The organism is Stenotrophomonas sp. GL_101, assembly GCF_057835675.1.
On sequence record NZ_CM174432.1, the window covers coordinates 4,495,858 to 4,551,436 of the forward strand.

Here is a 55,579-nt window from a genome sequence, read left to right on the forward strand (position 1 = left end):
GAAGCGACGTCCAACCAGGTCGACCAGTTCGGCGGCTACACCGGCATGACCCCGCCGCAGTACCGCGACTACGTGCTGCAGCTGGCGCGCGATGCCGGCTTCCCGGCCGCGCGGTTGGTGCTGGGCGGCGACCACCTCGGCCCGAACGCCTGGCAGAAAGGGCCGGCAGCGGTCGCGATGGCCAATGCGCGCACGCTGATCGAAGCGTATGTCGCTGCCGGTTTCCACAAGATCCACCTGGATTGCAGCATGTCCTGCGCGGACGATCCCACCCCGCTGCCGGATGCGACCGTGGCGGCACGCTCGGCCGAGCTGGCGCGCATCGCCGAGCGCACCGCCGCCGCGCATGGCCTGCCGCCACCGGTGTATGTGATCGGCACCGAGGTGCCGATTCCCGGCGGCGAGGCCTCGCTGGCCGGTGGCCTGCAGGTGACCACGCCGGCGGCCGCGGCCACCACGCTGGCGATCCATCGCGAGGCGTTTTACGCCCCGGACCTGCTGCCGGCCTGGGAGCGGGTGATTGCGATGGTGGTGCAGCCGGGCGTGGATTTCGACCACAGCAGCGTGCACTACTACGACCCGGCCGCTGCGGCGGCGCTGTCCGCTTTCGTGGAGCAGCAGCCGCGCATCGTGTTTGAAGCGCACTCCACCGACTACCAGACCGAAGCGGGCCTGCATGCGCTGGTCGGCGACCATTTCGCGATCCTCAAGGTGGGCCCGGCGGCGACATATGCGTTCCGCGAAGCGGTGTTCGCCCTGGCGATGATCGAGCGCGAACTGCTGCCCGCCGCGCAGTGCTCGAACCTGATCGAGGTGCTTGACCGCTGCATGGTCGACAAGCCGGCCAGCTGGCGCAGCTACTACCAGGGCGACGCGCACGCACTGCGCCTGCTTCGCGCCTATTCGCTCAGCGATCGCAGCCGCTACTACTGGGGTGAGCCGGAGGTGCGCGCCGCGCTGGCCACGCTGGTGGCCAACCTGACCGCCACGGTGCCGCCGCAGATGCTGCTCAGCCAGTTCCTGCCGAACCAGCAGCGCGCGATCGAGGCCGGCCAGCTGCAGGCCGCGCCGCTGGCGCTGATCCAGCACAAGGTGGGCGAGCGCCTGGCCGAGTACGCCCGGGCCTGCAATCGCAACCTTTCGGCGGTCGATAACGAAACCTTTCCGGCCCCGGAGCTTTCGGAACGGTAAGCTTCGGCTTTCCTTCTGAACGGAATCGCCCCCATGCGCAATACACGGCAGCGCCGCCAACAGATCCTGCAGTTGCTGGTGGACCACGGCAACGTGCAGGTCAGCGAGCTGGTCGACCGCTTCGGCGTGTCGGCGGTGACCATCCGCGCCGACCTGACCCACATCGAGTCGCAGGGCCTGGCCACGCGTACCCACGGGGGCGCCACGCTGGTGCGCACGCCGCCGCAGGAACAGGACATCCACGAAAAGGACGCCCTGAACCTGCCGCTGAAGGACAGCATCGGCACGCTGGCGGCCAACCTGGTCAAGGCCGGCGACAACATCATCATCGATTCGGGCTCCACCACCATGACCCTGGCCCGCCACCTGCGCGGCCACCGCGATGTGACGGTGATGACCAACGGGCTGAACATCGCCTGGGAGCTGGCCAACGCACCGGGCGTGGAGCTGCTGCTCACCGGTGGCCTGCTGCGCAAGCAGTCGCTGTCGCTGCAGGGCAGCCAGGCCGAGGCCAGCCTCAACACCTACAGCTTCGACACCCTGTTCCTGGGCGTGGACGGGCTGGACCTGCAGTTCGGCCTGACCACCCACCACGAGGCCGAAGCCAGCCTCAACCACCGCATGGTCGAGCGCGCGCGCCGCATCGTGGTGCTCACCGATGCCTCCAAGTTCGGCCGGGTCAGCCTGCATCGCATCGCCCGCCTGGACCAGGTCCATACCATCATCACCGACGCCAGCATCGACAGCGAGTACCTGGAAGGGCTGCAGAAGCTGGGCATCGAAGTGATCATCGCCGAGTCGCCACCGTGACCCCAGCCCGCTCCCTGCATGGCCGCCTCCTGACCGAATCGGGTTGGGTGCGTGGCGACCTCCATTTCGACCAGCGCATCACCGCGATCGATACCGCGCACGATGATCGGCGCAGTGACGATGCGGTGCCGCTGATCCTGCCCGGCTTCATCGACCTGCACGTGCACGGCGGCGCCGGCGTGGACATCATGCAGGGCGGCGATGCGGCGCAGACCGTCGCCCGCACCCACGCGCGCTACGGCACCACCGCGCTGCTGGGCACCACCATGACCGCGCACGACGACGACATCGTGCGGGCGCTGCAAGGCCTGGCCGGCGCCATCGGCGAGCGCACCGCGGGCATGGCGCGGGTCCTGGGCGTGCACCTGGAAGGCCCGTTCATCAGCCTGGAACGGCTCGGTGCGCAGCCCCCGCTGGTGGTGGAGGCCACCCTGGACGAGGTGCGGCGCCTGCATGCCATCGCCGCGATCAAGGTGCTGACCCTGGCCCCGGAAATCGGCCAGCACCAGGCGCTGATTCCCGCGCTGAGCGCGCTCGGCATCCGCGTGCAGCTGGGCCATAGCGCCGGCAGCTACGAGGATGGCGTGGCCGCGCTGCAGGCCGGTGCGGCCGGTTTCACCCACCTGTTCAACGGTATGACCGGCGTGGACCACTACCACCCCGGCATCGCCACCGCCGCATTGGCGCATGGCCAGTACGCCGAACTGATTCCCGACCTGCAGCACGTACATCCCGGCGCGATCCGCACCGCACTGCGCGCGATCCCCAAGCTGTACTGCGTGACCGACGCCACCGCCGCCACCGGCATGCCCGATGGCGAGTACGCGCTGGGCGTGCAGCGCGTGCACAAGTGCCTGGGCTGCGTGCGGCTGTCCACCGGTTCGCTGGCCGGCAGCGCGCTGACCATGGACCAGGCGCTGCGCAACCTGGTGTCGCTGGGGCTGGCGCTGGACGATGCTTCCAACCGGTTGTCGCGGTTCCCGGCCGATTACCTGGGCATCGAGGACCGCGGCCGCATCGCGATCGGTGCCTGGGCCGACCTGGTGGTGCTCGACGGCGACCTGCAGGTGCGTGGGGTGGTGGTGGAAGGCGATGACATCGCGCTCGGCTGAGCGCTGACTCCCGCGCCGAACCGGCGCATGCAGTTGTAGACAGGACGGCACGATGACTCCTATTTCCGCAGCGACGCCCCTGCAGGCCCGCGCCGACACCCCGCGCTGGCCGGTCCGCTATCTGTTGTTCATCGGCGGCATGGGCGGCCTGCTCTACGGCATCGACATCGGCATCATCGCCGGCGCCCTGCCCTACCTGGAGGCCACCGCCACCGCCAGCTGGCACCTGACCAGCCAGCAGCTGGGCTTCGTGGTGGCCGCGGTGCTGCTGGGCAGCGTGCTGTCCTCGCTGTTCGCCGGAATGATCGCCGACCTGATCGGGCGGCGCGGGGCGATGTTGCTGGCCGGCCTGTTGTTCACCGCCAGCATCCCGGTGATGGCGCTGTCGGACGGCTACTCCGCGCTGCTGATGGGCCGCCTGTTGCAGGGCATCAGTGGCGGCCTGATCGGGGTGGTGGTGCCGTTGTACCTGGCCGAAGTACTCAGCCCGGAACGGCGTGGCCGGGGCGCGGCGATGTTCCAGTTGCTGCTGACCATCGGCCTGGTGCTGGCCGCGTTGATCGGGCTGTACCACGCCCATGCGGTGGATGCCGCCACCCACGCGGTGCGCCTGCTGCCCGCCGCCGAGCAGCAGCACCTGCTGTTCCAGGTCAAGGACCATGCCTGGCGCACCATCTTCTGGAGCTGCCTGCTGCCGGGGTTGGTGTTCACCGGCGGGGTGCTGTTGATCAGCGAGTCGCCACGCTGGCTGGTACGGCGCGGCCGCATCGCCAAGGCACGCACCGCCCTGCAGCGTACCGTGGCCGCCGACGAGGTCGAGCCGACCCTGCAGCGCATGCAGGCACCCGACCAAGTGCAGGCCGGCCGCACCGGCAAGCGCGACCCGTTGTTGAGCCGCCGCTATGTGTGGCCGTTCGTGCTGGCCTGCCTGGTGCTGGCCTTCACCCAGGCCACCGGCATCAACTCGGTACTGGCTTATGCGGTCAACATCCTCAACCAGGCCGGGCTGCCCGGCTCGGTCGCCAACGGCGCCGACGTGGCGATCAAGCTGCTCAACGCGGTGATGACCGTGGTGGCGCTGGTCCTGGTGGATCGCAAGGGCCGCAAATTCCTGCTGATGCTGGGCAGCGGCGGCATCACCGTGGCCCTGCTGGCCGCGGCGCTGTTGTTCGTCAAGAGCGAGCATGGCCGCCTGGACGTACACGCGCAGCTGCAGCAGCAGGTGACCGGCAGCACGCTGTCGCTGCCGCTGGATGCGGCGCAATGGCAACGCCTGGACCCCACCGCCGGCGCCGCCCCGCAGCAGCTCACCGTGTCCTACGCCTACGGCGGTTTCAGCAACGTGCGCGCGCTGCGCAGCGACAACCCGATCGACGCCACGCTGCAGATCCGCCGCGAAGATGCAGTATCGGCCGACAGCGTGATCGGCGCGTTCTTCCGCACCCTGCACCTCAACCCGTTCCCGGACCCGGCGCACGCCGCGCAGGCACCCCTGGTGATCGAGCGCGCGATGATCGGCGAGGTGCCGTCCACCACCCATGGCTGGCTGGTGGCCAGTTGCATCCTGGTGTTCGTGGCGTTCTTCGCGGTCGGCCCGGGCGTGTGCGTGTGGCTGGCGCTGTCCGAGCTGATGCCTACCCGGATCCGCTCCAACGGCATGAGCATCGCGCTGTTGATCAACCAGTTCGTGTCCACCGTGATCGCGGCGATCTTCCTGCCCACCGTCGGCCACCACGGCTATGCCAGCATGTTCTTCTTCTGGGCCGGCTGTACGTTGCTGTATTTCCTGATTGCCGCGTTCTGGCTGCCGGAAACCAAGGGCAAGTCGCTGGAGCAGATCGAGGCCAATTTCCGCTGAGCGCCGCATGGTGCGGGTGGACGCAACCGTCCCCCCGCGGTGCTCGCAGGACGCCGGCTCAGGGTGCCTTGCCGGTGATCTCGGTATACATGCGCTGCGCCTGGGCGGCATCGCCCAGGCCGGACACCTGCATGGCCTTGCCGAACGGCCCCTGGATGGTAGCCACCGACAGCACCTGGTCGCCAATGCTGAAGGCCACGCGGCGGCCAATGCGGGCCTCGGTGGCCGCCTGGATGCGCGGGGCGGCGGCATCGGTCATGGTCAGGTTGAGGAGCGGCACGCCGCGCTGTGCATCACTGACCAGCGCAACCGATGCGATATCGGCCGTGGTGATGAACGCCGGTTCCAGCACCGCCAGCGGCCGCCCGTTCTCGTCTTTCAACAGGGTTGCAGCGGCGCTGGCATGCTCGTCCACCTCACGCATCAGGATGCGGACCTGCGGCAGCGGTGCCGCCGTGGAGGGTGGATTGAGCAGCTGTTGGACCTGCTGGCAACCGGCCAGGCCAACGCTGCTGGCCAGCAACATGACGGCAAGAAGATACCTGCGCATACGCCCTTCTCCTTGTTGGGGGGTGCGGGCATGGCCCGGCACCGATCAGCGAAGGCGGCGAAGACGGAACGCCACCACGACCTGCAGCACGCCATAGATGAGGCTGCCGATACCGATCCACAAGGTGGTCACCGCCAGCCCGGCAAGCGGGTTGGCCACCATCAAGCCACCCAGCACGATCGCCAGCAGCCCGCTGACAATCAGCAACCACTCGCCCTGGATCTGCTTGCGCACGCGCACGGCGAACACGATGCGGTAGATGCCGGCGACGATCAGCCACGCTGCCAACAGCAGAATCAGCACGCTGGCGGTGGCCAGCGGATTGATGATCGCCAGCACGCCGAAGGCCCCCGACGCCACGGCGTACGCCAACAGCCAACCGCGTGAGACGCCACCGGTGCCAGCGACCAGCGCAAACAGGCTGATCAGGCCTTCCACCAGCGCCATCACGCCGATCGCCCAGGCCAGTGCAGCGGCAGCAGACAGCGGCTGGGCAATGGCGATCACACCAAACACCACTGCCACCAGGCCATACAGCAGCACTACCCACCAGCTGCGGCCAATCAACGTCAACATCGAGGACACAGGTGCGTTCATCGGCGGCGCGCTCCAAGGGTTTGCCGGCATGTTAGCGCCGGGCGATGAAAGCACTACTCACGGCCAATGCGAGGCGCAGGGCAGTTGCCTACCGCTCATGGCACCCGCGCGCAGACCCACAGCAGCGCATCCACGGGGCCGCTGCGCTGCAGCGCACGCACCGCGGCATCCAGCGTGGCGCCGGTGGTCATCACATCATCGACCACGATCACGCGCGGTGGAGGCGGAGTAGTCGTCGCGAATGCGTTGCGCAGGTTGCGCCGCCGCGCCTGTGCATCCAGATCCGACTGCGGTGCGGTCAGTCGTTCGCGCCGTAGTCCAGGCCAGATCGGCTGCTGCAGCGCGCGCGCCAGTGGCTTGGTCAACTCCAGCGCCTGGTCATAGCCGCGCGAGCGCAGCCGCTGTCGATGCAGTGGTACTGGCACCAGCGGCGCATCGATGAAGGCCGGAACCCGCTCCAGCATCAACTCCGACAACAGCAGTCCCGCGGCCAGGTCTTGGTGGAACTTGAAACGACGCAGCAGCTGGTCCACCGGCGCGGCGTAGACGAACACCGCCGATGCCGCGGCCTGCACAGGGGGATCGCGCAGACAGGCGCCGCAGCGCTCGGCGGGTTCGTCGGCGGGCAGTGGCAGCGCACACAACGGACAGGCGTGGTCGTTCCATGGCAGGGCCGCATGACAGGCCCGGCATAGGTCGCGCCCGTCAGCCCCGGCTTCATCACAGACCAGGCAGCGCAGCGGCAGGGCCTGCCGGGCCAGCCAGGACAAGGAGTCGAACCAATGGAAAGGCAACGTGTCACCGCAAGGCGCTGGGGTAGGAACAGGCTGCCGTCTCGCTCAGCGAATGTCTGTCAGCGCCTGCCGTTTCGGCGCGTCGGCCGCTCACCTTGCCGTCGCGTTATCGATCGGCGTCGATCACCGACGCCATCAACTCCATCTCGGCACGTTTGGCACCTTGTGCCTTGGCAACCCCCTGCCACTTGCGTACCGCGCGCCGCACCTGCGCTTCAATGGCCGCGGCGTCGGCCGGCGTCAGCTGGTAATACGCCTGCAATCAACGTGTATCGGTCGCCGGTTGGGTCCTGCGATCGCCCGGCCGGATCGATCGAAACGGTGGGCGGCGTTTCAGCAACGCCTGGCTTTCGGACCTGCGGCGCGGCGGGCGGGCGCGATGCCCCTCCGGTAGTCGCCGGCATACGCCGCGGTGGCGGTCGCTTCAAGCTGCTTGCTGCCAACTGTGCGCCCAGCGCATCGTCCGCGGCGATCAGCTCGATGTCCTGCTCCAGTCCCAACGCGGAGAGCACGCGCAGCACAGTGGACAGGCTGGTCCCGGCATCGCCGGCTTCCAACTTGCCGATAGTGGTCCGGTCCACCCCCACCCGCTCGGCAAGGTTGGCCTGGCTCATGCGGCGTGCCAGCCGTGCCGTGCGCAGCCGTTCGCCGAGCGCCACGATGCGCTTGGCGTCCCCTGGTCTTACCGGCGGCGTTCGCTTGGCCATGCTGGATTAAATCATCACTTCCCGATGGAGTGGCATTTTTATCTTACATTTTGTCGAACATCAAGGTTGGATGCATTGCATATGATTGATAAATCCAACATTCAGGCCTGGAGTGATGAATTTATGCAACATCAACAGGACCTGCGCGGCAGCCAGATCATGTAAACCATCAAATCTCTCGACAAGTTGACAACAGGGCGCCGTACTCACCAGACTGCCGCCCTTTCGTTCCACACTCTGTCAGGACTTCCCCATGGCCTCTGTCATCCGCCACGACTGGCAGCACGCCGAGCTGCTCGCCCTGTTCGCACTGCCGCTCCCCGAGCTGCTGCACCGCGCCGCCAGCGTGCACCGCGAGCATTTCGATCCGGCGGAAGTGCAGATCTCCACCCTGCTGTCGGTCAAGACCGGCGGCTGCCCGGAGGATTGCGCGTATTGCCCGCAGGCGCAGCGCTACAGCACCGGGGTGGATGCGCAGAAGCTGATGGCTACCGACGAGGTGGTCGCCAAGGCCCGCCAGGCCAAGGCGGCCGGGGCCTCGCGGTTCTGCATGGGCGCGGCCTGGCGCTCGCCCAAGGCGCGCGACATCCCCAAGGTCGCCGCGATGATCCGCGAGGTGAAGGCGCTGGGCCTGGAAACCTGCGCCACCCTGGGCATGCTCAGCGGCGAGCAGGCCGTGGCGCTGCGCGAGGCCGGCCTGGACTACTACAACCACAATCTGGACACCGCGCCGGACTACTACGATTCCATCATCCATACCCGCCAGTATCAGGACCGCCTGGACACCCTGGAACACGTCCGCGACGCCGGGCTGAAGACCTGCTGCGGTGGCATCGTGGGCATGGGGGAAACCCGCGCGCATCGCGCCGGGCTGCTGCTGGCGCTGGCCAACCTGCCCGCGCACCCCGATTCGGTGCCGATCAACCGGCTGGTGCAGGTGGCCGGTACGCCCCTGCATGGCACCGCCGAACTGGACCCGTTCGAGTTCGTGCGGATGATCGCGGTGGCGCGGATCGCCATGCCGCGTTCAATGGTGCGGCTGTCGGCCGGGCGCGAAGCGATGGGCGATGAGCTGCAGGCGCTGTGCTTCCTGGCCGGGGCCAACTCGATCTTCCATGGCGAAAAACTGCTGACCACCGGCAACCCGGACACCGCCCGCGACCTGGCCCTGTTCGACCGGCTGGGCCTGCGCCCGATGGCCATCAGCGTGGACGCGCCCGGGCACGACCACCCCGGCACCGTCCATGCCGACATCACCTGTGGCGGCCGCTGCGGGCAGGCCGCCTGAGGCCCGAGCGCAGCGCCCGCCAACCGGGTACGCTACCTGCCCATCCATGCCAGCGAACGACCATGGCCCGCCCCGACCTGCACGACCGCATCCAGGCCCAGCGCAAGCTTCGCGACGCGCAGGGCCGCGTCCGCGTGCGCCGCACGGTGACCCGTCGCGATGGCGTACAGCTGGAGGTCGATGGCCAGTGGTTGACCGGCTTCTGCAGCAATGACTACCTGGGGCTGTCGCAACAGTTCGGCGTGGTCAGCGCGCTGCAGGATGCCGCCGCGCGCGAAGGGGCCGGCGCCACCGCCTCGCACCTGATCTGCGGCCACCATGCCCTGCATGAAGCGCTGGAGCGGGAGATGGCCGATTGGCTCGGTTACCCGCGCGCGCTGCTGTTTGGCAGTGGCTTTGCCGCCAACCTGGCGGTGCAGCAGGCGTTGCTGAGCGAAGAAGACGATGTGTGCGTGCAGGACCGGCTCAACCACGCCAGCCTGCTGGATGCGACGCGCCTGGCCGGCTGCCGGCTGCGGCGCTACCCGCACCTGGATACCGAAGGCGCGTTGCGCCAGCTCAAGCATGCGCCCGAGGGCGCGGCGATGCTGGCCACCGACGGAGTCTTCAGCATGGACGGCGACATCGCCCCGCTGCGCTCGCTGTCGCTGGTGGCGCGCATGCAGGAAGCGCTGCTGTACGTGGACGATGCGCACGGCATCGGCGTGGTGGGCGAACACGGCCGCGGCTGCGTGGCCGACGCCGGGCTGGGCGCCAACGATGTGCCGCTGCAGCTGGCCACCCTGGGCAAGGCATTGGGCGGCAGTGGTGCGGTGGTGCTCGGCGATGACGCGCTGATCCAGCACCTGGCCGAAACCGCCCGCCCCTACATCTACACCACCGCGGTTTCGCCGGCGCAGGCGGCCGCATCGCTGGCGGCGGTGAAGCTGGCGCGCCGCGATGACTGGCGCCGCGAAAAGCTGGCCGAACTGATCGGCGTGTTCCGCGCCGGCGCCCGCCAGCACGGGCTGGAGCTGATGCCTTCCGATACCCCGATCCAGCCGCTGCTGTGCGGGTCCGAAGCCACCGTGATGGCGCTGTCGGCCGCGCTGGAAGCCTCGGGATTCCTGGTCAGTGCGATTCGCCCGCCGACCGTACCGGAGGGCAAGGCACGGCTGCGGGTCACCTTGTCCGCGCTGCATACCCCGGCGCAGGTGCGTGCGTTGACCGAAGCGATCGGCCACGCGCGCGACAGCGTGCTGCGCCAGCAATCGCTGGATGCACTGAGCGCGTGAGTGGGTGGCGGTGAGCCTGCATATCGAGGTGCTCGGGCACGGGCCGGCGTTGGTCCTCATCCACGGCTGGGCGTTGCACGGCGGTGTGTTCGCACCGTTGGTGGAACGCCTGTCGGCGCGGTACACGCTGCATCTGGTCGACCTGCCCGGGCACGGCCACAGCCATGCCGACCCCACCCCGCTGCGCCTGCCGCACGTGGTCAACGCGATTGCCGCCGCCACGCCGCCGGCGGTGTGGTGCGGCTGGTCGCTGGGCGGGTTGTTCGCACTGCACGCGGCAGCCACCCTGCCGCAGGTACGTGCACTGGTGATGATCGCCGCCACGCCGCGCTTCGTGCGCGGCGATGACTGGCCGCACGCGGTCGAGCCGGCGGTGTTCGAGCAGTTCGGCCAAGACCTGGCGCAGGACTACCGCGGCACGCTGGAACGTTTCCTGGCGCTGGACGCGATGGGCTCCGAGCACGCCCGGCAGGAACTGCGCACCCTGCGCGAGATGCTGGTCGCGCGCGGCGAACCGGCCCCGCGCGCGCTGCGCGAGGGCCTGCACCTGCTTGAGCACACCGACCTGCGCGGCGCCCTGCCCGGCCTGGGCAAACCCAGCCTGTGGCTGGCCGGCCAACGCGACCGGCTGGTGTCGGCGCGCGCGATGCAGGCGGCCGCCGCCCTGGCCCCGGGCGCGCTGGCACACGTGGTCGCCCAGGGCGGGCATGCGCCGTTCCTGGGCCACACCGATACGGTCGCCGCGCAGCTGCAACAGTTCGTTGCCGCCCTGCCTTGACCCATCCCTCGCGCATATCACCGATCATGTACGCCCGCCTTTCAGCACAGGATTGACCCATGGATCTTGGAATCGCCGGCCGCTGGGCCCTGGTCTGCGCCGCCAGCAAGGGGCTCGGGCTGGGCTGCGCGCGCGCCCTGGTCCGCGAAGGCGTCAACGTGGTCATCGCCGCGCGCGGGGAAGACGCCCTGGACCGCGCCGTGCTGGAACTGCAGGCCGTGCCCGGTGCGCGCAACGTGCTGGGCGTGGTAGCCGACATCACCAACGAGCCGGGCCGCGACGCCGCGCTGGCGGCCTGCCCGCAGGTCGACATCCTGGTCAACAATGCCGGCGGTCCACCGGCAGGCGACTTCCGCCAGTTCAGCCGCGAGGACTGGATCGCCGCGCTGGATGCCAACATGCTGGCACCGATCGCGCTGATCCGCGCCACCGTGGACGGCATGATCGAGCGCGGCTTCGGGCGCGTGGTCAACATCACCTCGTCGTCGGTGAAGGCACCCATCGACACCCTTGCCCTGTCCAATGGCGCACGCTCGGGCCTGACCGGTTTCGTGGCCGGTCTCGCGCGCAGGACCGTGGCCCACAACGTCACCCTCAACAACCTGTTGCCGGGCCAGTTCGACACCGACCGGCTGCGCGGCAACTTCGCCTACCTTGCCCAGCAGCAGGGCATCGATGCCGGCCAGATCGCCGAGCGCAAACGCACCCACATCCCGGCCGGGCGCTTTGGCACCGCCGATGAATTCGGCGCGGCCTGTGCGTTCCTGTGCAGCGCGCAGGCCAGCTACATCACCGGGCAGAACCTGCTGATCGATGGCGGCGCCTACCCGGGCACGTTCTGATCTTTCCTGTATCACCGTTTCCGTAGTGAGCCCTCCATGACGTCCAGCTTCGATCCCCGCCATGTCCGCCGCGCCTTCTCGCGTGCTGCCCACAGCTACGATGCCGCCGCCGCGCTGCAACGCGAGGTGGACAAGCGCCTGCTCGAATCGCTGGACTACCTGGAAAACCGCCAACCGGCGGTGGTGCTGGACGTCGGCAGCGGCACCGGCCACGCCAGCGCGGCGATCAAAAAGCGTTGGCCGAAGGCCCAGGTGATCGCGCTGGACCTGGCCGCACCGATGCTGCGCGAGTCGAAGAAGCAGGCCGGCTGGTGGAAGCCATTCGCACGGGTGTGCGGCGATGCGCAGGCGCTGCCGTTGCTGGACCAGAGCGTGGATGTGATTTACAGCAACCTGTGCCTGCAGTGGGTGGAAGACCTGCCTGCGGTGTTCGCCGGCTTCCGCCGTGCGCTCAAACCGGGCGGCCTGCTGCTGTGCTCGACCTTCGGGCCGGAGACGCTGGTGGAACTGCGTGACGCATTCGCCGAGGTGGACGCGGTACCGCACGTCAGCCGTTTTGCGCCCATCGCGCAGTTCGGCGATGCCTTGATGATGGCCGGCTTCCGCGATCCGGTGCTGGACCGCGACCTGTTCACGCTGACCTACGACGACATGAGCGCGCTGATGCGCGAACTGCAGGCGATCGGGGCCACCAACGCGCGCCATGACCGTCGCCACACGCTCACCGGCCGCGGCCGTTTCGCCGCCGCACGTGCCGCCTACGAGCCGCTACGCCGCGACGACGGCAAGCTGCCCAGCAGCTGGGAAGTGATCTACGCCCACGCCTGGGCCCCCGAAGCGGGTGCCCCGATCCGCGAGCACGGCCACGACGTGGCCAGCGTGCCGGTGTCGGCGATCCCGATCCGGCGCAGAATCCGATAACGCCGTCATGCTGTTCACTTAAGCGGCCACAGCCTCGTTCGGGCATACCGCCTCCGGTATCTGGCCAGGCATTGGGGGCTGCGATCAACGTCACCACCAACGGTGGTGACCTACCTTTCGGTGCCCGCGCGCGGAAAACCGCAGCGCCCACGCCAACCCTCGGCGTGCGCCGTTGCGCACCGCAAGCCGAGCCGCTTGGCGGCCGGCAGGTCCTTGGCAAAATAAAGGTTCATCGCGGATTAGCGTGGAGCTTTTGCCGGCTCCCGTTACCCTTGAAGCCTGAAATCAGGGCCTCAGGGGTCAGGTCATGCTGGATCGGAAGACGATTGAGAGGCTGGGTGGCTGGGAAGGCTACCGGGTGGAGCGGATCGCCTGGCCGGAAGGCGACAGCCGGACCGTCACTATCTACCTCAAACCCACGGCCCGCACGATGCATTGCGAGCACTGCGGGAGCCGATGCCGGCAAGTGCACGAGACGACGGTGCGCCGGGTACGCGATCTGCCCCTGATGGCATTGCGCGTTGCGCTGGTGGTGCCGCGACGGCGCGTCTGGTGCCCCCAGTGCGCTGGGCCGCGCCTGGAGAAGTTGAGCTGGCTTGGCCGCTACCAGCGGGTCACTGACCGGCTGGCCGAAGCGGTCAGCCAGTTGCTGGTATCCAGCAATATCCTGGCCGTGGCACGCTTTTTCCAGTTGGGCTGGCATACGGTCAAGGCACTGGATAAAGCCTTGTTGCGTGAGTCTGTCCAAGCCCCGGACTGGAGCCAGATCCACTACCTGGCGATGGACGAATTTGCGCTGCACAAGGGTCACCGCTATGCAACGGTCGTGGTGGATCCGATCAGTCGCCAGGTACTTTGGCTGGGCAACGGGCGCTCCCGCGATACGGCGCGTGCCTTTTTTGAGCAGCTTCCCCCGGGCGTTTCCGAGCAATTGCGCGCCGTGGCGATCGACATGACGACGGCCTATGAAGTGGAGATCCGGGCCAACTGTCCCAATGCCGAGATCGTCTTCGACTTGTTCCATGTGGTGGCCAAGTACGGTCGCGAAGTGATCGACCGGGTTCGCGTGGACCAGGCCAACAAGCTCCGGCACGACAAGCCTGCGCGCCGTGTCATCAAATCCAGCCGATGGCTGCTACTGCGCAATCGCAGCAACCTGGACCGGCATCAGACGGTGCGGCTGGATGAGCTGCTGGAAGCAAATCAACCGCTCCTCACCACCTATCTGATGCGCGATGAGCTCAAGCGACTGTGGTTTTACCGCCATCCCGGATGGGCCAGGAAGGCTTGGAACCAGTGGCTGGAGCAGGCCCAGCGCAGCGGAATCGCCGCCTTGGCGCTGTTTGCACAACGGCTCAAAGCCTATCTGCATGGGATCGTGTCGCGTTGCCGACACCGCCTCAATACCAGCATCGTCGAAGGCATCAACAACACCATCAAGGTCATCAAACGCCGGGCCTACGGCTATCGGGATCAGGAGTACTTCTTCCTGAAAATCCGTGCAGCGTTCCCCGGTATTCCGCGATGAACCAAAATAAAGGAGGAGGCCGTCGCCGCAGGCGTCGGCCGGGGGACATTTGCGAAAGGGCCTGCCGGCCGCCAAGCGGCACCGAAAGCTCGCGATACACCCAAGCGAAGACGCACACACTCGCTGCTACGGAGAGAAAAACCAAAAAACGCAGCGGGGCAGAGCCCCGCTCTACGTTGCGCCGCGCCGTACCGGTGGTCCCGAAGCAGCGGGGCGGTGACCCGCATCTCCGCGTCAGGCGGGGAACAGGTCGCGGTGGAAGAAGTAGATCTCCTGCACCAGGAATTTCCAGCTGGTATGGAAGCTGCGGAAGCGCGTGCTCGGCGTTGACGAGGCCAACGCGTCGATGCCCAGTTCGCGGGCCAGGCGCAGCGCGCGCGCCATGTGCAGCGGGTCACTGACGATGATCACCCGGTGCAGCTTGCGCTGGTCCATCAGCCGCCGTGCTTCGATCAGGTTCTGCCGAGTCGTCCGCGATGCCGTTTCGATCAGGATCGCCTCGTCCGGCACGCCCTGCTTGAGCGCATAGCGGCGTGCCACCTGCGATTCGGAAAAGCGCGCGGCGGTGCCGCCATAGCCACCGGTGAAGATCAGCAGAGGTGCATAGCCCTGCTGGTAGAGGTCCAGCCCATGCCGGATGCGTTCTTCAAAGACCGGCGACGGCTTGGCATCGTAGGCCGCTGCGCCCAGCACGATGATCGCGTCGGCCTTGGCCGCCTGGTCGTGTTCGCCCACCCATACGATCCATGCGGTCACGCACAACAACCAGGCCACCAGCACCAGGCACAGCCGCCACACCCAGCCCAGCACGCCGACCCGTGTGCGCCGGCTCATGCGCGCGCCCAGGGCAACGCGTCCAGGTCGACATTGCCGCCGGACAACACCACCCCGACCCGCTGCCCGGCAAACCGCGCCGGCGCCGACAGGATCGCCGCCAGGGCAATGGCCGAGGACGGCTCGACCACCTGCTTGAGCACCTGCCAGAGCAGGCGCATGGCGGCCACGGTGGCTGCATCGTCCACCGTGATCACTTCGGCGGCGCCATGCAGCAGGGCGAAGTTGGGCACGCCCAGCGTGGTGCGCAGGCCGTCGCAGACCGTGTCGGGGGTGAAGTCGACCTGGCGCTCGCCCGCCGCCAGCGACCGCGCGGTGTCGGCCGCGCCCGCCGGTTCGGCAAGGATCAAGCGGGTCTGCGGCGACACCGCCTGCAGCGCCAGCCGCGTTCCCGCCGCCAGCCCACCACCGCCCACCGGCACAACCAGTGCATCGAACGGGCCGTGGCTGTGCACCAGCTCCAGCGCCGCCGTGCCCTGCCCGGCGATTACCCGGGGGTTGGCGTAGGGATGCACCAGGCTGGCCCCGGTCTGCGCCTGCACCTGCGCGCACATCGCTTCGCGCGCCTCGATGCTGGCCTCGCAGCGCCAGATGGTGGCACCGTGGCGGGCGACGTTGGCCAGCTTGGCCGCGACCGCGCCCTCGGGCACCACCACGTTGCAGGCAATGCCCCGGGTACGCGCGGCCAGCGCCAATGCGGCGCCATGATTGCCCGACGAATGGGTGACCACCCCGCAGGCGGCCTGGGCCGCGGCCAACGACCACACCGCGTTGCACGCGCCACGGAACTTGAACGCGCCACCGCGCTGCAGGTGCTCGGCCTTGAACGACACCGATGCCGACGCCATGCCGTCCAGCACCCGCGACTGCAGCACCGGGGTGATGCTGGCATGTGGGGCTATGCGCGCCGCGGCGGCCAGCACGTCGTCGACACAGGGCAAGGGTGAATCGCTCATGACGCAAGATTAACGTATGGCCCCGGTTCGCACTGCCCCGTCCTGCCGTGACACCATGGCAATCATTCAGCGGATCGGCCCCGGATTAAGGGCCGATTCAATGCACCGGGCCGAAGCTGGGCCCATACCCTCTGGGGGGACCCATCATGAAAATGCGCCTGATCTTCGCCGGTGGCCTGCTGTTGGCCCTGTCCGGTTGCGCCAGCTACGACTATGTCGGCGGCGGCGGTGGCAATGGTTATTACCACGGTGCCCCGTCAGTGGAGTACCGCTATCCCTATGGCTACCCGGGTGGTTATGGCTACCCCGGTGGCTATGGCAGCGGCTACTACGGCGGTGGCTATTACGGTGGCGGCTACGGTTACCCGTCCTACCGGCCGTATCCGAACCATCGCCCGCCGCACAATCATCGCCCGCCGCCACGCCCGGGCAATGGCGGCACTCCGCCGGTGCGTCCGCCGGATCGCCCGCGCCCGTCCTACAACGGCGGTTCGCCGTGGCGGAACATGGACTCGGTGGGCCCGCGCTCGCGTCCGCAGCAGCAACAGCAGCAGCGCCCGCCGCAGCAGGCACGCCCGGCCCAGGCCCCGCGTCCGGCCCAGCGGATGAACGGTTCCCCCTCGCGAAACATGAACAGAATGACGCAGGGCACAGTTGAGCCCTGACCATCTTGATTTTCACGTGCGGCAAGGTTCACTCTAGGCGCGCAGTGACGGCCTCGGTCGAAAAGTGACAAAAGCGACACAAGACGTCACATTCAGCTCTATGTCGATATCCGCCAGGAACATCTGGATCCCCCCTGTTCCGGCCCTGTCGGATGTCGGCACCTATCAAGCAAAAGGCCCCGCCATGGCGGGGCCTTTTGTTTAAAAAATCAGGGCCGGCAGTCCCCCGACTACCGGCCCTTCTGCTTCCCCGGGATGCGCTTGGACCAGCCCCTGTTCCAATTCCGGTCCGTGACGCCAAGGCGCCTGCCATCCTGGGTGCTAAGGAGTTATCTGCAGAAAACGTGCCAACTTGAGGGTTGTTTTCATCGTTTCCGACGATTGGCGCTAAAATCGCCACCCGTGCCCTGTTCCCAGGGCTGATCCGGGCCGCGCAGGCCCCGTCCGAGCCCCACCCATGACCGACTCCTTCTATCGCTACGACGTCATCGTCATCGGCGGCGGCCACGCCGGCACCGAGGCTGCCCTGGCGTCCGCGCGCAGCGGCGCGCGCACCCTGCTGCTCACCCACAACGTGGAAACCATCGGCGCGATGAGCTGCAACCCGGCCATCGGTGGCATCGGCAAAGGCCACCTGGTCAAGGAAATCGACGCCCTCGGCGGAGCCATGGCGCATGCCGCCGACCGTGCCGGCATCCAATGGCGCACCCTCAACGCCTCCAAGGGCCCGGCCGTGCGTGCCACCCGCTGCCAGGCCGACCGCAACCTGTACCGCATGGCGATCCGCCAGATCGTCGAGACCCAGCCCAACCTCACCGTGTTCCAGGCGGCGGTGGATGACCTGGTGATCGAGGGCGACCGCGTGCGCGGCGCGATCACCCAGACCGGGCTGCAGTTCGATGCGCCGGCCGTCGTGCTCACTGCCGGCACCTTCCTGGCCGGCAAGATCCACGTCGGTCAGACCCAGTATGCCGCCGGCCGCATGGGCGACCCGCCGGCCACCACGCTGGCCGCGCGCCTGCGCGAGCGCCCGTTCGTGGTCGACCGCCTGAAGACCGGCACCCCGCCGCGCATCGACGGCCGCTCGCTGGATTACAGCGTGATGGACGAGCAGCCCGGCGACAGCCCGCGCCCGGTGATGTCCTTCCTCGGCGATGTGGCCGGGCACCCGGCCCAGGTCAGCTGCTGGATCACCCACACCAGCGAACGCACCCACGAGATCATCCGCAACGCGCTGCATCGCTCACCGCTGTACAGCGGCCAGATCGAAGGCATCGGCCCGCGGTACTGCCCCTCGATCGAAGACAAGGTGGTGCGGTTCGCCGAGAAGGCCAGCCACCAGATCTTCGTCGAGCCCGAGGGCCTGGACGTGGTGGAGATCTACCCCAACGGCATCTCCACCTCGCTGCCGTTCGATGTGCAGCTGGCCCTGGTACGCAGCATCGCCGGCATGGAAAACGCGCACATCACCCGCCCCGGCTATGCGATTGAATACGACTTCTTCGATCCGCGCGGGCTGGACAACACGCTGCAGACCAAGAGCGTGTCCGGGTTGTTCTTCGCCGGCCAGATCAATGGCACCACCGGTTACGAGGAAGCCGCCGCGCAGGGCCTGCTGGCCGGGCTCAACGCCGCGCGTCACGTACGCGAACAGGCCGGCTGGTGCCCGCGTCGCGACCAGGCCTACCTGGGCGTGCTGGTGGATGACCTGATCACCCACGGCACCACCGAGCCCTACCGCATGTTCACCAGCCGCGCCGAATACCGGCTGCAGCTGCGCGAAGACAATGCCGACGCGCGCCTGACCGCCTTGGGGCGCGACATGGGCCTGGTCGACGAGCACCGCTGGCGCGCGTTCCAGACCAAACAGGACGCGGTGGCTGCCGAGTCGGCCCGCCTGCGCGGGATCTGGGCAACCCCGGGCAACGCACTCGGCCGCGAGGTGGGCGCCACGCTCGGCGTGGCGGTCAGCCGCGAAACCAACGTGCTGGACCTGATCAAGCGCCCCGAACTGGACTACGCAGCACTGATGCGGGTGCCCTCGCTGGGCCCGGCCGTGGCCGATCCGAAGGTGGCCGAGCAGGTCGAGATCGGGGTGAAGTACGCCGGTTACCTGGACCGTCAACGCGACGAGATCGAGCGCCAGCAGCGCCACGAGAACACCGCCATCGGCAGCGACTTCGATTACGCCGGCGTGCGCGGGCTGTCGGCCGAAGTGCAGCAGAAGCTCGAGCGCGTGCGCCCGCAGACCATCGGCCAGGCCCAGCGCATTCCCGGCATGACCCCGGCGGCGATTTCGCTGCTGCTGGTGCACCTGGAACGCGCACGCCGCGCGCGGGTAGCCTGACCTGCGGCGCGCCGACCCACGGTCGGCAGCTGCCGCCACGCCCATGGCGACACTGACACCCCCCTCTTCCCGGAGTACCGCATGTCCCCGATCCGCCCCTTCCTCGACAAACTGCCGGTGCTCGGTGAGCGCTGCTACATCGATCCGGCCTGCACGATCATCGGCGAGGTGGAGCTGGGCGATGACGTCTCGGTCTGGCCGGGCACGGTGATCCGCGGCGACGTCAATGGAGTGCGGATCGGTGCGCGCAGCAATATCCAGGACGGCACCATCATCCATGTCAGCCACCACAGTCCGTTCAACAAGGCCGGCCACCCGACCCTGATCGGCGAAGGCGTGACCGTCGGCCACGGCACCATCATCCACGCCTGCACGATCGGCGATTACTGCCTGATCGGCATGGGCGCGTGCATCCTCGACGGTGCGCGGGTGGAGACGCACGGGTTCGTCGGTGCCGGTGCGGTGGTGGGCCCGGGCAAAGTAGTGGGCGAAGGCGAACTGTGGGTGGGCAACCCGGCCCGGCCGACGCGCAGACTCAGCGACAAGGAGATCGAATCGCTGCACTACTCGGCCGACCACTACGTGCGGCTCAAGGACCAGTACCTGGGCTGATCGCGGCCGGAGGGGTCGCTTCGGTCCTGCCGCGATGATCGGCGCTGGGCATCGGCACGGCCGCACGGTAAAGTCCACAGCCGACCAGGACGCAGTCGAGAACCGCATGCCCCCGCTGGCAGCCGGCCGGAGTGGATTCCGGCGCCCCCTTTCCCGTCGTACGCGCGCATGAGCGCGACGATGCTCGATACCTACCGTGAAGTGATCACGCCCGAAGGCGTGCCGTTGCACCTGCCAGCGGCCGGCCCGGTGCCGCGTGCGCTGGCGTGGCTGATCGATTTCATGATCCGGGTCGGCGCACTGGGGCTGCTGGCCATTCCGCTGGCCTTCCTCGGCGAGCTGGGCCAGGGCATCCACCTGGCGCTGATGTTCCTGCTGATGTGGGCCTACACCATCGTCCAGGAAGCCTGCTGGGGCCGCACCGTGGGCAAGCGCGTGCTCGGCCTGCGCGTCGTCGCACGCGACGGTGCGCCGATCGGCTGGATGGCCGCCATCACCCGCAACCTGCTGCGCACCGTGGACATGCTGCCAGTTGCCTACGCGGTGGGCCTGCTGTCGAGCCTGTTCGATGCGCATGGGCGCCGCCTGGGCGACCTGGTCGCCGGCACCGTGGTCATCCACGACAGCGCGCGCCCACTGCCCGGCAGCGTCGCCATCGACACCGTGCTGGCCCCGCCGCAACCGCTGCAGCCGGCCGAGCAGGCCGCCGTGGTGGCCTTCGCCGAACGTGCGCCACGGCTGTCCGCGCCGCGCCAGCAGGAACTGGCCGCCATCGTCGCCCCGCTCAGTGGCGGCGGTGGGCAGGTCGGCGTGCTGCGCCTGTATGCGATGGCCAACTGGTTGTTGGGACGGCGATGAGACAGGAACAGTTCGTCACCCGCTACCAGCACGAATGGCAGGCGCTGGAACACTGGCTGGCCGTACACGGCCAGGCCAGCAGCCCGGCCGCTCGCCCGGCCGCCGACGCGGTGCTCAACGACGAAGATGTTCCACAGCGGTATCGCCGTCTGTGCCAGCAGTTGGCGCTGGCCCGCAAGCGCGGCTACAGCCCGCAGCTGGTGGCGCGCCTGCAGTTGCTGATGCAGCAGGGCCACAGCCTGCTCTACCGCACCCCGCCACCGCGGTGGCGGCGGGCACTGGAGTTCCTGTTCGCCGATTTCCCACAGCTGGTGCGCAGCCAGGCGCGCAGCATGTGGGTGGCCACCGCCTTGTTCGTGGTGCCGCTGGTGGGCAGTTTCGCCCTGCTGCAGTGGTATCCGGAGTTCATCCACCTGGTGATGGACAACACCGAGATCGCCGCGATGGAGCGCATGTACGACCCGGCCGCCCCGCACCTGGGCCGCGACAGCGGCACCGACTGGATGATGTTCGGCCACTACATCATGAACAACATCAGCATCGGCCTGCGTACCTTCGCCAGTGGCCTGCTGGCAGGCGTTGGCACGGTGCTGGTGCTGCTGTTCAACGGGCTGATCATCGGCGCAGTGGCCGGCCACCTGCAGCACATCGGCCATGGCGATCCGTTCTGGCGCTTCGTGGTCGGGCATGGCGCATTTGAACTGACCGCGATCGTGATCGCCGGCGGCGCGGGCCTGCAGCTGGGCATGAAACTGCTGGCACCCGGGCGGCGGCGGCGCATCGATGCGCTGGTCGAAGGCGGGGTGATCGGTGCGCGGCTGTGCCTGGGCGTGGCGGCGATGCTGCTGGTGGCCGCCTTCATCGAGGCGTTCTGGTCGTCCATCGCCGCCGTACCGGCCTGGGGCAAGTACGCCGTCGCTGCGGTGCTGTGGAGCGTGGTGCTGGTCTGGCTGTGGCGCGGTGGTCGCGGGAGCACGCATGCGCATTGACCAGCTGGACGTGGTGCTGCGCGCACGCAGTGGCTGGGAAGCAGTGGAACTGGGTACCGCGCTGGTGCGTCGGCACGCACGCGCGATCTGGTCGCCGGTGTTGCTGGTGGGCCTGCCGCTGTTCGCGGTACTCAACGCACTGGCGTGGTGGGCCGATGCGTTCGGGGTGGCGTGGCTGCTGATGTGGTGGCTCAAGCCGCTGTTCGACCGCGTGGCCCTGTACGTGGTCTCGCGCGGGGTGTTCGGCGATGTACCCGGCACCCTGCAGACCCTGCGCGCGCAGCGGCACTGGGGCTGGACGGGCTTCTGGGGCTACCTTGGCTGGCGTCGCTTCAGCCCGCTGCGCGCGTTGCTGATGCCGGTCAACCTGCTGGAAGGCAACCCGGCCGAACACCGCGGCGCGCGCCGCCGCGCCATTGCCGGCGGTGCGTTCGGGCATGCGCTGCTGCTGACCCTCACCTGCATGGCCTTCGAGCTGATCCTGGTCGCCGGCGGCATCGCCACGGTGTTCATGTTCGTCCCTTACGAGCTGTTGTCCGACTCGTGGCGGGCGGCGTGGGCGATGGTGCGCGAAGATACCCCCGCCTGGGCGCGGTTGGGTTTCAACCTGCTGTGCTGGCTGTCAGCCAGCCTGATCGGCCCGTTCTACGTGGGCGCCGGCTTCGGGCTGTACCTCAACCGCCGCACCGAGATGGAGGCCTGGGACGTGGAGATCGCCTTCCGGCGCCTGCGTGATCGCCTGCAGCAGGCCGCACCGCTGCTGATGCTTGCCTTGGTGCTGGCCTGGCCGGGTGGCGCGGTGCATGCGCAGGCGGCCGATGCCGATGCCGAAGCAGCACACGAAGCGCCGCTCACCTACGACAACGATCCGGACAACCGACCGGCGACCATCTTCGGCAACACCGAGGTGGATACCGCCGGCTTCCGCCAGGCGGTGCAGCGTGCCTATGAAGATCCCCTGCAGAACCCGACGCGGCAGGTGAGCCGCTGGAAGTCGACGGCAACAGACGCCGACAGCAAGGACAAGAAAAAGCCCGACCGCAAGGACAGCGACAGCGCGAACAAGCGCTCCAAGGGACCGTTGCTGCCGGCGCAGATCGCCGAGTGGCTGCTATGGGCCCTGGTCGGCATTCTGCTGCTGATCCTGGCCGCCACCGCACCGCGCTGGCTGCGCTGGTTGCGCGGCGGGGGTGGCACGCGCAGGACGGTCGCCCCGGCGGTGGTCGAGGACGACATCCGGGTGCCCGATACCGTGCCGCCGGATGCGGCCGCGCGTGCACGGGCGCTGTGGCAACAGGGGCGCCCGCGCCAGGCACTGGCGCTGCTGTACCGCGCCAGCGTGGAATCGATGAGCGAACGGGCGCAGATCGCACTGCCGCCCGGCGCCACCGAAGCGCACTGCCTGCGAGTGTCGCGGCGCATGCCCGACGCGGCCGACCGCAGCTTGTTCGCGCGCGTCGTGCAGGTCTGGCAGTACGCCGCCTATGCTGGCCGGCTGCCGGACGAGGAGGCCTTCGACAGCCTCGCCAGCACCCTGCGGCAACAGTTCCGGTGGCAGGGATGAGCGTGCGGCTGCGCTGGCTGCTGGTGATGCTCGGCGTTTGCGCCGTGGGCATTCCGTTGGCGATCCTGTTCCTGCGCACCCACCAGCGGGTGACCGAAACCCAGTACCTGCCGCCACAGGGCGAGGCCAGCTACAACCCGCTGTACGTGCTGGGCCAGGCACTGCGCGCCGATGGCATCGCGGTCCGCGCGCAGCCGCGCGTGGACATCACCACGATGTCGCTGCAACCGCACGACACGATGGTGCTGCTGCAGGACAGCGCCAGCCTGCCGCCGCCCACGGTGCGGGCGCTGCTGGACTGGGTGGCGCGTGGCGCTCATCTGATCGTCCGCACGCCGCCGACGGCGGCCGATGACCTTCAGGGCAACGGCCCGCTGCTGGAGGCGCTGGGCGTGGACAGCATCGACTACGACAGCGGCTGCCAGCCGTGGCACGTCCGCGACGACCCGCAGCACCTGGAGTTCTGCAATGGCCGCCGCTTCGCGCTGGACCCACCGGCGGGCATGCGCGTGGAGCACAGCTGGGGCGACAACGACGAGGACGGGCTGGTGTTCGCGCGCCTGCGCCACGGCCAGGGCAGCGTGGACGTGCTGGCCGACCTGGACTTCATGAAGGGCCAGGGCCGCCCGCGTGACCAGGACAAGGCCGCCGGGCCGCGTACCGACTACATCGATGGCCTGCACGACAAGTCGCACCGCGACCTGACCCGTTACCTGCTGGCGCCGCGTTATGGCCAGGGCACGATGTGGCTGGTGTATGCCTCACGCCCACCGTCGCTGTGGCACCGCCTGTTCTACCAGGGCTGGCCGGTGTGGGCACCGCTGCTGCTGGCCCTGCTGGGCTGGCTGTGGCAGCGCGCGCAACGCATGGGCAGCCTGCTGCCCTCGCCGGCGATCGAGCGCCGCTCGCTGCTGGAACATGTGCGCGCCAGCGGCGAACACCTGCTGCGCCATGGCAAGGCTCCCCTGCTGTACGACGCGGTGCGGCGCGCCTTCCTCGGCCGCCTGCGACGCCGCGCACCCACGGCCGCCGCGCTTACCGGCGAAGCCCAGGTGCAGGCCATCGCCACCTTGCTGCAATGGCCGCACGCCCGCGTCCACACCGCCCTGCACGCGCCGGCGTCGAAAGACCTGGCCGGGCTGCGCGACCGCATCCGCCTGCTGATCCAGATGAGAAACCTGCTATGACCGAGCCGACCGTTCCGCCGCTGCTGTCTTCTCCCGCGCCGTCGCCGCCGCCGTTGTCCGATCCCAGCCTGATCGAGCGCGTGGACGCCGTGCGCGAGGCCGTCGGCCGTGCCTTCATCGGCCAGGCCGAGGTCCTCGACCAGATCCTGATCGCCCTGCTGGCCGGCGGCCACGTACTGATCGAAGGGGTGCCCGGGCTGGGCAAGACGCTGCTGGTGCGCGCCCTGGCCCAAGCCCTGGAGCTGGACTACGGGCGGGTGCAGTTCACCCCCGACCTGATGCCCAGCGATGTCAGTGGGCATGCGGTATACGATCCGAAATCGGAGAGCTTCAAGATCCGTCGGGGCCCGGTGTTCACCAACCTGCTGCTCGCCGACGAGATCAACCGCGCCCCGGCCAAGACCCAGTCCGCCCTGCTGGAAGTGATGCAGGAGGGCCAGGTCACCATCGAGGGCAAATCGTTCGCGCTGAGCCCGCCGTTCCTGGCCATGGCCACGCAGAACCCGGTCGAGCAGGAAGGCACCTACCCGCTGCCCGAAGCACAGCTGGACCGCTTCCTGCTCAAGGTAGTGATCGACTACCCCGCGCTGGAAGACGAGAAGCGCATGGTGGATGCGATCACCACCGGCCGCAGCGCGTCGGACTTCGACCTGTCGCAGGTGCCGCGCGTGCTGACCGCCGCGCAGGTGGTGGCGCTGCAACAGGCCACCGCGGCGATCGTGGTCGACCCGGAGGTGATCGATTACGCGGTGCGGATCGTCGCGGCCACCCGGCAGTGGCCGGGCATCGCGTTGGGCGCCGGCCCACGCGGCAGCATCGCGCTGGTACGCGCCGCGCGCGCGCAGGCGGTGCTGGCCGGGCGCGACTTCGTCACCCCCGACGATGTGCGTGACATCGCCAAGCCCGCACTGCGCCACCGCATCGCACTGGCCCCGGAACTGCAGATCGAAGGCCAGAGCGCCGACGACGCGCTGGATGCACTGCTGGCCAAGGTGGACGCGCCGCGCAAATGAATCGATGCCGTGCTGCTGATCGCAGGGGCCCGTGCCGATGAGGCCAGCGCCGCTGCTGCTGGTCTTGCTGCTGGCCTGGGGCCTGCTCGGCCTGCCCGTGGTGTTCGGGCTGTGGCGGCCAGTGGGCTGGTATGCCACCGGCGCGGCCGTCGCGCTGCTGGCGCTGGTCGACCTGCTGCGGCTGTGGCGGCAGCCTTCGCCCAGCGTGCATCGCGCCCTGCCCGAAGCGCTCGCGTTGAATGTCGAACGCGCGGTGACGCTGCGGCTGGAGTCGAGCCTGCGCCAGCGCGTGGAGGTCTTCGACCTGGTGCCCGGCGAATGGGCGTTGCAGGGCCTGCCGCGGCGGCTGTCGCTCAAGCCGATGGTGGCCAGCAGTTTCCAGTACACGCTCACCCCCACTGCTCGTGGCCGCTTCGCGTTCGAGGGCGTTCACCTGCGCGTGGATGCGCCTTGGCGCCTGTGGCGGCAACGCCGCACCCTGCCTCCGGCACTGACGGTGCGGGTGTATCCCAACTTCGCCCCGTTGACCCGCTTTGCGCTGTTCAGTGCCGAACAGGCCTCGCGGCTGGTCGGCGCGCACCTCAAGCGCCGCCGTGGCGAAGGCACCGATTTCCACCAGATGCGCGAGTACCGCATCGGCGACAGTCTGCGCCAGATCGACTGGAAGGCGACCTCGCGCGCGCGCAAGCTGATCTCGCGCGAGTACCAGGATGAAAAGAACCAGCAGCTGATGCTGATGATCGATACCGGGCGACGGATGATGGCCAGCGAAGGGGGCCTGTCGCACTTCGACCATGTGCTCAACGCGTCGCTGGTGGTGTCCTACCTGGCGCTGCGCCAGGGCGACGGCGTGGGCCTGTTCGCCAGCGGTGGCGACAGCCGCTGGGTGGCGCCGCAACGCGGCATGGGCGCGATCGATGGCCTGCTGCGCGCCAGCTACGACCTGCAGGCGCGCCCGGTGGCCACCGACTACCTGGCTGCGGCCACCGAACTATCGCTGCGCCAGCGTCGGCGTTCGCTGGTGATGCTGGTCACCAACGTGCGCGATGAAGATATCGAAGACCTGCTCGCCGCGGTGCGCCTGCTGCAGCGCCAGCACCTGGTGTGCGTGGCCAGCCTGCGCGAGCGCGCGCTGGACGACGCGCTCGGCCAGCCGGTGGAGACCTTGCAGGATGCAACCCAGGCGGGCGCCATCGCGCGTTACCTGCAGCAACGCAACGACGCGCACGACGCCCTGCGCAGCCATCGGGTGATGGTGCTGGATGTCACCGCCGATGCGCTGCCCGGCGCGTTGGTGGAACGCTACCTGGCGGTGAAGCGCGACGGGTTGCTGTAGGCCACGACCGTTGGTCGTGGTGCACGGTGCGTCGGCGCGCATGCATGTACCGACCAACGGTCGGTACCTACCGGACGGGCATCGGTCAGACGTAGATACGCGTCGGCGCTTCGTCGATGATCGCGTGCGGTACAAACCGCGCGCTGTCGCGGGTGATGCGGCTGTTGTCTTCGCGGATGCCCATGCCACAAGCCTGGTCGCCCACCATCCAGCTGCCGATCAACGGATAGCCGCCGTCGAAACTGGTCAACGGGTGCGCGGCCTGGCGGATTGCCGGGCCGGTGTAGGGGCCTTCGCTTTCCTGCCAGCTGCCGTCGGCCAGGTGCATGGCCACGTTGGCGCCTTCGCGCGAGAACAGCGGCTTGCGCACCCACCCGCGCGGCAGCGCGCTGCCGTCGTCGAACTCGGCGGCCAACAGGTTGGGATGGCCACGATGGCGCTCCCACAACAACGGCAGCACGCCCTTGTTGCTGAGGATCGCCTTCCACGCCGGTTCCAGCAGCTGCACGCCCGAGGCCGGCAGCGCCTGGCCGAACGACTCGGTCATCAGGTCTTCCAGCGGGTACAGCTTGAACAGGCTGCCGATGATGGTGTCATCCATCGCGGTGAAGCGGCCGTCTTCGGACAGCCCGATATCTTCAATGGCGATCGCCTCGCCCCGCAGCCCAGCCTGGGCGGCGCAGTCACGCAGGTAGGCCACCGTGCCCTGGTCTTCTTCGGAGGCACCCACCGCGCTGAAGTACAGCGGCGGCGGCAACTGCGCGGCCAGCTCGCCAAAACGTTCCACCAGCGCCTCGTGGATCGCGTTGAACTGATCGGCGTGTGCCGGCAGGCGGTTCTGGTTGCGCTGGTCTTCCAGCCATTGCCACTGGAAGAACGAGGCCTCGAACAACGAGGTCGGGGTGTCGTAATTCAACTCGTACAGCTTGGCCGGGCCGGTACCGTCATAGGCGAAATCCAGCCGCCCGTACAGGTGCGGCTCGCGGCGGCGCCAGCTCTCGGCGATCCAGTCGCGGAACGCCGGCGGGATCGCCAGCTGGTCCATCAACTGCTCGCTGCGCACCACCTCATCGACCAGGTCCATCGCCATCGCATGCAGCTGCGCGCTGGGGTCTTCGATGTCCTGTTCGATCTGGCGCAGGGTGAACGCGTAATACGCGGTTTCATCCCAGTACGGCAGCCCATCGATGGTGTGGAAGCGGAAACCGGATTCTTCAGCCCGAGCGCGCCATTGGCTGCGCTCGGCGATACGCACGCGTTGCATCGATCAACCGCCGACGCTGCTGCGACTGCTGCTGGTGTTGCCGAAGCCGCCACGGCTGGCGGTCACGGCGCGGTTGGGGGTGCTGGTGACCGGGGCCAGGCCGGCCTTGCCGGCACCGATACCGCTGCCGGTATTCATGCCACCACTGCCACCCGGGGCCGGGCGTGCCCAGCCCTTGGCCTTGTCCTGGTAAGCCGGGCTGGCCGCCGGCGACTGCGCCAGGCCGGCACCGCCGCGGTTGCTGAGCATCTGCGACATGAAGAAGCCCATCATCATCGGGCCCACGAACGAATGGCCGGTGGAGGTCTTCTGCTCGGTGCACTGTTCGGCGCTGTAGTCGGCTTCGCAGGCAGCACGGTTGGCGTACTTCGGGGCGGCATCGGCGGACTGCTTCTGCGCGTCGGCAAAGGCGGTGCGGCAGCTGGAGGGATCGCCGGTGGCTTCGGTACAGGCCTCCACCGAGGTGTACAGCCCTTCCTGGGTCTGGACGGCGGCGTCCTTCTGGCAGGCGGTGAACAGCAGCGGCGCGGCGCTCATCAGCAGCAGCGCAGTGGTCCTGGAACGTTTCATGGCGTCATGCCCCCTAATACGGTTATCTGCCCAATCATGCCTGATCGCGGCGAACAACCAAAACCGGCAAACCCGGAAACATGAACACCGTTTCAGCATTGCGCCGCCTGCGGTGCCATCGTCGACGCAGGCTTGGTTGCAAACGCAACCGAGATTTTTAGGCAGAATCGAGTAGCAACGCGCCCCCACCGCCCGCCAGATCCTGCCAGCCCCATGCCTGAATACCGCTCCCGCACCTCCACCGCCGGCCGCAACATGGCCGGCGCCCGCGCCCTGTGGCGCGCCACCGGCATGACCGATGGCGACTTCCACAAGCCGATCATCGCCATCGCCAACTCGTTCACCCAGTTCGTGCCCGGCCATGTGCACCTCAAGGATCTTGGCCAGCTGGTGGCGCGCGAGATCGAGCAGGTCGGTGGGGTGGCCAAGGAGTTCAACACCATCGCGGTGGATGACGGCATCGCCATGGGCCATGACGGCATGCTGTATTCGCTGCCCAGCCGCGAGATCATCGCCGACTCGGTGGAGTACATGGTCAATGCGCACTGCGCCGACGCGCTGGTGTGCATCTCCAACTGCGACAAGATCACCCCCGGCATGCTGATGGCCGCATTGCGCCTGGATATCCCGGTGGTGTTCGTGTCCGGTGGGCCGATGGAGGCGGGCAAGACCGCGCTGTCCGAGCACAAGCTGGACCTGGTGGATGCGATGGTGATCGCCGCCGACGAAAGCGCCAGCGACGAGAAGGTCGCCGAGTACGAGCGCAACGCCTGCCCCACCTGCGGGTCGTGCTCGGGCATGTTCACCGCCAACTCGATGAACTGCCTGACCGAAGCGCTGGGGCTGTCCCTGCCCGGCAACGGCTCCACCCTGGCCACGCATGCCGATCGCGAGCAGCTGTTCCGCCGCGCCGGGCACCTGGTCGTGGAACTGTGCCACCGCTGGTATGGCGGCGAAGATCCCAGCGCGCTGCCACGCGGCATCGCCACGCGCGCGGCCTTCGAGAATGCGATGACCCTGGATATCGCCATGGGCGGCTCCACCAACACCATCCTGCACCTGCTGGCCGCCGCGCAGGAAGCGGAGGTGGACTTCGACCTGCATGCCATCGATGCGCTGTCGCGACGCGTGCCGCAGCTGTGCAAGGTGGCGCCGAACACGCCCAAGTACCACATGGAAGACGTGCACCGCGCCGGTGGCGTGTACGGCATCCTCGGCGAGCTGGCGCGCGGGGGGCTGTTGCATACCGACGTGCCCACCGTGCACAGCCGCACCCTGGCCGAGGCGATCGCCCGCTGGGACGTGGCGGTGAGTGGCGATGCGGCCGTGCAGGATTTCTTCCGCGCCGGTCCCGCAGGCATCCCCACCCAGGTGGCTTTCAGCCAGGCAACGCGCTGGCCGACGCTGGACGTGGACCGCGCGGAAGGCTGCATCCGCTCGGTGGCGCATGCGTATTCGGCAGAAGGCGGGTTGGCCGTACTGCGCGGCAACCTCGCGCTGGATGGCTGCGTGGTGAAAACGGCCGGCGTGGATGAATCCATCCACGTCTTCGAAGGCAACGCGCGGGTGTTTGAAAGCCAGGACGCCGCCGTGGCCGGGATCCTCGCCGATCAGGTGGTGGCCGGCGACGTGGTGGTGATCCGCTACGAGGGCCCCAAGGGCGGCCCGGGCATGCAGGAAATGCTGTACCCCACCAGCTACCTGAAATCCAGGGGCCTGGGCAAGCAATGCGCGCTGCTCACCGACGGGCGTTTTTCCGGGGGCACCTCCGGCCTGTCGATCGGCCATGCCTCACCGGAAGCGGCGGCCGGCGGCACCATTGGCCTGGTACGCGATGGCGACCGCATCCGCATCGACATCCCGGCGCGCCGGATCGATCTGCTGGTGGACGACACCACACTGGCCGCACGTCGTGCCGAACAGGACACCCTGGGCTGGGCACCGCGCGAGCCACGCCCGCGCAAGGTCACCGGCGCGCTGAAAGCCTACGCACTGCTGGCCACCAGCGCCGACAAGGGCGCGGTGCGCGATCTGTCCAAGCTGTAACGCCGTCGGGTCGGCATCTATCGCGCATCCCTCGTAGTGCCGGGCTCTGCCCGGCAGCGCTTTTGCCTGGCTTCAACGCCGGGGATCAACGTTGAGGGGGAGCCGGCCAGCGGCCGGCACTACCGATACCGGCATAGCCAACGGTGACCGTTGCCCATGCGGGAACGGCACGCAGCCTTCATACTTGGCGTCCTTCACACATGGACGTGACGATGCGGCTGACTCGATGCCTGGTGTTTCTTGCGCTGTCCTGCGCTTCCGCTCCGCTGCTGGCGGCCGAATGCAGCGTGGCCAACCGCGACGCGGTGCTGGCCCTGCCCCTGCAGGTGTTCGATGGAGATCCCGATGCCGGCTGGCGGCCGCTGGCCGACCGGCCGGGCTGTTCGCTGGAGACCGCCGACCTCATCGCCGACTACCGTCGCCAGCAGCCCAAGGCGGCCGGCGACCTGCCCTTGATCTGGCGCGAGGCGCAGCTGCGCGCACTGGGCGGGCAACGCGACCCGGCCAGCGCGCTGATGCGCACCACCTACAAACCGGCGCACGCCGATGTGGGCGGCTGGAATGCGTATGTGGACGCCACCATTGCCTTCCTGGACGACGACCTGCCCGCGTTGAAGCAGGCGCGGGCGCGGTTGGCCGCGCTGCCGCCGCCACCGGGCCGCGTGGTCCGCAATGGAAAGGTGCAGCTGGAGGCCGAGCAGGTGCCCTGGCCGCCGCGCCTGCCGGTGGTGGATGCGTTGGTGCGGTGCATGTACCAGTCGTATGCGTTGGCATATGAGGAGTATCCGGCCGCGTCGGAGTGAGTAACGGCTTGACCCGGTACGCGCTGCTGGCAAACACTCCGGTGATGGTTCTGCACAAGGAGGTGACGATGCGTGCTGTTCACTGTCTGCTTGCACTGGCCGTTTCGGCCGTTGCACTTCCCGCCCTTGCCGACGACTGCGTGGTCGATCGTGCCGCGCTGCTGGCGTTGTCGCCGGAGGCGTTCGACCAGAACCTGACCGGCGGCTGGCGACCGATGGCGGAGACGCCAGCATGCCAACTGCCCGCTGCGGACCTGATTGCCGCCTACCGTGCGCAGCCCAAGGCCGCCGGCAACACCACGTTGATCTGGCACGAAGCGCAGTTGCGCGCGGAGGCCGGGCAGGATGCGCAGGCCGTGGCGCTGATGCGCCAGACCTACAAGCCAGCCCCCGATGCCGGGGGCTGGAATCCCTACGTGGACGCCAGCATCGCGCTGATCGAGAAGAACAAGCCTGCGCTGGTTTCGGCCCGCGCTGCGCTGGCAGCCGTGCCGGCGCCCCCGGAGGCGAACGTCAAGGACGGGTTCTTTTCGTTCACCCTGCCCAGCGGCGAAACGATGAAGGTGGCCTGGCCGCCCAACCTCGACGTGGTGGATGCCTTTGTCCGCTGCTTCGGCAAGCCCTACCGCGATGCCTACGGGATGGCCTGCCGCACCTCGGGTGGGTAACGCCGGGGGTGCGCCTGGGTCATGCCGTGCAGCCACGCATGGCGTGGCTCTACCGGATCGGACACCCGTCCGTGAAAGGACTGGCTGCGTTTCCTACCCGATCACCCGCTTGAACGGCGGCAGCGCGTCGATGATGCGCTTGCCGTAGCGGCGGCTGAGCAGGCGCGAGTCGAGGATGATCACCCGGCCGGTATCGGTGGAGGTGCGGATCAGGCGGCCGGAGAACTGGGTGAGCGTGCGCAGTGCGTGCGGGATCGCGATCAGGTTGAAGGCGTTCAAGCCGCGGCTTTCAAACCACTCGCTCAGGGTGGAGGTCTGCGGGTCGGTGGGCACCGCGAACGGTACCTGGGTGATCACCACCGTGGTGCAGGCCTCACCGGGAAGATCCAGGCCTTCGCCGAACGAGTTCAGCCCGAACAGCACCGAGCCTTCGCCGGCCGAGGTGCGCCGCAGGTGCTCGTCGATCATCTTCTGCTTGGGGCCTTCGCCCTGCACCAGCACCTGCTTGCGCTGCGCGACCGGCATCAGCTCGGCCACTTTTTCCATCTTCCAGCGCGAGGTGAACAGCACCATGCTGCCCTTGCCCCAGTCCAGTTCCTTGACCAGGTACTTGGCGATTTCCTTCGGATGGCGCTCGCGGTCGTCCGGGGTGACCGGGAACGGTGGCACGATCAGCTGGGCCTGGTTGGGCAGGTCGAACGGTGATGACAGCGAGACCAGTTCCGCCTCGGCGGGAATGCCGTTGTCGATCGCCAGCGCCTGGAAATCACCGCCGCCGGTGAGCGTGGCCGAGGTCATCACCACCGAATCCACTTCGTCCCACAGCAGCTTGCGCAGCACGTGCGCGGCCGAGACCGGCGAGCCATGCAGGATCAGGTCGCCATCGCGCGACAGGGTGATCCAGCGCGCCATCGGCGGCTGGCCTTCCTTGTCTTCGCGGCGCCAGGCCGTCCATAGATTGTGTTGCTGCTCGATCATCTCCAGCGCCATGCCCAGGTTGCGCTGCAGGCGTTCGCGCGCGGCGTCTTCCGGCTTGCCCTTGGCGACCTGCGCCAGCGCGGCGTGGGCCCAGTTGAACAGGCTGCGGGTGTCATCGGCGATGGCCTCGATATCGGCCATCCAGGTCTCCGGCAGGCGCCCGTTGGTGGCGCGCCACATCGGTTCCTGCGCGGAGGGGTCCGGCTGCCAGCTGCGATCGATCACATCGCGGAACGCCTTGAGCTGCTTGCTGACCTTGGCGGCCGCCTCGATGGCTTCGTTGGGCAACAGGTTGCCCAGCTTGTCCTTGTCCACCGCACGGTAGGACGCGGCGATCAGCACCTGCAGGCGGCCGGTGCGCTTGGCCATTTCGTCCAGGGCCAGGCTGGCGGCCCCCTGGTCGATGGCGACGCTGCCGATGTGGTGGCCTTCGTCGAGCACCAGCAGCATGTCCGAAGGCGGTGCGATCAGCGGCTGGCCGCTGTCGCTCTCGCCGATGGACAGCGCCGACAGCAGCAGGGCGTGGTTGGTGACCACGATCTGCGCCTCGCGCACGGTGTTGCGCGAGCGCAGCACCGCGCACTGCGCCGAGTAGGCGCACTTGCGCCCGGCACAGCCGGAGGCCGGCGTGGTGATGCGCGAACGCAGCGTATTGCTGATGGTGTCCGGGGCATTGTCGAGGTCGCCATTCCAGCGCCCATCGAGAAAATCCTTGCTCAGCTTCTGCGCCAGGTCCATCTCGATCGGCGCCAGCGGCCGGTCGAACAGCGGCTGCTCGTCGTCGAACATGCCCTCCTGCGCGCCATCGCCGTGCGCTTCGGCGGCATTGCGCGTGCACAGGTAACGGGTGCGGCCCTTGGCCAGCGCCACGGTGGCCTCGATGCCGGTGGCCTTGAGGAAGTTGGGGATGTCGCGCTCGACCAGCTGCGACTGCAACGCCACCGTGCCGGTGCTGATCACCAGCTTCTTCTTCGTGGCCAGGGCGATGGGGACGCCGGCGGTGAGGTAGCCCAGCGACTTGCCGACGCCGGTGGGCGCCTCGACCACGCCCACGCCGCCGCTGTGCGACAACGCACGCGACACCACGCCGATCATCTGGCTCTGCGAACGCCGGGTCATGAAACCGGGCGTGTTGGCCTGCAGCTTGGTATAGGCATCGCGGATGACGGCCTTGAGCTCGTCGTTCAGCGCGCGCGGGGCTTCAACTTTTTCGGTCACGCCGGGAGCTACCTGCCTGGATCACGGCGGGTATTTTCTCACGAGCGGCGGCTGGGAACCGGCGCGGATTTCCGCGCCGGTTCAGATCCGGGACACAGGTCCGGTGTTCAGCCGGCAGCGGCCAGCCGGCGGCCCCGCAGCGCACGGGTCATCGCCCACACCAGCAGCACCACCGCCAGCGCGTCGAACAGGCCCAGCACGAAATGCGCCCCGCCCAGCCACGAGGCGATGCCCTGGACCGAATCGTAGTTGCCCTGCTGCACCAGCCACACCGGCACCAGGTTCAGCAGCAGCCCGGCCAGCGTGGTCACCGCCAACAGCAGCAACGCCCACAGTGCGACGCTGCGCTCGGCCCCGCGCGGGGTATCGATCACCCACACCACCGACACCGCCAGCGCGATCAGGATCGGCAGGCGCACCGCCACCATGGTCAGCATGGTGACCAGCAGGTCCATGTTCATGGCTCAGTCCTCCCCGGCCAGCGCATGCTCGCCGCGCAGGTCGGCGTACACCGCATCGGTCTGCGGGCGCACTTCGTGCCACTGCTGGAAGCTCGCTGCGGCCTGTTCCACCAGCATTCCCAAGCCATCGACGACGTTGCGGCAACGGGCCGCGCGCGCCCAGGCCAGGAAGGCGATGGACGCCTCGCCGTAGTTCAGGTCCACCGCCGTGGTCATGCTGTTGACCAGCGACAGCGGCAACTTGAACTCGGCGTCGCGGTCACGGCCGGCCGAGGTGGCGTTGACGATCAGTTCGAAATCGCCCAGCTCGCGCAGGTCTTCCCAGTAGCGGGTGCGTGCACGGCCGGGCTCGCCGATCGCATCGATCAGCGCGTCGGCACGTTCGGGGCTGCGGTTGACCACCACCATCTCCAGGATGCCCGCATCGAGCAGGGCCGGGGCGACGCTGCGCGCCGAGCCACCGGCACCCAGCAGCAGCACCCGGCGGCCGCGCAGGTCCAGGCTGTTGCGCTCGGTGAGGTCGCGGACCAGGCCGACGCCATCGGTGGTGTCGCCGTGCCAGTAATCGCCCTTGCGCAGCAGCGTGTTGACCGAGCCGGCCAGCTTGGCGCGTGAGGTAAAGGTTTTGCACAGCGCAAACGCCGCTTCCTTGAGCGGGGCGGTGATGTTGGCACCGCGGCCGCCCTGCGCGACAAAGTCTTCCAGCGCGGCGCTGAAATCGGCCGGCGCCGCGTCGATGGCGCGGTAATCCAGGGCAATGCCTTCCTGCGCGGCGAACGCAGCGTGGATGCGCGGCGACTGCGAATGCGCGATGGGGTGGCCGAATACGGCGTAACGGTCGGCGGTCATGGGTGTGTCTGCTCCGGGCCTAGAATGGAACGCAAACCCCCAACGGACGCGGCTATGCGCACTCCATTGTCACTGCTCGCGCTGAGCATCAGTTTACTCTCCACGCCGCAGGCGATGGCGCTTTCCGAATTCGGCATCGAGGGCATGGGGGTGGTATCGACCAAGGCCAACGAAGCCCAGGCCACGATCGCCCCGGACGGGCAGCGCATCGCCTGGGCCAGCGACCGCGCCGGGGGTGCCGGTGGCTGGGACCTGTGGCAGGCGGTGCTGCGGGACGGGCGCTGGCAGGATCCGGCCCCGCTGGCAGTGAATACCGCCAGCGATGAGACCGACCCGTACTTCAGCCACGATGGGCATTGGCTGTACTTCGCCTCCAACCGGCCCGGTGGGCGCGGTGGATTCGATCTGTACCGCGTGGCGGTTGGCGACGATGGCCGCTTGGGGCCGGTGATGGCCATGCCGGTCACCCTCAACACCGCCGCCGACGAGCGCCACCCGGCGCTGCGCCCGGATGGCCAGGTGCTGCTGTTCGCACGCAATGGACAGGGCACCCAGGGTGGTTTCAACCTGTTCCAGGCCCGCGTGCAGGGCAACGGGTTTGGCACGGTGGCGGCGCTGCCGGCGCCGCTCGACAGCCGTGCCGACGCGGTGGCGGGCGAGTGGCTGGGCAACAACGGCGCGCTGCTCATCACCCGGGCCACCGGCAGCACCTCGCAGGTGTGGCAACTGGGCTGCGACGACACCCAGCCGGCGACACCGCTGGCGCTGTCGTTCAACACCGCCGAGGGGCAGACCGGCGCGCCGGTGGTGGACGCGTCCAAGCCGTCCGAGCTGGTGCTGGCCGGCGTGGCCCGCGCGCCGCGTGCCGGCGGGCTGGACCTGTACCGGATGAAGACGCCAGCGGCTGCCTGCCACTGACCGGCGGGTACCGGCCCCGGTACTCGTACCGGCTCCGGGTAGGTACCGACCGTTGGTCGGTACGGGGGGCCGCATCACGCAAAATGCGCATCGACCAACGGTCGATGCCTACCGGGTCAGACCGTGCGCAGCAGCGCGGCACGCTGTTGTTCGTACTCGGTTTCGCTGATGTCGCCCTGGTCCTTGCGCTGGTTCAACGCGGCCAGCTGCGCCTGCAGTGCCGGGGTCAACTGCGCCTCACGCGCCACCCGTGCGGCCGCCGACGGCTGTTCCGGCGGGCGCTTGGCGGCACGCAGCACGCCGCGGATGACCAGCCCGATCACCACCGCGAACACCACCACCCCGGTGCCCCAGGTCAGCCATTGCACCCATCCCATCGTCTGCATCGTCGTCGTCCTGTTGCCGTGTGGGCGGGTATTGTCAGCGTTCGCGCAGCCAACGCGCCACCTGCGGGGCAAAATAGGTCAGCACGCCATCGGCGCCGGCACGCTTGAAGCCCATCAGCGACTCCATCACGCAGGCGCGTTCGTCCAGCCAGCCGTTGGCGAAGGCCGCTTTCATCATCGCGTACTCGCCACTGACCTGGTAGGCGAAGGTGGGCACGCCGAACTGCTGCTTCACCCGCCGCACCAGGTCCAGGTAGGGCATGCCCGGCTTGACCATCACCATGTCCGCGCCCTCTTCCAGGTCCAGTGCGATTTCGCGCATGGCTTCGTCGCCGTTGGCCGGGTCCATCTGGTAGGTCTTCTTGTCGGCCTTGCCGAGGCTGGCCGAGCTGCCCACCGCGTCGCGGAACGGGCCGTAGAAGGCCGAGGCATATTTGGCCGAGTAGGCCATGATGCGCACGTTGAGATGGTTGTCGGCGTCCAGCGCACGGCGGATCGCACCGATCCGGCCATCCATCATGTCCGAGGGCGAGACGATGTCCACACCGGCTGCGGCATGCGACAGCGACTGCTTGACCAGCGCCTCCACGGTGATGTCGTTGAGCACGTAGCCCTTGTCGTCGATGATGCCGTCCTGGCCGTGGGTGGTGTAGGGGTCCAGTGCCACGTCGGTCATCACCCCCAGTTCGGGGAAGCGCGACTTCAGCGCGCGGATCGCCCGCTGCGCCAGGCCGTTGTCGTCCCAAGCCGCGGCCGCGTCGAGCGACTTGCCGGCCGGGTCGATCACCGGGAACAGGTCGATCACCGGGATGCCCAGCTCCAGCGCTTCCTCGGCCACCTCCAGCAGCGCATCGATCGACAGCCGCTCCACGCCCGGCATCGAGGCCACCGGCGCGCGCCCGGCCAGTTCATGCACGAATACCGGGTAGATCAGGTCGTCGGTGGTCAGCGTGTTTTCGCGCATCAGGCGGCGCGAGAATTCGTCGTGGCGCATGCGGCGCGGGCGGTAATCGGGATGGGCCATGGGTTGCTCCGGAACGGAAGGCGGTGGGCGCGGCAGGGTTACTGCAGCAGGTAACGATACGGTTGCAGCGGGGCCGGCAACGGGTCCACGCCGAGGCTGTCGAGCAGGTCGATCTCGATGGTGCGCACCAGCGCATCCAGTGGCAGGTCGTTGGGTTCCAGCCCGAACGGCTCTTCCATTTCCTCGCCCAGCTGGTCCAGGCCGAAGAAGGCGTAGGCCAGCACCGCCGACACCACCGGGGTGGCCCAGCCCAGTGAACTGGCCAGGCCGAATGGCAGCAGCACACAGAACATCCACGCGCAGCGGTGCAGCAGGAGGGTGTAGGCGAACGGCAGCGGGGTGGACAGGATCCGCTCGCAACCGGCCTGGATGCTCGACATCGCGTGCAGGCGGGTTTCAAACTGGCTGTACAGGATCGGATCCAGGCGGCCAGCGCGCAGCGGCTCGGCCAGGTCGGCAGCGATCATCGCCAGCAGCTGGTCGGGCGCGTTCAGGCGTTGGCCCAAATGCGCGTGGTGCGCGTCCTCCACCCACGGCATCGCCGCCAGGGCCGCATCGCGTCCCCGCAGCCTGGCCGCCAGTGCATGCGCGAAGCCGATCGCCAGCCGGCACAGACGCGCACGACGCGCGGCATCATCGGCCAGCAGCGCGGTGCACAGCCGCGCCAGGCTGCGCGATTCGTAGACCAGCTGCCCCCATAGCTTGCGGCCCTCCCACCAGCGCTCGAAACAGGCGTTGTTGCGGAAGCTCAGGAAGATCGACAGGACCAGGCCCAGCAGGGTGAACGGCGCCACCGAGACCCGCTCGATGCCGGGCGGGTGCCACAGTTCGGCGAAGGCGGCCACGGCAATGGCCAGCAGCAGGATGGCCAGCACCTTGGGCGCCACCGCCGGGACGATGGAGCCGCGCAGGATGTACAGCAGTTGCCAGCCGTGGGGACGAGGGCGAATGATCATCGGTGCGGGAATGGCGCCCGGGTGGGCGTGGGCCGGCAGCAGGGCTGCGGCAGCCGCTGATTGTACGCCCAGTCACGGCCAGGCCCGGTCGCTGCGGCCGATGGTCGCAGCGGCGGCCGGCTCAGACGATGCCGCCGCCCAGCCCCAGGCGGACGATGCCCACCACCACCACGATGGCGTTCAGCACCAGCCCGGCCCACGCACGGCCACGCTTGCTGGGATGGGTGAACAGGATGCCGATCGCGGCGATCACCGCACCGACGGCCGCGAAGGGGATCAGGAACCAGTTGCCCCAGCCGAGCAGCGGGATCAGGGCCAGGATCATCCACAGCAACGCCAGGATGCCCCACAACAGACTGATGAGACCCATGCCCGGCTCCTTCGATGATGATGCGGCCACCTTAGCCTAGATCGCGGTCCCGCCGCCGGTCGCTGACGCGTTCATCGGCCGGCAGCACCGGTGGTCCGGGCCACGGCGCGCCGCTCACCCGGACAGTGCTAGCGTTGCGCCCAGGGTGTTGGCATCGATTCAGCCGCCGGCACCGATGATCGCGCCACGGACCAAGGGTCCCTACCGAACAGGGGTGATGCATGAACATCCGATCGATTGCCGTGTTGGGCGTACTGCTGGCCGTGGCCGGCTGCGCCAGCACGTCCAAGGTGATGCTGGGCCAGCAGCGCCCGCCGGTGGACCCGGCCAGTGTCCAGATCTATTCGACCCCACCGGCCGGCTCGGTCGAGATCGCCCAGCTGGAATCGTCCAGTGCGGTCGGTTTCGGCACCCAGGGCCAGACCGATGCAGCGGTGATGCGGCTCAAGCGTGAAGCAGCAGCGCTGGGCGCCAACGGCGTGATCCTGATGGGCGTGGGCTCCAGCGGTTCGCCGGTGGGCATGTCGGTGGGCGCCGGCAGCTATGGCTCACACGTGGGCGGCGGGCTGGGCATCGGCATTCCGACCACCCAGAAGCGCGCCGCCGGCGTGGCGATCTGGGTACCCAACCCGGCAGCACCCACGGCACCGGCGCGCCTGCCGACGCAGACGATCACGCCGACCCGGTAATGCCCCACGATGAACCCCGCAAATCGCGGGGCGTCAGCGCGAATGCGATGACGTGCCCCCCGCTTTGTGCTTCGGCACGAACACTTCGTTGACCGCCTGGGCCAACTGGTCCGGCGGCAACAGGCCCTGGTCGAGCAGGAAGTTGTTGAAGGCCAGCCGGTCGAAACGCTTGCCCAGCGCCAGCTCGGTCTGCATGCGCAGTTCCAGGATGCGGGTGTATCCGTAGAAGTAGCTGCCGGCCTGGCCGGGCATGCGCACCATGTAACGGTCCAGTTCCTGGGTGGCCATCGCCTTGGACAGGCCGACCTCGTCGATCAGCACGCGCTCGGCGTTGGCGCGGTCGATCAGGCCCAGGTTGAGCATCGGGTCGAGCATCGCCCGGGCCGCGCGCAGCAGGCGGAACTGCAGCGCGATCAGCTGCCCGTCCAGCGGCTCGTAGGGCACCATCTCCGCTTCGGCATACAGCGCCCAGCCTTCGACGTTGACCGAGTTGAACGCGAACATGGTGCGCGCCAGCGAGATGCCGCGTTCAACCATCGCGGTGAACTGCAGCTCATGGCCGGGGCGGCCTTCATGCGCGCTCAGCGTCCAGGCGGCCGAACCGAAGTTGAAATCGTCGTACTGCGCGGCCTTGTCGCCGGCGGCCGGATTACCCAGCGGCAGCACGAAGGTGCCCTGCTGGCCGGTGTTGCCGACCAGCGGCGCGGGCAGGAAATGCGGGGCCGGCGAGGCCGCGCTTTCGGCCGCCGAGCCCAGCCGCATCTGCATCGGGCGCTGCGGTACATCGACGATCTTCTCGCGACGGATGATCGGGTCGATCGCATCGATCACGCCCCGGTAGTGGTGCTCAAGCTGGTCGTCGGCGATCTTGTCGCCCTTCAGCGCGCGCACCACCGCCACCGGATCGGTCGGATCGGTCACAGTGAGGCCCTTGGCCTGCACCACCAATGGCGACAGCTGGCGCATGGCCGAGCGGGTTTCCATGAATTCCAGCTGGGCCCGCTGCATCAGCACGGCCGGGGCGATATCGATGCCGACGCGCTTGAGCTGGTAGGCATACAGCGGCGCGGGCAGGCGCGCATCGGTGCGTGCCTTGGGCAGCACGTCCTTGCGGGTCCAGTCGCGGTACTCGCGCAGCTGGGTGGCGATGGTTTTCAGCGCCTCGTCGGCGCCGGCCACCTTGTACTTGCCAAACAGCTGTTCGATGCCGGTGATGTAGGTGTCCACGTTGGCCAGCGACTGCTCGACTTCGATCCTGGTCGGCTGCAGCAGGCTCTTGTCGCCCAGGCGCTCTTCATAGCGCTGGCGCGACAGCGTGGTGGCCGGCTGGCTGCCCGGCGCCAGGCCGGCATAGGCCTTCAGGCGGTCCAGGGCCTTGGCCCGGCGTTCGGCGGGGACCTGGTCGGACAGCAGCAGGTTGAGGCCGCTGAACACGGTCTGCGGGGTGTCATTCCACGGCAGCAGGTACTTTTCGTTGAGCTCGCTGCCTTCGATGTTCTGGTTGGCGGCGGCGATCATGATCGCCAGGTCCTGGCGCACGTTGGCATCGCGCTCGGTGGCCAGCCTGGCCTGCAGGTCGCTGCGCGCCTTGGCCATCGCGGCACGGTAGCGGGCGCCGTTGTCCGGGCCGAAATCGGCCACTTTGTCGTCGTAGCCCGGCACGCCGAAGAAGCCGGTCTCTTCGGGCTGGAACGGGCCCTGCGCGTCCAGCAGGATCTGCGCCAGCTGGTTGCTGCGGGTGACCCAGGCCGGGCTGGCGGGGGTCTTGCTGGCGGCAGGAGCCGCGGCGAACGCCGGCGGTGCGCTCAGCGCGACGGGAACGGAAAGGACCAACGCGATGGCAAGGACAAGCGGCTTCATGCAGGACTCCCGGTATTCGATGCGCTGACCCTACGCATTCCACGCACGGGGAGCAATCGGCCGGAGGTCATGCGCGGCCGCTCACACCTCCAGCCCGGGAACCACCGGGCAGTCGCCCCTCTGGCGACACTCGCGCAGTTCGCACTGCTGTGCCGCTTCAGCGTCATCCAGCGCACTCAGGTCGATGGTGTCGGCCGCCTCGGTCAGCACGTAGAGCATCGGGTAGTCCCACTCGCTCTGGCTGCGCGTGGCCTGCAGGAACAGCCGTCCTTTGCCGCGCGGCCCGCTGAGCTGGACGATGAACTGGCTGTAGCCGGTGCCATTGAGGTTGGACTGCATGCTGCCGGCCGGCAGGTAGCCGTCCTGGATCGGCTCGCCCAGCTCAGCAACCAGTTCCACGCTGCAGCGCGCGCGGCGCATGGCCTCCTGGTACGGGTCGCTGCTGCGGCTCCAGTGCGACCACTGCGCCACCGCCAGCCAGACCGCGCCAACGGCCGCAGCGGTGGTCAGCAACACCGCCAACGGCATCGCCCAGCGCCAATGCCGGCGCCACCATCCTGAGCGGGCGCGGCAGACCCCGGGTAGCGGGGGTGGTTGGTTCATCGGCGTCCTCCTTGTCGAGCCGGTGGTGCGGTGTGCGGGCGGTGGTTACGTTACGGTGCCAGGCAACGCCCCAGGAAATCCTCGGCCAGGCGGTAGCGGTGCAGCGCGTTGCTGCCCGACAGGCCGTGCTTGGCCCCGGGATAGGTCATCAGGTCGAACGGCTGCCCACGCTTCTGCAGCGCACTCATCAGCGCGGTGGAATTGGTGAACAGCACGTTGTCGTCGGCCATACCGTGGATCAGCAGCAGGCGCGAACGCAGGCCGTCGATGTGCGCCAGCACTCGCGCTTCTTCATAGCCCTTCGGGTTGTTGCCCGGCAGGTTCATGTAGCGCTCGGTGTAGTGGCTGTCATACAGGCCCCAATCGGTGACCGGCGCGCCGGCCACACCACAGGCGTAGGTATCCGACGCCTTGGCCAGCAGCATCAGGGTCATGTAGCCGCCGTTGGACCAGCCCTGCACGCCGATGCGCGCCGGATCGACCCACTTCTGCTGCTTGAGCCAGGCCACGCCGCGCAGCTGGTCGGCCACTTCCACCGTGCCCTGCACGCCGTACAGCGCACCGCCGAAGTCGCGGCCGCGTCGTGGCGTGCCGCGGTTGTCCAGCGAGAACACCACGTAACCGCGCTGGGCCAGGTACTGGTTGAACAGGTGGTCGCCACGGCCGGGCCAGCTGTCGGTGACGGTCTGGCTGGCCGGGCCGCCATACACATACACCACCACCGGGTAGCGCCTGGCCGGATCGAAATCCGCCGGTTTGATCAGGCTGTAGTTCAGTTCGGTGCGGCCATCGGCGGCGGTAAGCGTGCCGAACTCGACCGGGCGCTGCGCCTCCAGGTAGCGCGCATAGGGATGCTGCGGGTCGGCCAGGTTGTTTTCCACCAGCGTGGCGATCTTTTCACCGTTGGCGCGGTGCAGGGCGATCTGTGGTGGCGTGGTGGTGTTGGACCAGCTGTCCACGTACACGCTGGCATTGCGCGCGAAACTGGCCGTGTGCATGCCCGGCGCCTGCGACAGGCGCTGCAGCGTGCCACCCTGCAACGGCACGGCGTAGATCTGGCTCTCGCGCGGAGAGGTGACGCCGGCCCGGAAGTAAACTTTGCCGGCGTCTTCGTCCACGGCCAGCAGCTCGTCCACCGGCCATGCACCGGTGGTCAGTGCAGTGACCTGTTTGCCGTCCTCGGAAACACGGTACAGGTGCTCAAAGCCGCTGCGTTCGGATGACCACACAAAGCCGCCCTGCTTGAGGAAGCGCAGGCTGTTGTGCAGCGGCACCCAGGTGCGCGAGGTTTCGGTCATCAGCGTGCGCTGCCTGCCATCGGCCAGGTCGGCCTGGATCAGTTCCAGGGTCTTCTGGTCGCGCGACTGGCGCTGGAACGTCAGGCGTTGCGGGTCGCGCCAGTCCACGCGCGCCAGGTAGATGTCCGGGTTGCGGCCAAGGTCGACCCAGCGTGGTGCGGCGTCGGCCTGCGGCGCGATCACCGCCAGCTTCACGGTGACGTTGTGGTCGCCGGCGGCCGGGTAGCGCTGTTCGATCATCTCGGTGCGGTCGGCATACATTTCGTAGCGCTTCTGCACCGGCACCGGGCTTTCATCGATGCGCGCGAAGGCGATCGCCGAATCGTCCGGTGCCCACCAGTAACCGGTGTGGCGGTCCATCTCTTCATCGGCGACGAATTCGGCCACGCCATTGCCGATGGTGTCGCTGCCGTCGGTCGTCAGCTGGATCTGCTTGCCGCTGGCCAGGTCGATCACCCACAGGTTGCGGGCGCGCACGAAGCTGACGAAACCGCCCTTCGGCGACAGCTTGGCATCGGTGGCAAAGCCTTCACCGTGGGTGAGCTGGCGTACCGCCGCGTTGCCCTGCCGGGACAGGTCGTACAGGTACAGCTCGCCGCCCAGCGGGAACAGCAGGGTGTGCGCGTCGGGCGACCACTGGTAATCGACGATGCCGGTCATCGCGGCGATGCGCTGGCGCTCGCGGCGTGCCTTTTCCTCATCGCTCAGGGTTTCAGTACCGGGCAGCACCACCTTGGAATCCACCAGCAGGCGGGTCTGGCCGCTGGCGATATCGAAGGTCCACAGGTCCAGCTGGTTGCGGTCTTCCTGCTTGCCGCGCAGGAAACCCACCTGCGAGCCGTCCGGGGCCACCTTGGGTTTCATCAGGGTCGGGCCGGACAACGGCAGCGGACCGGTGATGGCTTCCAGGGTCAGTTTTTCAGCGTGGGCGAGCGTGGTCGAAGCAAGCATGAGGGTGAGCGAGGCAAGCAGGTGGCGCATGAAGGATTCCGGCAAACGACGGGGCCGCCACCGGGCGTGGCACGGGGCGGTCACCCCCATCCTAACCAAGCTGGTGCGGGAAGGCAGCATGACCTTTTACCCAGTTCCGTAGCGCGGGGGCCTGCTCCGCTGCCGTGGGCACAGGCGCTGCGGTAAGAGCAGCCGGGCAACGCCCGGCGCTACAGGCGCGACGATACCCCTTGCTTCAACGCTGGCCGAACAGGTGCTTGCGCTCTTCCTCGCTGAGCGGTTTGCCGGCATCGGGGTTGACCTGCTGGCGCAGCGCATAGGCGCGCTGGGTGGCCGGACGTGCCGCGATCGCGTCATGCCAGCGCTTGAGGTGCGGGAAGACGCTGAAATCGACCGGCAGCTTGTCGTAGGCCCCGATCCACGGGTAGCTGGCCATGTCGGCGATGCTGTACTCGGCACCGCCCAGGAAGGCGTTGTCGGCCAGCCGCTTGTCCATCACCCCGTGCAGGCGGCGCACCTCGTTGCCGTACCGCTCGATGGCATAGGGAATCTGCTCGGGCGCGTAGACGTTGAAGTGCCCCATCTGCCCGCTCATCGGGCCCAGCCCGGCCATCTGCCAGAACAGCCATTCCAGCACCGCCACGCGCCCACGCGGGTCGGCAGGCAGGAAACGACCGGTCTTCTCGGCCAGGTACAGCAGGATAGCGCCGGACTCGAACACGCTCTGCGGGTCGCCGCCATCGCGGGGCTGGTGGTCGACCAGGGCCGGCATCTTGTTGTTCGGTGAGATCGCCAGGAAAGCCGGCTTGAACTGGTCGCCGGCACCGATGTTGACCGCCTGGATCTGGTACGGCAGGCCCAGCTCTTCCAGCAACAGCGTGACTTTGTGGCCATTGGGGGTGGGCCAGTAGTACAGATCGATCATGGCGGCAGGCTCGCAGAGAGGAAGCCCGAGTCTAGTGCGTCAGTTGGGTTGGCAGGGTCAGGGCGGACCGGTAACCTGCGGCTTCTCCCGCAACGCAGCATTCCAGCATGAGTCCCACTCCCCCGCGCATCAGCCCCCTGTCGTCCCTGATCTTCGCCTCGCGCTGGCTGCAGCTGCCGCTGTACCTGGGCCTGATCCTGGCGCAGTGCGTCTACGTGTTCCTGTTCGGCAAGGAGTTGTGGCACCTGGTGCACAAGGCCAACACCATGGGCGAGCAGGAGATCATGCTGCTGGTGCTGGGCCTGATCGACGTCGTGATGATCTCCAACCTGCTGGTCATGGTGATCGTGGGTGGCTATGAAACCTTCGTCTCGCGGCTGCGCCTGGAGAACCATCCCGACCAACCGGAGTGGCTGAGCCACGTCAATGCCAGCGTGCTCAAGGTCAAGCTGGCACTGTCGATCATCGGCATCTCCTCGATCCACCTGCTCAAGACCTTCATCGGCTCCGGCAATCTGGATGGGCTGCCCTCGTGCAACAGCCCGGACTACATCCTGGCCGTGCAGACGGCCATCGCCACCATCGGCCCGAGCGCCGAGGCCGCCTTCAAGTGCGCCACGATGACCTCCACCGGGGTGATGTGGCAGACCATCATCCATTGCGCGTTCATCCTGTCGGCGATCGGCATCGCCTACACCGACAAGCTGATGAACGGCACGCCCAGCAAAGCGCTGTCGCACTGATACTTGCCCGGCATCGGTCACGATGCCGGCGCTGCCCACGCCGTCCGGCCCCTGGCTGGCCGGGGTGATGCTAGATTGCACACCTGCAGTACCGCCGTGGACGCCGGGAAACGTCCATGGGCCTCGGCCGGCCTGACCGCATCGGGCCTTACGTACCGTCGTATTCAAAGGGGAGTTGGATGTCGCACGTCAACACGATCGCCAAGGCGCGCCTGTTTGCGCCGCTGACCCTGCTGGTGGCCCTGGCCGCCTGCTCGGGCAAGGACGAACCGGCGCCCGCCGCGCCGGCAGCCGCCACCGCAACCCCGGCGGCACCGGTCGCACCGGCGGTGTCGGCCAAGGTGCAGTCGATGGGCACCGAACAGCTGCGCGACCTGGCCAGCCAGGCGCTGCGCGAGAACCGCATGTACGCGCCGGCCGGCGACAACGCCATCGAGTACTACCTGGCGCTGCGCGACAAGACCCCCGATGACGCCTCGGTCAAGAGCGCGCTCACCGACCTGCTGCCCTACACCCTGATTGCCGCCGAACAGAGCCTGGGCCGCGAGGACTTCACCGAATCGCAGCGCCTGGTGGCGCTGATCGAGAAGGTGGACACCACCGCACCGGCGCTGCCGCGCCTGAAGCAGGGCATCAGCGGCGGCATGCAGACCGCGCTCAAGCGCACCCAGGAAGAGACCGACAAGGTCAAGAAGGACGCCGAGAACCGGACCAAGCAGTTGGCCGATCAGCAGCGCCTGGCCCAGCAGCAGGCCACCGAAGCCGAAGCGGCCAAGCAGATCGCCGCCCAGCAGGATGCCGTGCGCCGCAGCAGCGAAACACAGGATGCCGAGCGCCAGGCCGCGGCCCGCCGCGAGGCCGAGCAGCGCCAACAGCAGGCGGCCGCCCAGCAGGCCGCCGCCGCCCGCCAGGCCGCAGCGCCGGCCGCCGCTGCGCCGAGCCTGCGCGCGGTCAGCACCCCGGCCCCGCGCTACCCCCCCGAGGCCCTGCGTTCGGGCACGTCGGGCGAGGTACTGGTGGAGATCACCGTCGGCACCGACGGGTCGGTCACCAACGCCCGCGTGCTGCGCGCCACGCCGTCGCGCGTGTTCGATCGCGAAGCACTCAATGCGGTCAAGCGCTGGAAGTTCGAGCCGGTGGGTGCACCGGTTACCACCCGTCGTACGCTGGCGTTCGCGCCGGGCGGTTGATGGGTGGGTGATGGTGTGACTGGAAAAGCCCGGAGCGATCCGGGCTTTTTTGGTTCTTGTCCCAGGTGAGGGAATGTGAGAAGAGAGGTTCAGCCCAAGGGCGACAGAGCTAGCGGGGGTCTTCGCCTGGCGATGACGCTAGCGTCCGGGGCCCGTTGGCGGCCGTCAGGCCCTTGTGCAAATGTCCCCCGGCCGACGCCTGCGGCGACGGCCTCCTCCTTTATTTTGCCAAGGGCCTGACGGCCGCCAACGGGCTCGGCTTGCGGTACGTACAGGCGCACTCCGGTGTTTGCCGTGGGCCGCCATGGCTCCCGACACGCGGGTATCGATGCCCATGAGGTAGGTCACCACCGTTGGTGGTGACGCTGGTCGGCGCCGGGGCATCGCACGCAAGGGCATCGGTGCCTGGCGCTCGACCCGATACAGGAACCCATGCGCGCTTTCAATCAAGGTCTTCAGCACCGGATCGCGCGGAACCAGTACGTCGACCAGTCCGAGGGCATGCAGGCCGGGCAGCAGCTGCAATTCACCCGCGATCTCATCGCATTAATTGAACTGCCCTATCGGACAAGGCGATGAGGCACTCATTCGCTCCGCAACATGCCGTACAGGCTGCGGGCTAACGCCACATCTGCCGGTCGAAATGCCGCTGCCTGGCGCGCTCGTGGATCGCCGGATCGCTGGCGAATTCAGCCATGAACCGTGGCTCGGGAAGTACATAGGGATCGTCGGGCGCTACGGCGCACTCCGCTTCGATGTCGGGTGGGAACACCGGCCTACGGCAGGTTCTGAAGGTGAGCCAGCGGCTCAGGGTCAGTGCGCCATAGACCGGGAACAGCAGATTGTGACGCAACGGAAACAGTGCCGTGCCCATCATCAGGCACACCAGCATCCAGTGATTTCGGAAGGTGGGACGCGTGGACAACGTGATGACGCGGTCCAATGGATCGTCGAAACAATGCTCCGGCCCATCCTGCATGTAGCGGCAGATCAAGGCCCATTCCTCGCGGATGTCGTCATCGTGGTCCCAGAAGTGACCGATGGTAAAGGTCTGCTGTACCTGACGATTGCGATCGAGCAGATGGCAGCGGAGATCGCGCAGGCTGGGGTCCTGGCCACCACGGCCGATGTGGAAGAAGGCCATGGGCGAGCCCCACGGCACGACAACTGTTCCGCCTGGGCCGTTGTGCCGGAAGAAGTAGATCTTACGGGTGATGCGGTTGAAGCGTACGGGATAGTGGGTAACTGCAAATAGATCGAAACGCAGATGGATCATACAAAAAAATATAGAACTTCCAAGCATGACCAGCGCAAGTGGAGAAAGAAGCATGACCGCCTCCAGCACGCCAACTTCATCATCAAAAATCAGATCGATGGCGAAATAAGTAAAAATTGAGCTAAATTCCAGTGCGGTGCAAAAGGAAAGAAACGTGGCAAGCATACCCTTCACCTTGAAGGTTCGATCAGTGAATTCCATGTAGTGTGAGTTAAATGCAACCATCCCAAAAGCGTCAGACGGGATGCACTTCATCGCGTCGCTCCGCAGGAGCTCAGCCTCATTTTCAAGTTGATTCAGAGCTCTTTTGTAAATGAAACGCGGGTACCACCCCGTCAACATCAGACCGCCCTCAGCAGCTTAAGTTGTCGGACTTGAATATCCATCCCTTCAAAAACCCCGCGTTCGTTTTTTCCGAAGTACATGGATTTATCCAACCATTTTTGAACTTCACTTGGCTTCAGCCAGGCCACCGCAACAGTAACCACGATTGAGATAAGTAGCATGACTATTGCGGCGGGCACAGCCCACGCCATCATGATCATGATGCTTGAAGCGAATGCGAGAGCGCCACTCACAACCATTACAACACCATATGTTTGGTTCATCGCGGAATACCGGGGAACGCTGCACGGATTTTCAGGAAGAAGTACTCCTGATCCCGATAGCCGTAGGCCCGGCGTTTGATGACCTTGATGGTGTTGTTGATGCCTTCGACGATGCTGGTATTGAGGCGGTGTCGGCAACGCGACACGATCCCATGCAGATAGGCTTTGAGCCGTTGTGCAAACAGCGCCAAGGCGGCGATTCCGCTGCGCTGGGCCTGCTCCAGCCACTGGTTCCAAGCCTTCCTGGCCCATCCGGGATGGCGGTAAAACCACAGTCGCTTGAGCTCATCACGCATCAGATAGGTGGTGAGGAGCGGTTGATTTGCTTCCAGCAGCTCATCCAGCCGCACCGTCTGATGCCGGTCCAGGTTGCTGCGATTGCGCAGTAGCAGCCATCGGCTGGATTTGATGACACGGCGCGCAGGCTTGTCGTGCCGGAGCTTGTTGGCCTGGTCCACGCGAACCCGGTCGATCACTTCGCGACCGTACTTGGCCACCACATGGAACAAGTCGAAGACGATCTCGGCATTGGGACAGTTGGCCCGGATCTCCACTTCATAGGCCGTCGTCATGTCGATCGCCACGGCGCGCAATTGCTCGGAAACGCCCGGGGGAAGCTGCTCAAAAAAGGCACGCGCCGTATCGCGGGAGCGCCCGTTGCCCAGCCAAAGTACCTGGCGACTGATCGGATCCACCACGACCGTTGCATAGCGGTGACCCTTGTGCAGCGCAAATTCGTCCATCGCCAGGTAGTGGATCTGGCTCCAGTCCGGGGCTTGGACAGACTCACGCAACAAGGCTTTATCCAGTGCCTTGACCGTATGCCAGCCCAACTGGAAAAAGCGTGCCACGGCCAGGATATTGCTGGATACCAGCAACTGGCTGACCGCTTCGGCCAGCCGGTCAGTGACCCGCTGGTAGCGGCCAAGCCAGCTCAACTTCTCCAGGCGCGGCCCAGCGCACTGGGGGCACCAGACGCGCCGTCGCGGCACCACCAGCGCAACGCGCAATGCCATCAGGGGCAGATCGCGTACCCGGCGCACCGTCGTCTCGTGCACTTGCCGGCATCGGCTCCCGCAGTGCTCGCAATGCATCGTGCGGGCCGTGGGTTTGAGGTAGATAGTGACGGTCCGGCTGTCGCCTTCCGGCCAGGCGATCCGCTCCACCCGGTAGCCTTCCCAGCCACCCAGCCTCTCAATCGTCTTCCGATCCAGCATGACCTGACCCCTGAGGCCCTGATTTCAGGCTTCAAGGGTAACGGGAGCCGGCAAAAGCTCCACGCTATTCCGCGATGAACCATATGTTTTGCTCAACGAGTAGTTCACGGAACCCTCGTAGATCGCCAACGCACCGACGAACATCCCCGCCACTCCACTCAATAGGCGCCCGGTCGAGTGAACGACAGCAGATCGGGTACTGGCACGAAACATCCACCTCCCCATCGGCTCCGCCAGCTTTTGCGACAACCAGGGCAGGTTCATGCCCATCTCACCGACAATCATCGCCATGTCGCCCACCAGCGCAATTACACCTGCCGCAAAATTTGCCTTCAGCAACCCACGCCCTTCCACCGGTGCCGTCATAACCTGCCTGTTCAACTCCCCGAGGCTGGCGGCCATCAACACCAGCCCGGCAATGCCATACCCGTAGGAACTTCTGTTCAACCGGGACACCGTGGTACGCATTGCGTCATGCAGGTCGAGCGCCGTCAATGTCCCTTGCAGATGCATCTGTCGCGCCGAGCCGGTGATCACGGCCTTGGCGTTGAGGGCCTTGAACAGCTTCAGCTGATCGCTGTCCACCAGAGCTACCATGCCGAACTTGAATCGACCGCCCTCCATCGCCACGCCGGAGGAATAAATCACCCCCGATGCGGCGGCACTGACCTGATGCGCGCTGTTCAACCCGGCGCGCGCGGCCAGCGTCATTGCCAGTGCCCTTCGCGCACGTTTGGGGTGGTGTACCCGGTGTTGCAGTGACTGATCGCGTAAGTAGAGGGTCTTTTACTTACCGCCACATCTGCCGGTCGAAATGCCGCTGCCTGGCGCGCTCGTGGATCGCCGGATCGCTGGCGAATTCAGCCATGAACCGTGGCTCGGGAAGTACATAGGGATCGTCGGGCGCTACGGCGCACTCCGCTTCGATGTCGGGTGGGAACACCGGCCTACGGCAGGTTCTGAAGGTGAGCCAGCGGCTCAGGGTCAGTGCGCCATAGACCGGGAACAGCAGATTGTGCCGCAACGGAAACAGTGCCGTGCCCATCATCAGGCACACCAGCATCCAGTGATTTCGGAAGGTGGGACGCGTGGACAACGTGATGACACAATCCAATGGATCGTCGAAACAATGCTCCGGCCCATCCTGCATGTAGCGGCAGATCAAGGCCCATTCCTCGCGGATGTCGTCATCGTGGTCCCAGAAGTGACCGATGGTAAAGGTCTGCTGTACCTGACGATTGCGGTCGAGCAGATGGCAGCGGAGATCACGCAGGTTGGGGTCTTTGCTGCCGCGACCGATGTGGAAGAATGCATAGGGTGATCCCCATGGCACGGTGACGACGCCACCGGTTCGGTTGTGACGGAAGAAGTAAATCTTGCGGGTGATGCGATTGAAGCGTACGGGATAGTGGGTGTACTCAAATAGATCCTTGCGCAAGTGGATGACCCAAAGAAATGCGCATGACCCACCGGAGCAAACGACAAGCATAATAATCAGCATGATTGTTTCTGAAACATCACCCGAAATAAACTCAATTAACACTGCCATCGCAAAAAACCCAACGAACAGCGCAGATACCCCAAACGACACTGACAGAGCAGTGACAGCCATTCCCTTGATTTTGAATGTTCTTTCGACAAATTCAACATACGTCGAGTTGAACTTGTTCATTCCAAAACCATCGTCAGCCATGCTATCGCGGCAGCTCCCCACTTCCAAATGTGCACTTAGCTCGTCCACCTCCAGACCTCTTCCCAGATCGAACGCTGGGTACCAGCCAGTGAGCATCAGTGCACCCTGATCTTATTGAGCTCAGATGTCTGAACATCCATGCTTGGAAAGGACCCACTTTTGTTCGAGCCAAAGTGCACGACCTTGTCGAGCCAGCGCTCAATTTCATCTGGCTTGAACCAAGCCACGACTATGGTCACCGCCGCCGCAATAAGCATCAGCACTATGGCCACGGGTACGGCCCATCCCATGAGCATAATGAAAGCGGAGAATGCAGTTGCGAGTCCAGCAGCAATCATGAAGCCACCATAGACTTTGCCCAAGGGTAAATCATTGAATCCCTCAAGCACCGTAAGTCCGCCAACCACGATTCCGGCCGCGCCACTGAGGAGTTGTCCTCCTGCCCGCAGCACTGCAGCCCTGGTAGCCGCTTTGTACATCCACCGCCCCATCGGTTCGGCCAGTGTCTTCGATAGCCACGGCAGCTTCGCGCCAACCTCGCCAAGTAGCATTGCTGAGTCCCCTACAAGCGCCGCCACGCCTGCCGCGAAGTTGGCCTTCAGCAGGCCACGCCCTTCCACCGGCGCCTTCATGATCTGCTTGTTTAGCTCGCCCAGGCTGGCCGACATCAGCACCAGCCCGGCAATTCCGTAGCCGTAAGAACTTCGGTGCAGGCCGGACACATTGGTTCGCATGGCATCATGCAGGCCCAGTGCGCTCAGCGTGCGCTGTAGATGCGCTTGGCGTGCAGCCCCGGTACTCACTGCCTTGGCGTTGAGCGCCTTGAACAGCTTCAGTTGGTCGTCGTCCACCAAGGCCACCATGCCGAACTTGAATCGACCGCCTTCCATCGTCACGCCGGAGGAAGAAATCGCCCCCGATGCGGCGGCACTGACCTGATGCGCGCTGTTCAATCCGGCGCGCGCGGCCAGCGTCATTGCCAGTGCCTTTCGCGCACGTTTGGGGGTGGTGTACCCGGTCAGGTCCACCAATTGGCTGCCTGGCGAAGCCGACTGCGCGATGGCGGTCAGCAGACCCACCTGCCAGCGTGCCGGCAGGCGGCCGCTTTGGGCGGCGACCATTCGGCCCACTTCATTGCCCACCATCCGGGTTACCGGCCCGGACAACTGTTCCAGCAGGCGTGCGCTGCCCTGGAACATGCCGCCGAGGCGGCCCGCATCCGGGCTGTCCAGCATTCCCTTGAACGCGCTGGACAGCCCGTTGGCCGCGACCATCCAGTCACGCGCTTCTGGTCCCGAGGACGTCTGCGCCAACGTCTCCTTCCACAGCGTGATCAGCGCGTCCTGGTTCCACACCTGCGCCCGCAGCAGGATCGCTTCGGGATCCAGCGGGTCATCGTTCTCCAGACGCTCCAATACGTACTGAAAGACCGTGCCGCGCGAGGTGGCATCCTGCAGCAGCGCAGTCACTGTTTCCTGGTACAGCACGCCAAGGGTGGTGCTGGTACTGTCGAAATTGCAGACCATGTGCTGTTTGAACGCGGCCGCAGACAGCCACGCGATGTAGGCATCGTCCAGTTCGGCCACATGGTTGCGGTAGAAAGCACCCTGCTCGGCGACATACGTCTCCTTGAGCCAGCGTGCATAGGCATCACCGTCGCGCAGGTGCTCGCGGTATTTCTTCCACGACTCCTTACCGAGCCGGAGCACTTCGTCCTCGTCCTCCACCGCAAAGACGTCGTCGCCCCACAGCGGCAGCGAGCGGCTCATCGTCTTTGCCGCGCCCCTCCCGCCCAGCGTGGCAACCACGGCGCGCCCCACCATTGCATTATTGAGCCGCCGGTACTTCTCGTCTTCCAGCGCCCCGTGCTGGATGGCTTGCTTCAGTGCGGTAATGGCCGCCGCCGATTGCCGCTTCTCAGCCCGTTCCGGCTCGTTTTCCCATTCCAGCAGACGCGCCACCGCCAACTGGTTGAGGTCGGAAATGATGCCGATGGGATCATTCAACGCCACCAGCGCCGGGCCCACCGCCAGCGGATGACCCGGGCGTTGCTGGTGCGCGGCCAGTCGCACCTGGGCCCGCAGCAGATCCACCTGCGGCTGCGCAAAGCCGCTGGGGGCAGCCAGGCTGTGCTCGAACGTGTGCAGCGGTGTGACGTTGACCCGAGGCAGGTCGCTGATGCCCGGCGTCCCGGCCCTGATCGCGTAGCCGTCGGCCAAGTGGAATTCAGCAACCTGGTCCAAGGCGTCGTACACGCTGGCCATGTGCGGCTGCGGCCTGCCGCTCGCCCGCCAGGCGGCCACGTCGATACGGCGCATGTTGCGCCTGCGGAAGTCGTCCTCCTGGTGACGTTCCCATACCTTGACCGTCCACGGTACCGCGCTGTAGGTCAACCACAGGGTGGTTGCCCATTTCGCATCCGGCACGATGATGCATTTTGAAAGCATCGCACGATCGTGTCGCGAGCAGCTGGCCGGTACGTTGTCGTTCTGTGGCGGTGGTGTCGCGTCGCGGATGTCGAAGGGGCTGAGGTCACCGTGGTCGTTGACCTGCCACGCCAGCCACTCGTCACGAGCCTCATTGAACGCATACACGTAACCACCGCGCAGCAGTCGCAGGGTGTAGTGCGCCTGTGCGGCAGGCAGAGCGATGTCCTCAACCCCTGCCCCAAACGGCGCCTGCAGCACGGGCGCCGGCCGCGCCACGTCCTCATCACTGCGGCACACGGCGTAGCGCGCCAGCAGAAGCGGAAACCCGAACTGGATGCAGTGGGGGCAATAGGCGTCATCGGCGGCGGCCTCGCCGGAGACGGGCGCGTTCATGCCGCTACCGCCGCCCGGACCGCGGCCGGCGCCAGCCTGCAGGCCATCGCATAGGTCATCCCATCGCGCTGCAACAGGTTCAAGCGCGCCACCACCTCGGGCCGGTGGCAAAACCGGTCACCATGGACAAGGCGCTGGCGCGCGTACAGGGACAGATCCTTGACGTCAGCGATGCCGGCGCTGCGCGCTTCCAGCACGCCGTCTACCAAGCTGCGCACGTGACCGGGGCCGACGTTCTGGCGGGCATGGGCCAGCTCGCGCAGGCACCCGTTGAGCACGCCAAGCTGCGACAGTTCCTGCCACTGGCCGGGCTGCAGCATCAGACCGAAAGGCGCCCTCCCGGTTGGCCGAAGATGGGTACGCCAGGTGCCGCCCAGCGGCTCATGCCAGGTCCATGCCTGCACCGGCCCCATCACATGCGCCATCTGCGCCGGGCTCAACAGCCAGCGCAGGTGGCGGAACACCCGCGGGTCGTGCATGCGGAACAACACGCGGCCCTTGCCTGGTCGCCACAGCCCCATCGCATGCCGCAGGTGCCCGCGTAGGCGCGGCGCATCCTCGCAGGCCAGCAAGGTGCAGAAC

53 protein-coding genes (2 of these 53 running past the window's edge) are annotated in these 55,579 nt (G+C 67.3%); 27 read left to right on the forward strand and 26 right to left on the reverse strand.

The window, feature by feature from the left end:
• The 4 genes in view from AC3IR9_RS19770 to AC3IR9_RS19785 are tightly spaced (at most 52 nt apart) and all read left to right on the forward strand, a layout consistent with a single transcriptional unit that may run on beyond the window.
• Positions 1-1,191: the 3' portion of a D-tagatose-bisphosphate aldolase, class II, non-catalytic subunit gene (locus AC3IR9_RS19770; protein ID WP_489292891.1), read on the forward strand. 138 nt of this gene lie to the left of the window's left edge; 1,191 of the gene's 1,329 nt are visible here — the last part of the coding sequence; its start codon lies off the left edge, out of view; the stop codon is at positions 1,189-1,191.
• 33 nt (positions 1,192-1,224) lie between these two features.
• Positions 1,225-2,001 (forward strand): DeoR family transcriptional regulator, encoded by a 777-nt coding sequence (locus tag AC3IR9_RS19775; protein WP_489292892.1) that lies wholly within the window; start codon positions 1,225-1,227, stop codon positions 1,999-2,001.
• Positions 1,998-3,113, forward strand: coding sequence for an N-acetylglucosamine-6-phosphate deacetylase (nagA, locus tag AC3IR9_RS19780; RefSeq protein WP_489292894.1), 1,116 nt, complete (start codon positions 1,998-2,000; stop codon positions 3,111-3,113). Before AC3IR9_RS19775 ends, nagA begins: the two co-directional genes overlap by 4 nt.
• Before the next feature lie 52 nt (positions 3,114-3,165).
• Positions 3,166-4,971: an MFS transporter gene (locus tag AC3IR9_RS19785; protein WP_489292895.1), complete on the forward strand. Its 1,806-nt coding sequence runs from the start codon at positions 3,166-3,168 to the stop codon at positions 4,969-4,971.
• Positions 4,972-5,029: 58 nt separating this feature from the next.
• Here AC3IR9_RS19785 and AC3IR9_RS19790 read toward each other — a convergent pair whose 3' ends face one another.
• The 4 genes from AC3IR9_RS19790 to AC3IR9_RS19805 form a co-directional block, all read right to left on the reverse strand.
• Positions 5,030-5,521, reverse strand: coding sequence for a SecDF P1 head subdomain-containing protein (locus AC3IR9_RS19790; protein WP_489292897.1), 492 nt, complete (start codon positions 5,519-5,521; stop codon positions 5,030-5,032).
• Between the two features lie 45 nt (positions 5,522-5,566).
• Positions 5,567-6,118 (reverse strand): HdeD family acid-resistance protein, encoded by a 552-nt coding sequence (locus tag AC3IR9_RS19795; protein ID WP_489292898.1) that lies wholly within the window; start codon positions 6,116-6,118, stop codon positions 5,567-5,569.
• Between the two features lie 95 nt (positions 6,119-6,213).
• A complete protein-coding gene (locus AC3IR9_RS19800; RefSeq protein WP_489292899.1) occupies positions 6,214-6,888 on the reverse strand; it encodes a double zinc ribbon domain-containing protein in 675 nt (224 codons plus the stop codon).
• A gap of 239 nt (positions 6,889-7,127) precedes the next feature.
• Positions 7,128-7,619, reverse strand: a complete 492-nt coding sequence (locus tag AC3IR9_RS19805) for a helix-turn-helix transcriptional regulator (protein ID WP_489292900.1) — start codon at positions 7,617-7,619, stop codon at positions 7,128-7,130.
• A gap of 253 nt (positions 7,620-7,872) precedes the next feature.
• Between AC3IR9_RS19805 and bioB the strand changes: the two genes are divergently transcribed.
• From bioB to AC3IR9_RS19835, 6 genes are all read left to right on the forward strand, one after another.
• Positions 7,873-8,907, forward strand: coding sequence for a biotin synthase BioB (gene bioB, locus AC3IR9_RS19810; protein ID WP_489292902.1), 1,035 nt, complete (start codon positions 7,873-7,875; stop codon positions 8,905-8,907).
• A 62-nt stretch (positions 8,908-8,969) separates the two neighbouring features.
• Complete coding sequence (gene bioF / locus AC3IR9_RS19815) at positions 8,970-10,181, forward strand: 8-amino-7-oxononanoate synthase (RefSeq protein ID WP_489292904.1); 1,212 nt, start codon at positions 8,970-8,972, stop codon at positions 10,179-10,181.
• 16 nt (positions 10,182-10,197) lie between these two features.
• Complete coding sequence (gene bioH / locus AC3IR9_RS19820; protein WP_489295920.1) at positions 10,198-10,959, forward strand: pimeloyl-ACP methyl ester esterase BioH; 762 nt, start codon at positions 10,198-10,200, stop codon at positions 10,957-10,959.
• Positions 10,960-11,018: 59 nt separating this feature from the next.
• Positions 11,019-11,801 carry an SDR family oxidoreductase gene (locus tag AC3IR9_RS19825; protein WP_489292905.1) on the forward strand — a complete coding sequence of 261 codons (783 nt, stop codon included), beginning with the start codon at positions 11,019-11,021 and terminating at the stop codon, positions 11,799-11,801.
• Positions 11,802-11,837: 36 nt separating this feature from the next.
• A complete protein-coding gene (bioC, locus tag AC3IR9_RS19830) occupies positions 11,838-12,722 on the forward strand; it encodes a malonyl-ACP O-methyltransferase BioC (RefSeq protein WP_489292906.1) in 885 nt (294 codons plus the stop codon).
• Between the two features lie 307 nt (positions 12,723-13,029).
• Positions 13,030-14,250, forward strand: coding sequence for an ISL3 family transposase (locus AC3IR9_RS19835; protein ID WP_489291085.1), 1,221 nt, complete (start codon positions 13,030-13,032; stop codon positions 14,248-14,250).
• A 234-nt stretch (positions 14,251-14,484) separates the two neighbouring features.
• Here AC3IR9_RS19835 and AC3IR9_RS19840 read toward each other — a convergent pair whose 3' ends face one another.
• Together AC3IR9_RS19840 and AC3IR9_RS19845 are read right to left on the reverse strand one after the other, a co-directional pair.
• Positions 14,485-15,096 (reverse strand): YdcF family protein, encoded by a 612-nt coding sequence (locus AC3IR9_RS19840; RefSeq protein ID WP_489295922.1) that lies wholly within the window; start codon positions 15,094-15,096, stop codon positions 14,485-14,487.
• The gene (locus tag AC3IR9_RS19845; protein WP_489292907.1) at positions 15,081-16,040 is read right to left on the reverse strand and encodes a pyridoxal-phosphate dependent enzyme; all 960 of its coding nucleotides are present in this window, start codon (positions 16,038-16,040) and stop codon (positions 15,081-15,083) included. Before AC3IR9_RS19845 ends, AC3IR9_RS19840 begins: the two co-directional genes overlap by 16 nt.
• 146 nt (positions 16,041-16,186) lie before the next feature.
• Here AC3IR9_RS19845 and AC3IR9_RS19850 point away from each other — a divergent pair, with 146 nt between their 5' ends.
• The 9 genes from AC3IR9_RS19850 to AC3IR9_RS19890 all read left to right on the forward strand — a co-directional run bounded on the left by AC3IR9_RS19850 (position 16,187) and on the right by AC3IR9_RS19890 (position 26,611).
• Positions 16,187-16,705: a hypothetical protein gene (locus AC3IR9_RS19850; protein ID WP_489292909.1), complete on the forward strand. Its 519-nt coding sequence runs from the start codon at positions 16,187-16,189 to the stop codon at positions 16,703-16,705.
• 457 nt (positions 16,706-17,162) lie between these two features.
• Positions 17,163-19,052, forward strand: coding sequence for a tRNA uridine-5-carboxymethylaminomethyl(34) synthesis enzyme MnmG (mnmG, locus tag AC3IR9_RS19855; RefSeq protein ID WP_489292910.1), 1,890 nt, complete (start codon positions 17,163-17,165; stop codon positions 19,050-19,052).
• Positions 19,053-19,133: 81 nt separating this feature from the next.
• On the forward strand, positions 19,134-19,664 hold the full coding sequence (locus tag AC3IR9_RS19860; protein ID WP_489292912.1) for a gamma carbonic anhydrase family protein: 531 nt from the start codon (positions 19,134-19,136) through the stop codon (positions 19,662-19,664).
• Between the two features lie 168 nt (positions 19,665-19,832).
• The gene (locus AC3IR9_RS19865) at positions 19,833-20,522 is read left to right on the forward strand and encodes an RDD family protein (protein ID WP_489292914.1); all 690 of its coding nucleotides are present in this window, start codon (positions 19,833-19,835) and stop codon (positions 20,520-20,522) included.
• Positions 20,519-21,511: a stage II sporulation protein M gene (locus AC3IR9_RS19870; RefSeq protein WP_489292915.1), complete on the forward strand. Its 993-nt coding sequence runs from the start codon at positions 20,519-20,521 to the stop codon at positions 21,509-21,511. Before AC3IR9_RS19865 ends, AC3IR9_RS19870 begins: the two co-directional genes overlap by 4 nt.
• Complete coding sequence (locus tag AC3IR9_RS19875; RefSeq protein WP_489292917.1) at positions 21,501-23,075, forward strand: DUF4129 domain-containing protein; 1,575 nt, start codon at positions 21,501-21,503, stop codon at positions 23,073-23,075. Before AC3IR9_RS19870 ends, AC3IR9_RS19875 begins: the two co-directional genes overlap by 11 nt.
• Entirely contained in the window at positions 23,072-24,262 is a 1,191-nt protein-coding gene (locus AC3IR9_RS19880) for a DUF4350 domain-containing protein (RefSeq protein WP_489292919.1), read from the forward strand. Before AC3IR9_RS19875 ends, AC3IR9_RS19880 begins: the two co-directional genes overlap by 4 nt.
• Entirely contained in the window at positions 24,259-25,275 is a 1,017-nt protein-coding gene (locus AC3IR9_RS19885; RefSeq protein WP_489292920.1) for an AAA family ATPase, read from the forward strand. The genes AC3IR9_RS19880 and AC3IR9_RS19885 overlap by 4 nt, the downstream gene beginning before the upstream one ends.
• A 37-nt stretch (positions 25,276-25,312) precedes the next feature.
• Complete coding sequence (locus tag AC3IR9_RS19890; RefSeq protein ID WP_489292921.1) at positions 25,313-26,611, forward strand: DUF58 domain-containing protein; 1,299 nt, start codon at positions 25,313-25,315, stop codon at positions 26,609-26,611.
• Between the two features lie 85 nt (positions 26,612-26,696).
• Here AC3IR9_RS19890 and AC3IR9_RS19895 read toward each other — a convergent pair whose 3' ends face one another.
• Positions 26,697-27,875, reverse strand: a complete 1,179-nt coding sequence (locus AC3IR9_RS19895) for a glutathionylspermidine synthase family protein (RefSeq protein ID WP_489292922.1) — start codon at positions 27,873-27,875, stop codon at positions 26,697-26,699.
• 3 nt (positions 27,876-27,878) lie between these two features.
• On the reverse strand, positions 27,879-28,445 hold the full coding sequence (locus AC3IR9_RS19900) for a DUF1190 domain-containing protein (RefSeq protein WP_489292923.1): 567 nt from the start codon (positions 28,443-28,445) through the stop codon (positions 27,879-27,881).
• Positions 28,446-28,658: 213 nt separating this feature from the next.
• Here AC3IR9_RS19900 and ilvD point away from each other — a divergent pair, with 213 nt between their 5' ends.
• From ilvD to AC3IR9_RS19915, 3 genes are all read left to right on the forward strand, one after another.
• Positions 28,659-30,491, forward strand: a complete 1,833-nt coding sequence (gene ilvD, locus AC3IR9_RS19905) for a dihydroxy-acid dehydratase (RefSeq protein WP_489292924.1) — start codon at positions 28,659-28,661, stop codon at positions 30,489-30,491.
• A gap of 212 nt (positions 30,492-30,703) precedes the next feature.
• A complete protein-coding gene (locus tag AC3IR9_RS19910; protein ID WP_489292926.1) occupies positions 30,704-31,294 on the forward strand; it encodes a hypothetical protein in 591 nt (196 codons plus the stop codon).
• A gap of 68 nt (positions 31,295-31,362) precedes the next feature.
• Complete coding sequence (locus tag AC3IR9_RS19915; protein WP_489292927.1) at positions 31,363-31,962, forward strand: hypothetical protein; 600 nt, start codon at positions 31,363-31,365, stop codon at positions 31,960-31,962.
• Between the two features lie 93 nt (positions 31,963-32,055).
• Here the strand turns inward: AC3IR9_RS19915 and dinG are convergent, their stop codons facing one another.
• The 3 genes from dinG to aroE form a co-directional block, all read right to left on the reverse strand.
• On the reverse strand, positions 32,056-34,158 hold the full coding sequence (dinG, locus tag AC3IR9_RS19920; protein ID WP_489292928.1) for an ATP-dependent DNA helicase DinG: 2,103 nt from the start codon (positions 34,156-34,158) through the stop codon (positions 32,056-32,058).
• A gap of 107 nt (positions 34,159-34,265) precedes the next feature.
• The gene (locus tag AC3IR9_RS19925) at positions 34,266-34,619 is read right to left on the reverse strand and encodes a hypothetical protein (RefSeq protein WP_489292929.1); all 354 of its coding nucleotides are present in this window, start codon (positions 34,617-34,619) and stop codon (positions 34,266-34,268) included.
• 3 nt (positions 34,620-34,622) lie between these two features.
• Complete coding sequence (gene aroE / locus AC3IR9_RS19930) at positions 34,623-35,468, reverse strand: shikimate dehydrogenase (RefSeq protein ID WP_489292931.1); 846 nt, start codon at positions 35,466-35,468, stop codon at positions 34,623-34,625.
• Positions 35,469-35,522: 54 nt separating this feature from the next.
• On the opposite strand from aroE, the gene AC3IR9_RS19935 reads away from it, so the two are divergent.
• Positions 35,523-36,386 (forward strand): TolB family protein, encoded by an 864-nt coding sequence (locus AC3IR9_RS19935; RefSeq protein ID WP_489292933.1) that lies wholly within the window; start codon positions 35,523-35,525, stop codon positions 36,384-36,386.
• Between the two features lie 116 nt (positions 36,387-36,502).
• Here AC3IR9_RS19935 and AC3IR9_RS19940 read toward each other — a convergent pair whose 3' ends face one another.
• The 4 genes from AC3IR9_RS19940 to AC3IR9_RS19955 all read right to left on the reverse strand — a co-directional run bounded on the left by AC3IR9_RS19940 (position 36,503) and on the right by AC3IR9_RS19955 (position 39,122).
• The gene (locus AC3IR9_RS19940) at positions 36,503-36,772 is read right to left on the reverse strand and encodes an SHOCT domain-containing protein (protein ID WP_489292934.1); all 270 of its coding nucleotides are present in this window, start codon (positions 36,770-36,772) and stop codon (positions 36,503-36,505) included.
• 34 nt (positions 36,773-36,806) lie between these two features.
• Positions 36,807-37,796: a porphobilinogen synthase gene (hemB, locus tag AC3IR9_RS19945; protein ID WP_489292936.1), complete on the reverse strand. Its 990-nt coding sequence runs from the start codon at positions 37,794-37,796 to the stop codon at positions 36,807-36,809.
• 38 nt (positions 37,797-37,834) lie between these two features.
• Positions 37,835-38,752: a bestrophin family protein gene (locus AC3IR9_RS19950; protein ID WP_489292937.1), complete on the reverse strand. Its 918-nt coding sequence runs from the start codon at positions 38,750-38,752 to the stop codon at positions 37,835-37,837.
• 121 nt (positions 38,753-38,873) lie between these two features.
• Positions 38,874-39,122, reverse strand: coding sequence for a hypothetical protein (locus tag AC3IR9_RS19955; RefSeq protein WP_489292939.1), 249 nt, complete (start codon positions 39,120-39,122; stop codon positions 38,874-38,876).
• A 221-nt stretch (positions 39,123-39,343) separates the two neighbouring features.
• On the opposite strand from AC3IR9_RS19955, the gene AC3IR9_RS19960 reads away from it, so the two are divergent.
• On the forward strand, positions 39,344-39,811 hold the full coding sequence (locus AC3IR9_RS19960; protein WP_489292940.1) for a hypothetical protein: 468 nt from the start codon (positions 39,344-39,346) through the stop codon (positions 39,809-39,811).
• A 33-nt stretch (positions 39,812-39,844) separates the two neighbouring features.
• Here AC3IR9_RS19960 and AC3IR9_RS19965 read toward each other — a convergent pair whose 3' ends face one another.
• From AC3IR9_RS19965 to AC3IR9_RS19980, 4 genes are all read right to left on the reverse strand, one after another.
• Entirely contained in the window at positions 39,845-41,671 is a 1,827-nt protein-coding gene (locus AC3IR9_RS19965) for a DUF885 domain-containing protein (protein ID WP_489292942.1), read from the reverse strand.
• 81 nt (positions 41,672-41,752) lie between these two features.
• On the reverse strand, positions 41,753-42,274 hold the full coding sequence (locus tag AC3IR9_RS19970) for a cytochrome c oxidase assembly factor Coa1 family protein (protein WP_489292943.1): 522 nt from the start codon (positions 42,272-42,274) through the stop codon (positions 41,753-41,755).
• 50 nt (positions 42,275-42,324) lie between these two features.
• On the reverse strand, positions 42,325-44,553 hold the full coding sequence (locus AC3IR9_RS19975; protein ID WP_489292944.1) for a S9 family peptidase: 2,229 nt from the start codon (positions 44,551-44,553) through the stop codon (positions 42,325-42,327).
• 205 nt (positions 44,554-44,758) lie between these two features.
• A complete protein-coding gene (locus AC3IR9_RS19980) occupies positions 44,759-45,448 on the reverse strand; it encodes a glutathione S-transferase N-terminal domain-containing protein (protein WP_489292946.1) in 690 nt (229 codons plus the stop codon).
• Between the two features lie 107 nt (positions 45,449-45,555).
• Between AC3IR9_RS19980 and AC3IR9_RS19985 the strand changes: the two genes are divergently transcribed.
• The 3 genes from AC3IR9_RS19985 (at position 45,556) to AC3IR9_RS19995 (ending at position 47,960) form a co-directional block, all read left to right on the forward strand.
• The gene (locus AC3IR9_RS19985; RefSeq protein ID WP_489292948.1) at positions 45,556-46,191 is read left to right on the forward strand and encodes a TIGR00645 family protein; all 636 of its coding nucleotides are present in this window, start codon (positions 45,556-45,558) and stop codon (positions 46,189-46,191) included.
• A gap of 179 nt (positions 46,192-46,370) precedes the next feature.
• Entirely contained in the window at positions 46,371-47,381 is a 1,011-nt protein-coding gene (locus AC3IR9_RS19990; protein WP_489292949.1) for an energy transducer TonB, read from the forward strand.
• A 432-nt stretch (positions 47,382-47,813) separates the two neighbouring features.
• Complete coding sequence (locus tag AC3IR9_RS19995) at positions 47,814-47,960, forward strand: hypothetical protein (protein ID WP_489292950.1); 147 nt, start codon at positions 47,814-47,816, stop codon at positions 47,958-47,960.
• 40 nt (positions 47,961-48,000) lie between these two features.
• Here the strand turns inward: AC3IR9_RS19995 and AC3IR9_RS20000 are convergent, their stop codons facing one another.
• The 7 genes from AC3IR9_RS20000 to AC3IR9_RS20030 form a co-directional block, all read right to left on the reverse strand.
• Positions 48,001-48,912: a DUF6708 domain-containing protein gene (locus AC3IR9_RS20000; protein WP_489292951.1), complete on the reverse strand. Its 912-nt coding sequence runs from the start codon at positions 48,910-48,912 to the stop codon at positions 48,001-48,003.
• A gap of 86 nt (positions 48,913-48,998) precedes the next feature.
• Positions 48,999-49,265 (reverse strand): hypothetical protein, encoded by a 267-nt coding sequence (locus AC3IR9_RS20005; protein WP_489292952.1) that lies wholly within the window; start codon positions 49,263-49,265, stop codon positions 48,999-49,001.
• Positions 49,262-50,482 carry an ISL3 family transposase gene (locus AC3IR9_RS20010; protein ID WP_489291085.1) on the reverse strand — a complete coding sequence of 407 codons (1,221 nt, stop codon included), beginning with the start codon at positions 50,480-50,482 and terminating at the stop codon, positions 49,262-49,264. The genes AC3IR9_RS20005 and AC3IR9_RS20010 overlap by 4 nt, the downstream gene beginning before the upstream one ends.
• 24 nt (positions 50,483-50,506) lie before the next feature.
• On the reverse strand, positions 50,507-51,193 hold the full coding sequence (locus tag AC3IR9_RS20015) for a hypothetical protein (RefSeq protein ID WP_489292953.1): 687 nt from the start codon (positions 51,191-51,193) through the stop codon (positions 50,507-50,509).
• Between the two features lie 79 nt (positions 51,194-51,272).
• Positions 51,273-52,154: a DUF6708 domain-containing protein gene (locus AC3IR9_RS20020; RefSeq protein WP_489292955.1), complete on the reverse strand. Its 882-nt coding sequence runs from the start codon at positions 52,152-52,154 to the stop codon at positions 51,273-51,275.
• A gap of 116 nt (positions 52,155-52,270) precedes the next feature.
• Positions 52,271-54,997, reverse strand: coding sequence for a T6SS effector BTH_I2691 family protein (locus AC3IR9_RS20025; protein WP_489292956.1), 2,727 nt, complete (start codon positions 54,995-54,997; stop codon positions 52,271-52,273).
• Positions 54,994-55,579 carry the 3' portion of a DUF4123 domain-containing protein gene (locus tag AC3IR9_RS20030; protein WP_489292958.1) on the reverse strand. Its footprint extends 263 nt past the window's final position, so only the last 586 of its 849 coding nucleotides appear in the window; the start codon falls outside the window, past its right edge; the stop codon is at positions 54,994-54,996. The genes AC3IR9_RS20025 and AC3IR9_RS20030 overlap by 4 nt, the downstream gene beginning before the upstream one ends.

What these genes read in the sequence shown, in the direction of transcription:
- AC3IR9_RS19980 (WP_489292946.1), bottom strand. Translation starts at nt 45,448, where the DNA reads ATGATCGATCTGTACTACTGGCCCACCCCCAATGGCCACAAAGTCACG.
- AC3IR9_RS19825 (WP_489292905.1), top strand. Translation starts at nt 11,019, where the DNA reads ATGGATCTTGGAATCGCCGGCCGCTGGGCCCTGGTCTGCGCCGCCAGC.
- ilvD (WP_489292924.1), top strand. Translation starts at nt 28,659, where the DNA reads ATGCCTGAATACCGCTCCCGCACCTCCACCGCCGGCCGCAACATGGCC.
- AC3IR9_RS19915 (WP_489292927.1), top strand. Translation starts at nt 31,363, where the DNA reads ATGCGTGCTGTTCACTGTCTGCTTGCACTGGCCGTTTCGGCCGTTGCA.
- AC3IR9_RS19860 (WP_489292912.1), top strand. Translation starts at nt 19,134, where the DNA reads ATGTCCCCGATCCGCCCCTTCCTCGACAAACTGCCGGTGCTCGGTGAG.
- AC3IR9_RS19975 (WP_489292944.1), bottom strand. Translation starts at nt 44,553, where the DNA reads ATGCGCCACCTGCTTGCCTCGCTCACCCTCATGCTTGCTTCGACCACG.
- AC3IR9_RS19835 (WP_489291085.1), top strand. Translation starts at nt 13,030, where the DNA reads ATGCTGGATCGGAAGACGATTGAGAGGCTGGGTGGCTGGGAAGGCTAC.
- AC3IR9_RS19890 (WP_489292921.1), top strand. Translation starts at nt 25,313, where the DNA reads ATGAGGCCAGCGCCGCTGCTGCTGGTCTTGCTGCTGGCCTGGGGCCTG.
- AC3IR9_RS19925 (WP_489292929.1), bottom strand. Translation starts at nt 34,619, where the DNA reads ATGAACATGGACCTGCTGGTCACCATGCTGACCATGGTGGCGGTGCGC.
- AC3IR9_RS19910 (WP_489292926.1), top strand. Translation starts at nt 30,704, where the DNA reads ATGCGGCTGACTCGATGCCTGGTGTTTCTTGCGCTGTCCTGCGCTTCC.
- AC3IR9_RS19965 (WP_489292942.1), bottom strand. Translation starts at nt 41,671, where the DNA reads ATGAAGCCGCTTGTCCTTGCCATCGCGTTGGTCCTTTCCGTTCCCGTC.
- mnmG (WP_489292910.1), top strand. Translation starts at nt 17,163, where the DNA reads ATGACCGACTCCTTCTATCGCTACGACGTCATCGTCATCGGCGGCGGC.
- AC3IR9_RS19790 (WP_489292897.1), bottom strand. Translation starts at nt 5,521, where the DNA reads ATGCGCAGGTATCTTCTTGCCGTCATGTTGCTGGCCAGCAGCGTTGGC.
- AC3IR9_RS19985 (WP_489292948.1), top strand. Translation starts at nt 45,556, where the DNA reads ATGAGTCCCACTCCCCCGCGCATCAGCCCCCTGTCGTCCCTGATCTTC.
- AC3IR9_RS19960 (WP_489292940.1), top strand. Translation starts at nt 39,344, where the DNA reads ATGAACATCCGATCGATTGCCGTGTTGGGCGTACTGCTGGCCGTGGCC.
- bioF (WP_489292904.1), top strand. Translation starts at nt 8,970, where the DNA reads ATGGCCCGCCCCGACCTGCACGACCGCATCCAGGCCCAGCGCAAGCTT.
- AC3IR9_RS19880 (WP_489292919.1), top strand. Translation starts at nt 23,072, where the DNA reads ATGAGCGTGCGGCTGCGCTGGCTGCTGGTGATGCTCGGCGTTTGCGCC.
- AC3IR9_RS20020 (WP_489292955.1), bottom strand. Translation starts at nt 52,154, where the DNA reads ATGAACAAGTTCAACTCGACGTATGTTGAATTTGTCGAAAGAACATTC.
- AC3IR9_RS19950 (WP_489292937.1), bottom strand. Translation starts at nt 38,752, where the DNA reads ATGATCATTCGCCCTCGTCCCCACGGCTGGCAACTGCTGTACATCCTG.
- AC3IR9_RS19805 (WP_489292900.1), bottom strand. Translation starts at nt 7,619, where the DNA reads ATGGCCAAGCGAACGCCGCCGGTAAGACCAGGGGACGCCAAGCGCATC.
- AC3IR9_RS19845 (WP_489292907.1), bottom strand. Translation starts at nt 16,040, where the DNA reads ATGAGCGATTCACCCTTGCCCTGTGTCGACGACGTGCTGGCCGCCGCG.
- AC3IR9_RS19940 (WP_489292934.1), bottom strand. Translation starts at nt 36,772, where the DNA reads ATGCAGACGATGGGATGGGTGCAATGGCTGACCTGGGGCACCGGGGTG.
- AC3IR9_RS19870 (WP_489292915.1), top strand. Translation starts at nt 20,519, where the DNA reads ATGAGACAGGAACAGTTCGTCACCCGCTACCAGCACGAATGGCAGGCG.
- AC3IR9_RS19775 (WP_489292892.1), top strand. Translation starts at nt 1,225, where the DNA reads ATGCGCAATACACGGCAGCGCCGCCAACAGATCCTGCAGTTGCTGGTG.
- AC3IR9_RS19900 (WP_489292923.1), bottom strand. Translation starts at nt 28,445, where the DNA reads ATGAAACGTTCCAGGACCACTGCGCTGCTGCTGATGAGCGCCGCGCCG.
- AC3IR9_RS19795 (WP_489292898.1), bottom strand. Translation starts at nt 6,118, where the DNA reads ATGAACGCACCTGTGTCCTCGATGTTGACGTTGATTGGCCGCAGCTGG.
- AC3IR9_RS20010 (WP_489291085.1), bottom strand. Translation starts at nt 50,482, where the DNA reads ATGCTGGATCGGAAGACGATTGAGAGGCTGGGTGGCTGGGAAGGCTAC.
- AC3IR9_RS19865 (WP_489292914.1), top strand. Translation starts at nt 19,833, where the DNA reads ATGAGCGCGACGATGCTCGATACCTACCGTGAAGTGATCACGCCCGAA.
- hemB (WP_489292936.1), bottom strand. Translation starts at nt 37,796, where the DNA reads ATGGCCCATCCCGATTACCGCCCGCGCCGCATGCGCCACGACGAATTC.
- AC3IR9_RS19885 (WP_489292920.1), top strand. Translation starts at nt 24,259, where the DNA reads ATGACCGAGCCGACCGTTCCGCCGCTGCTGTCTTCTCCCGCGCCGTCG.
- aroE (WP_489292931.1), bottom strand. Translation starts at nt 35,468, where the DNA reads ATGACCGCCGACCGTTACGCCGTATTCGGCCACCCCATCGCGCATTCG.
- AC3IR9_RS20005 (WP_489292952.1), bottom strand. Translation starts at nt 49,265, where the DNA reads ATGAACCAAACATATGGTGTTGTAATGGTTGTGAGTGGCGCTCTCGCA.
- bioB (WP_489292902.1), top strand. Translation starts at nt 7,873, where the DNA reads ATGGCCTCTGTCATCCGCCACGACTGGCAGCACGCCGAGCTGCTCGCC.
- AC3IR9_RS19935 (WP_489292933.1), top strand. Translation starts at nt 35,523, where the DNA reads ATGCGCACTCCATTGTCACTGCTCGCGCTGAGCATCAGTTTACTCTCC.
- AC3IR9_RS19875 (WP_489292917.1), top strand. Translation starts at nt 21,501, where the DNA reads ATGCGCATTGACCAGCTGGACGTGGTGCTGCGCGCACGCAGTGGCTGG.
- AC3IR9_RS20025 (WP_489292956.1), bottom strand. Translation starts at nt 54,997, where the DNA reads ATGAACGCGCCCGTCTCCGGCGAGGCCGCCGCCGATGACGCCTATTGC.
- AC3IR9_RS19785 (WP_489292895.1), top strand. Translation starts at nt 3,166, where the DNA reads ATGACTCCTATTTCCGCAGCGACGCCCCTGCAGGCCCGCGCCGACACC.
- bioC (WP_489292906.1), top strand. Translation starts at nt 11,838, where the DNA reads ATGACGTCCAGCTTCGATCCCCGCCATGTCCGCCGCGCCTTCTCGCGT.
- AC3IR9_RS19970 (WP_489292943.1), bottom strand. Translation starts at nt 42,274, where the DNA reads ATGAACCAACCACCCCCGCTACCCGGGGTCTGCCGCGCCCGCTCAGGA.
- AC3IR9_RS19990 (WP_489292949.1), top strand. Translation starts at nt 46,371, where the DNA reads ATGTCGCACGTCAACACGATCGCCAAGGCGCGCCTGTTTGCGCCGCTG.
- AC3IR9_RS19955 (WP_489292939.1), bottom strand. Translation starts at nt 39,122, where the DNA reads ATGGGTCTCATCAGTCTGTTGTGGGGCATCCTGGCGTTGCTGTGGATG.
- AC3IR9_RS20000 (WP_489292951.1), bottom strand. Translation starts at nt 48,912, where the DNA reads ATGAAGTGCATCCCGTCTGACGCTTTTGGGATGGTTGCATTTAACTCA.
- AC3IR9_RS20015 (WP_489292953.1), bottom strand. Translation starts at nt 51,193, where the DNA reads ATGACGCTGGCCGCGCGCGCCGGGTTGAACAGCGCGCATCAGGTCAGT.
- AC3IR9_RS19895 (WP_489292922.1), bottom strand. Translation starts at nt 27,875, where the DNA reads ATGCAACGCGTGCGTATCGCCGAGCGCAGCCAATGGCGCGCTCGGGCT.
- AC3IR9_RS19850 (WP_489292909.1), top strand. Translation starts at nt 16,187, where the DNA reads ATGAAAATGCGCCTGATCTTCGCCGGTGGCCTGCTGTTGGCCCTGTCC.
- AC3IR9_RS19995 (WP_489292950.1), top strand. Translation starts at nt 47,814, where the DNA reads ATGCGCGCTTTCAATCAAGGTCTTCAGCACCGGATCGCGCGGAACCAG.